The following is a 56,431-nucleotide window of genomic DNA, read 5'->3' on the forward strand; positions in this document are numbered from 1 at the left end:
GGTGGAAGACATCCCCGCACCGTCGGCACCCGTGCTCAAACCATCGCTGCCGCCGTCGCCGGCACCTTGATCGGTATTGCTCCCTCTCCCGCTTGCGGGAGAGCCACCGTGTCAAGCGCTTCTTACTCCCTCTCTCGCTTGCGGGAGACCCACCGTGTCAAGCGCTTCTTGCTCCCTCTCCCGCTTGCGGGAGAGGGCAGGGGTGAGGGCCAGCGGCCGTGGACGTGCCGACGCCGTTTGGCATCCTCGCCAGCCCTCGACTGCCAGGGCCGTGCACGGTTCGGGGCGACCGGGTCCCCTTTTCTCCATCTCCCTCCTTTGTCGGCCGCCCCGGCCGACAAATTCCCTCCCTAAGTTCCGAAAAGGGGACCCGGTCGCCCCTCTCCCGAATCACCGAGATGCTCCAGCATCAGGCGGAGCACGACGTCGATCTCCGCTTGCTCGTTGAGGTAGTACCTCGCGTGGCTGTGGTCGAGTCTCGGGCCCACGCGCACGGTGACCCAATCGGCCTCGGCACGCTGGAAGGCCGGCTCGTCGTTGGTGTCGTCGCCAACGTAGAAGCCCGCGTCAGCGCCGTAGCGCGCCGTCAGCCGAGCCATCGCGTCTCCCTTGTCGGGGGCACCCTCGACCAGCACGTTGACAACACGCTTGCCAGGCTCGGTGGCAATGCCCGGCGGCAGATCCGCGATCAGCTCGGCAATCGCCTCGCGCGCGGCAGCAGGATTCGGCGCCATCCGGTAATGGATCGCGATCGACGCACCCTTGTCCTCGATCGTCGCGCCAGCCTGGTTGAGCCCCGGCTCCATGCGCAGCATGCGTTCCCGGAAGGTGCCGAGCGTCGTCACCACGTGCGGATCGGGGCCGTCGAACTCGTCCTCCGCGCCGTGGTTGCCGACGATGTGCGTGGGCTTGAAGCCCAATCGGTGCCGCACGTCCAGCACCTGCCGGCCGCTGACCACCGCGACCGGTACGCGCGCGACCAGTCGTTCCAGCAGCTTCGCGGTGGGCTCCGGCAGTCGGGCCTCGTCCGGATGCATGACGATGGGCGCGAGCGTGCCGTCGAAGTCGAAGCCCAGCAAGGGACGTCGCGTCATGAGGCAGGCGACCGCGGCGCGGCCCTCCGCGTCGAGCAGATATCGCACCGGCATCATGGCGTCAGGGCCTCCTCTCCAGCCTCTCTCGATCGCCGCTGCACGCGACGCGTGATGCGCTCACGCAGCCGCCATTGACCGGCGTCGGTCAGCATGCGGCCGGCCCAGCGGTAGACGTTGAACTCGCGCACCGTCATGCGCAGGCTGGCCATGCGTTCGCGTTGCTCCTGCGGCGGCATGAGCGCCGCGCGGTGCAGGGCATCGGTGGTCTCCTCGACGTGGTACGGATTGATCACCAGCGCCTCGGGCAGCTCGCGCGCCGCGCCAGCGAAGCGGCTCAGGATCAGCACGCCCTGGTCGTCGTCCCGCGCGGCGATGAACTCCTTGCAGACGAGGTTCATGCCGTCGTGCAGGCTGGTCACGACGCACATGTGCGCCGCGCGGTAGAGCGTCATCAACGCCGCATGGTCGTGGTGCTCGGCCAGCAGCAGCACCGGCTTGTAGCCAGGCCCGCCAAAGCGCAGGTTGATGCGCTCGGTGACGCGGTGGATGCGGTCCTGGAACTCGCGGTACTCCTCCAGCGCGCTGCGCGTGGGCGCGGCGACCTGCACGAGGACGAATCGACCCTGCCACTCGGGATGCTTCTCCAGCAGGCGCTCGACGGCGTGCAGCCGCTCGAGGATGCCCTTGGTGTAGTCGAAGCGGTCCACGCCGACGGCCAGCACCGTGTCGGGCGCCAGGTGCAGCCGCTCGAAGATCGCCGCGCGCGCCTCGGCCGGCGAGTCCCAGGCGGCACGCTCCTCGTCGGTCGGCCAGGCGATCGAGATCGGGTAGCTCTGCACCAGCGTCGGCTCGCCTTGGTAGCTGATGGTCGAGTGCTCGTGCTCGATGCGCGCCTCCAGGTAGCGGTCCACGGTCTCGGTGAAGTTCTTGCAGTGGAAACGCGTGTGGAAGCCCAGGATGGTGCTGCCCAGGATGCCCTGCAGCAGTTCGCGTCGCCACGGGCAGATGCCGAAGGACTCGGGGTTGGGCCAGGGGATGTGCCAGAAGGTGATGATGGTGGCCTTGGGCAGCTTCTCGCGGACCATGGCCGGCAGCAGCGCGAAGTGGTAGTCCTGCACCAGCACCACCGGATCGTCGCCGCGCGCCTCGGCGACGACGGCATCGGCGAAGCGCTGGTTCACCGCGCGGTACTGCGCCCAGTCCGACTCGCGGAAGACCGGTCGCACGTGCGCCACGTGACACAGCGGCCAGAGGCCTTCGTTGGCGAAGCCCTGGTAGTAGCCGCGCTCTTCCTCCTCACTCAGCCAGACGCGGCGCAGCAGGTAGTCCTGCGTGTCCGGCGGCACGGCGACGCGGTCGTGCGCATCGACGACGTCGCGGTCGGCGCTGCCGCTGCCGTGCGCGATCCAGGTGCCGGAGCAGGCGCGCATCACCGGTTCGACCGCGGTGACCAGGCCGCTGGCGGGACGGCTCACGGTGATGCCGTCGGGACCGCGCTGGTGGATGTAGGGCTCGCGGTTGGAGACCACGATCACCTGGTCGCCGCGCAGCTGCGTGCGCAGCAGGCCGCGCAGCCGCTCGGGATCCCAGGGCGTCAGCGGGCCGTGCTCGCGGTAGAGGTTGTCCTCGAGCTCGCGGATGTGCTGGCGGATCTCGACCTCCAGCGGTTGCAGCTCGGGCGGCGGCGTCTCCGGTCCGCCGCGGAAGCCGGAGGTGTTGAGCAGCGGCCGCACCAGGCCCTCGCCGCGCAGGATGGCGCGCATGCCGGAGACCCAGCCGCGCCAGCTGAGCTGCGCCACGATCATCGTGATGCCGGCGATCGCCAGGCCCAGCACCGTGATGAAGATGATCATGTAGCGCCGCGTGTCCAGGCTGCGGCGGTCGGGCAGGCTGAGGTCGTGCAGCAGCACCAGCCGCTCGGCGTCGGGCTGCTGCGGATTGACCGGGAAGACGCCGATGTGGACGGCGCCGCTGGCCAGTTCCAGGCGCGGGTCCTTCTGGGCGGCGCTGACCTCGGCTTCCTTGCAGCTGAGCGAGCCCGGGAAGCCCTTGGTGCTCATGACCTGCGTGCCGTCGGGCGCGCACAGCGCGATGCCGACGAGACGCTCGTCCAGCACGCCGCGTTCGAGCAGGTTGCGCAGGCGTTCGCGCTGGGCGCTCGGGTCGATGTCGCTGATCGCGACGGACAGGGTCTTGGCGACCATCGCGCCACGCAGGCTCAGGTCGCGCGAGAACCAGCGCAGCGTCATGCGGTCCAGCAGCGGCAGCGCCAGCAGCGCCGCGAGGGTCAGGGTGATCAGCAGCGGGACGAGGAAGCGGATCTGGAGATGCAGCGACTTCATGCCCGACCCCCGGCGCGACGCGGCGCAGGGTCTGCAAGGAAGAGGTCCCCGTAACCGTCGTCGTCGTCGTCGTCCGCATCGTCGCCGTCATCGGCGTCGATCTCATGGTCGACAGCGGCCGGATGGCGCTTGAGCGCATGCATGCCGCCAAGCGCCAGCCCGGCCGCGAAGGCACCGTAGACCAGCAGCAGGCTGGCCACCGACGGCGGTCGCGTGCCGGAGGCCGTGGCGCGCTTGTCCGCGCCGGGCGTGAGCACGCTCGGCGTGACGACGCGGTCGACGCCGACGGCCACCGCCGTGAGCAGCAGCGCATCGGTGACCGCGTTGCCGCGGGTGGGCCGGCGGCGCGTCGCGCGCAGCCGGTCGTAGAGCGCGCCCCACACCAGGCCGGTGGCGGCGTGCAACGCGATGTCGGCGGCGGAGGTCTTCAGCGGCGGGCGGCCGACACGGTATTCGGAGCGACCGACCAGATGGGCATGATCGGACCGGCTGCCGCGCAACAGCGCCAGTCCTGAGAACAGGCTGGCCAACACGCCATCGGCGCATGCCCGGCGCAGCGCCGGGAGCAGCAATGCATTCAAAGGCGACTCCTGTGACAGAGGGAAACAACCCCCCAGGGACGGCAATCGCCGTGCCGCCCACGCCAGGGGTGGGCCGGCATGCGCCCCCGCTTCCCCCGGCGCCTCAGTTCACGGCCGTCGGCGGCGGCATGTAGGGCGGTTCGCGCACGGGCACGGGGTTCTCGCCGGGGATGGGCGGATCGATCACGCCGGGCGGGTCGTCGCCGGGTTCCGGCGTCGGGCCGTGCGGCGGCGGCGGAACGAAGGGGGCCTCGTTCGGATGCGGCGGGTTCGGCGGAACCGTGTGAGCCTCGAAGGGCAGGGGCAGCTGGTGCATGGCGTTCCTTTTGTCTGCGCAGGCCCTTGCAAGCGGCGCGCCCGATGGCATCGCGGTTTCCGCGCCCCGATGGCGCGCTTCCTCGCCGCGCGGGCGCAGGACCGGGAGTTCTGTCGGCAAGCACTGCAGAAGGCCGTGCGGATCGGCCGGCCAGGTGAGGACCCGTGGAGGCGCCCCGATGTGCCCGCATGTGCCCGGTCCGGCTGCTCCTTGGAGCCGGGGCGGCACCGCATTTGCCAGAACTCGACGGAACTCAAGTGAACCCGGTCATCGGTCCAACCCACTGCACCTTACTGCCCAGGAGGCTCGCTCCATGAACGACAAGGCATTCGAGACGCCCTGGCAACTGCTCTGGACGGCGATGACGGCCTCGCCCAAGCCCGATCAGCCGCGACGCCCGGACGAGGGGCGTCCCGCCCAGCCGCCCGCGCCCGGGCCCGACCAGGCGCCGCATGAGCATCCCGACGACCCCGGCGTGCATCCGGATGGTCCGAAGCGCTACCACGACGACCACGCGGCGCCCGCGCGCCAGCAGCTCGAGCAAGGGGAACCCGCATGAGATCGCACGTCCTGCCGCAGGCCGATTTCCGCGCGGACCTGATGGCGCGCGACGAGGTCGTGGCGCTGCTGGTCGACGACCACCAGCGCGCGCAGCACGCCTTCCACCAGTTCGACCGGCTGTGGGCGCTGGGGGACCACGAATCCTGCGAAGCGCTGGTGCGCCGCACCTGCGCGCTGCTGACGGTGCATGCGACGCTGGAGGAAGAACTGTTCTACCCCGCGGTCCGCAGATGCCCGGAGATCGGCGCCGTCGAGCGTCGCCTGATCAACGAGGCCGAGATCGAGCACCTGGTCGTGCGCATCCTGATGTCGCAGCTGCGGCGCATGCGCGCGGAGGACACGCAATTCGCGCCCCTGGTGGGCGTGCTGGGCCGCTACGTCAGCCATCACGCGCAGGACGTGGAGCAGGGCATCCTGCCGCGCCTGACACATGCATCGTCGGTGGACTGGCGCGCGCTGTCCACCGCGCTGCGCCGTCGCCGCGACGAGCTCGACCGCCAGTGGCGCGACGAACTCAGCCAGGAGAGCGCGGAGTACGAGCGCCAGCAGGACGCGTGAGCGTCGGCGGGCGCAAGCTCAGGCGACTGCCGGGTCCGGCGGGGGCGCTGCCGCCGCCGCTGCCGCCGCTGCCGAGCGTGCGGCCGCGCGCTCGGCACGGCGCGCGAGCGACATCACCAGCGGATGTGCCATGAAGTGCGCCAGCAGCCGCGCCTTTTGCTGGGCGGTCAATGTCGATGACTCGATCATCGAGGGCCAGGCGGCGAATGCCGCCTTCACGCAGCGCGCGATGGCCGTGTCGGCGGGCTTGACGGGAATCCTCAGCCGATCGCAGAAGATCCGGAGCAGCGCGGGCGACATCGACTGCCGCGGGAGCGGCGCCTGCGCGACCTCCGGCGTGGCGGCGCGGCGGGGAAGCAGCGTCGGCGGCAGGATGTGCAGGGCATGCCCGCGGATGCGCTGGAAGGCCGCATACGCCACCAGGTCGTAGGCGGGCGACAGCGTCGGGGTGATGCCGTCGAGGTAGCGCACGCCGAGGTTCTTCAGGTGCATGTCGGCGTTGCCGATCATCTCGTTGACGACGATGCGCCGCAGCAGTTCGTGCACCGCCGGCTCGCCCATCGACGGCTCGGTCATGAGTACCGCGGCGATATCGAGGTAGCTGATCCGCAAGCCGTCCGGCCCGCGGCCGTACTTGTCCTCGGGCGCGCGGCCGAGGACTTGCGCGAAGTCCTCGACATGGATCCGTCCCGTGGGTGAGCGGTCGAAGCGGGTCACCGCCAGGAATCGGGTCTGCGCCGTCGCGTCGCCGAGGTCGTAGCCATGCTGCAGACCCAGGCGCTCCAGTGGCTCCAGGGTGGCCTCGCAGGTGTCCACGCCGGCGGCGCGCGCCAGCCGCAAGCTCAGCGCCTCGACCTCGGGCAGCAACGGCTGGCCCACCACCGGCAGCTTCGCGATGATGTGGGTGTCGTGGTCCTTGGTCCTGCCGACATAACGCTCGCCGTCGCGGATGACGCCGAGCTTGGGCTGCACGCCCGACAGCGATACGCCTTCCTCGAGCGGGTCCGCCGTGACCGACATCTCCAGCGCATCCTGACCCTGCGTGACGTAGCGCGCGAGTTCCTCGCGGGTCAGCTCGATCGGGAGTGCGCGGACGTTGCCGGGCAGGTCCTTGCCGCAGGCGGCGAGCATCTCGAAGTGGTCGTCGGGCGCGCAGTCGCGAAGTTCCGCGACGTGATGGCGGAACACGCCTTCGGGCAGCAGGTTCTGGAAGAAGCTCGGCAGCATCCAGCCGGCCGACGAGGAACGGCGGCCGTTGAAACTGACCGAGCGGATGTCGCGCCACAGGGCGGCCTGCGCCTCGGGCGTCGTCGCCCGCATGGACAGCGACAGCGTCGGCGCGTCGGCGCCGGCCCGCGTCATGAGGTCTTCGTCGGCAACGAACCGGTTGATGACTGAGTCGTCGTTCAGGACGTACTGGAACAGCACCCCCAGACGCAGCGCGCCCAGATGGATGGCCAGGACCTTGACGTTCATGGGCGGCCCTTGGCGGCCTGGCGGGCGTCGCGCTGCGCGTGCAGCGCTTCCAGGGCTTCCGTGACCACGGAACGCACCGGCGGGCCGACCGCATCTCCCGCGGCGACCGCCCTCGCGGCGCCCTTGGGGACCAGCACCAGCTCCAGGCCCAGCTGATGGGCCACGGCCACCAAGGTGGACACGCGGAAGTCCTCCTGACCGCTGAGCACATGCGTCAAGGTGCGGGGGGAGATGCCCGCCGTGTCGGCCAGGCGCGCCTGCGTCAGTCCGTTGCGGCGGGCCGTGTCACGGAGGATGCGGGCGATGTCAGGGAGGGTAAGCATGGCAATAAAGTTCCAATTCCTTCTGAAAAGGTACTTTATTACCAGACTGCGGTCAAGCGAATTGGAAATAAAATGCCATATCTACAAGGTATGGAACTATATTGCCATACCACTTCCTCGTTCAGAGGCGGCGCGATCTGCCGGCATGACGGTGCCCTGCACGGCGCCGCCTGATCGGCAGGCAGCACAGGAGTTGCGCGAGCTGCGCGAGCAGCGACGGCGCCGGACGAGCGCGCGGACGGAAGACGCGCCGGCCGTTCAGCCGATCCAGGAGGGCCTGCGCCAGTTCGCGGTTGGTCTGGAGCTTGGCCGAGGGCGGCAGGGTGGCCGTCGTCTCGAGGTAGGCCCGTGTCCGGTCACGCAGCCGGTCCGCGCGGTCCTTGCCGCCATGGCGCATCCAATCGGCGCGCAGGCGCTCGACCTCCTTGAAGTGAACCGGCTTGCCCTTGATCCGGGCGACCCACGGCCATCGGGGGCCGGCGGCAGGTGGCATGGCCGGCGTCCGTCCGCGATCCAGGACGCCCTCGACAAAGCGGCGCTGGGCATGGTCGAAGGGCGAGGGCGCGGCGTCGTCATTCGCCGCGCGCGAGGCGGGAGAAGTACGGAACAGGCGGCCGAGGGTGTTGAACATGACGCAGGGACTCCTCGCGCCTGCCGCCGACCCGATCGGGTTGTCGCGGGGCGCGAGGGCTGTGTCGAGTCCCCGGCGGACCGGGTTCCCGTGAACCGGGTTCCCGTGAACCGGACGCCCGTGGACCGGACGCCCGTCAGCGCGAGGCGGGCGCGCTGGCCGCGCCGGCCGCCGGCGGGAACGCCGACTGCGGACCCGAGCCACCGGCCGCGGTGACGCGCCAGATCACGTTGCCGACGTCGTCCGCCACCAGCAGGGCGCCCTGCCGGTCGAGCGCGACGCCGACGGGGCGACCCATGGCCTGCCCCTGGGCATCGAGGAACCCGGTCACCACGTCGACCGGCAGGCCGCTGGGCTTGGCGCCGACGAAGGGCACGAACACCACCTTGTAGCCCGCCGGCACCTTGCGATTCCACGAGCCGTGCTGGCCGATGAACATGCCGTGCGCGAAGTCCTGCGTCAGCTTGTTGCCGTCCGCCGAGGCCAGCCCCAGCGAGGCCGTGTGCGCGCCCACCGCGAAGTCGGGCACGAGCGCCTTCTCCACGAGTTCGGGCCGCTGCGGCTTGACGCGTTCGTCGACGTGGTTGCCGTACCAGCTGTACGGCCAGCCGTAGAAGCCGCCGTCCTGCACGGAGGTGATGTAGTCGGGCACCAGGTCGTCGCCGAGCTCGTCGCGCTCGTTCACGGCGACCCACAGCGCCTTGCTCGTGGGCTCCCACGCGAGGCCGACGGGGTTGCGCAGCCCGGAGGCGAACACGCGCGTCGACCCGCTCTGCAGGTCGATCTCCAGGATCGCGGCGCGGCGCTGTTCGTTCTCGATGCCGTTCTCGGCGACGTTGCTGTTGGAGCCGATGCCCGCGTAGAGCTTGGTGCCCTCGGCGTTGGCGATCAGGCTCTTGGTCCAGTGGTGGTTGATCGTGCCGCCGGGCAGGTCCGCGACCTTCGTCGGCTGGCCGGCGAGCCGGGTCTGGCCGGTCGCATAGGGGAAGCGCACCACCGCGTCGGTGTTGGCGACGTAGAAGGTGTTGCCCACCAGCGCCATGCCGAACGGCGAGTTCAATCCTTCCGCGAACGCGAAGCGCTGGTCCGCGACCCCGTCGCCGTCGGTGTCGCGCAGCAGGGTGATGCGGTTGGCGCTCTTGGGCGTGGCGCCGGCCTTCTTCTGGAACTGCTTGGTGATCCAGGCCTTCGGGCCCTTGCCGTCGTCCGGGCGCACGGGGGCGTTGGTCTCGGCGATCAGCACGTCGCCGTTGGGCAGCACGTAGACCCAGCGCGGGTGGTCGAGCTTGTCGGCGAAGCGCGTGACCGTCAGCCCGGCCGCGGCCTGCGGTTTCGCACCCGCGGGCCAGCCGACGGCCTTGGCGACGTTGATCGTCGGCACCAGGGACTTCTGCGGCTCGGGCAGCACGGGTTTGGGGCCGTAGCCGGGCGGGGTCGCGGGTTGCGCTTCGAGCGCCAGCACCCCGCGCGCGCCACCCGCCAGGCCGGCCAGCGCGGCGACGACAGCGACGGCGCGGGTGATCCGACCGGCGCGGGGCGACACGAGGCGTGACACGCGGGGCGCCAGGGACGAGGGCAGGGAGGACGCGGGCATCTTCTTGTTCATCGGCTTCTCCGTCGAGGAGCCGCCCCGGACGGGACGGCGGCAGCGGACGGACCAGCAAGCGGGATGCCCGGCGTCCCAGCGCTGCGGCGGCCCGTCCCCTCAACGCCGCAACGTCTCAGCGCCGGAACTCCAGCGCTTCAATGTCCTCCAGGCAATTGGCGGCATCGCGCATCAGCATCTCGAGCGGCAGCCGCGGATCGGCTGCTTCCACCGCGCGTTTCAGCGCACGAAGCGGCGCCAGCAGCTGGGGCACCAGCTTCAGGGAGAGCAGCATGTCGTCGGGAAGGTGGCCCTCCAGTTCCCGCTTGCCGTGCACGAGCGCCTTCTCGACGTCGAGCCGCTGGAGTCGAAGGATCGCGTCGCGCAGGTGCCCCTCCAGCGGTTGGCCGGCGAGGGGGCTCACATGCCGTCCGTCGGGGGTGCGGAAGAGCTTCGACACACCGCTGTCCGCCGCCCTGCAGATGTCGCGCAACGACCCTTCCGGCGTGGTGAACTCGCGAGCCACGATCCCGCCGTCCGGACCGCGTTCGAAATCGCTCCAGTCCGGTGTCGGGCGCCCGAGGATCCATTGACCCAGCAGCGCCCGCTGCAGTTCCTGCCTGTCCGGTGGATCCTCCTCGTAGGAAGCGGCCAGCGCCGCGCCGACGACCGCGTCGACGATCACCACGGGCGACTCACGCGGGGACTTCCTCGAGCCGTCGATCGTGGCCCGGGGCAGACAGAAGTCGATGCCCGTCGATTGTTGCGCCGCCTGATGCAGCGTCGACGCCATCGCGGCCCTGATCGCGCGCGCGGTCGTGTCCCTGGCGCTTTCCACCCCGGTGATCGGCAGGAGTCGATACACCGGCGCGTCCTCGCCAGCGTTGACCAGCGCCTCGCTGCAGCCCACCGGCGGATGCAGATCGGGGTCCGCGGCCCGGAGCTTGCGCACATGCGCGGCGCGCGCGAGCGGCGAGTGTTCCTGTTCCATGCGAACCAAGGGTTTCGGGGCCACGGTCGCGCGAGGCGCGGACACGGACACGGACGCGGGGGCGGACGCGGGCGACGGTGTGGTCCGCGGGTCCGCAGCCTGCTTGCCCGCCGGTCGATGCGGGATCAGGGCTCGGACCTCCTTGGCCACCTTGTGGGCGGCGCCCTTCAATCGGGTCTTTGGCGCCTTCAGTGTCTTCTTGAAGGCGCGCAAGGGCCGGCCCAGCAGGCGCTTGGTGAAGCTCGTCTGGCCCGAGGTCAGCGGTGTGGACGCATCCGAGGGCGCCATGGGCGTCTCCTGGACGTGGAAGATCGATTTGAAGACGGTCGGCATGCGATGGAACTCCTGGCCGCCCGGCCGCCATCCCGGTGGGATCGATGCTGCGGGCATGACCATATGTCTTCATCCGACAACCGGTGGTTCCGCGAACCGTCTTGCCACGAACAACACCTGGCACCCCGCTTGCTCTGGCAGCTGCCTGTTCGAAATGCGGTACACAGGCATTCCTGGGAGGATGATGAAGACGATTCGATACACCGCCTGCGCGAGCGCGGCCCTGGGACTGCTGGGCGGACCGGCCTTCGCCCAGCAGGGGCCAGCGCCGGCACCGAACGCGCAGGCACCGAACGCGCAGGCATCGAACGCGCAGGCGCTGCCGACCGTGGTCGTGTCCGGCAGCGTGGCCGAGCGCCGGCTCGACGAGGCGCCGTATGCGGTGTCCGTCATCGACGCCGACACGCTGCGCGGCGCCGGGCCGATGATCAACCTGTCCGAGGCGCTCAACCGCGTCCCCGGCCTCACCGCCAACAACCGGCAGAACTACGCGCAGGACCTGCAGCTGTCCTCGCGCGGCTTCGGCGCGCGGGCGCCGTTCGGGGTGCGCGGACTGCGGCTCTACACGGACGGCATCCCGGCCACGATGCCGGACGGGCAGGGCCAGGTCACGCACTTCGACCTCGCCTCCGCCGCGCGCATCGAGGTGCTGCGCGGGCCGTTCTCGGCGCTCTACGGCAACAGCTCGGGCGGCGTCATCGCGCTGGTGAGCGCCCCGGTGCGCGAGCGCTTCGCCGAACTGGATCTCGACGCCGGCAGCGCCGGCTTGCGCCAGGCGCGCGTCACCGCCGGCACGCCCTTCGGCGTCGGCTGGGAAGCGCAAGGGGGCGTGTCGCACATGGAGACCGACGGCTTGCGCCCGCACAGCGCCGCGCGACGCACCCTGGCCAACGGGCGCCTGGCCTGGACTGGCGCGCGCGACCAGGTGCTGCTGCTCATCAGCGACATCGACCAGCGCGCGCAGGATCCGCTCGGACTGACCGCCGCGCAGTTCGCGGCGGATCCGGACCAGACCGCTTCGCAGGCGGAGCAGTTCAACACCCGCAAGAACGCGAGCCAGACGCAGCTCGGCGCGCGTTGGCGGCATCGTTTCGACGAGGCGGGCGCCTTGTCCGAGAGTGTCCTGACCGCCTACGGCGGGCGGCGTTCGGTGACGCAGTGGCAGTCCATCGCCGTGGGCGCGCAGACACCCGCCGGCAGCGGCGGCGGGGTCGTGGACTTCAGTCGCCGCTACGACGGTGTCGACGCCCGCCTGCTGTGGCGGCTCGGACCGGCGACGCTGGTCACCGGCGTGAACGTGGAGCGCCAGACGGACGACCGCCAGGGCTACGAGAACTTCGTCGGCACCGGCGCGTCGCAGCAGCTGGGCGTGACCGGCGCGCTGCGCCGCAACGAGGAGAACGAGGCCGTCACGCGCGAGGCCTACGCGCAGCTGGAACTGCCGCTGACGACGACGCTCACCGCCAGCGCCGGCGTGCGCGCGGGACGCGTGTCGCTGTCCGCCCGCGACCGTTTCCTGGCCAACGGCGACGACTCCGGATCGCTGCGCTACGACTACGCGAATCCGGCGGTGGGCCTCGGGTGGAAGCTCGCGCCGTCGCTGCTGCTGCACGCCGCGCTGGGACGCGGCTTCGAATCGCCGACGCTCAACGAACTGGCCTACCGCGCCGACGGGTCGGGCGGCTTCAACACCGCGCTGCGGCCGCAGAAGAGCCTGCAGCAGGAGATCGGGGCGAAGTGGCGCGGGGGTGATGTCGAGCTCGACGCCACCGCGTTCCACGTCGCCACGCGCGACGAGATCGGTGTGCTGTCCAACAGCGGCGGGCGCTCGAGTTTCCAGAACGTCGGACGCACGCGGCGCAGCGGCGTGGAGCTGTCCGGCGCCTGGGACCTCGCGCCGCGCTGGCGCGCGCAGATGGCGCTCGGCACGCTGAAGGCGCGCTACCGCGACGGCTTCCTGACCTGCACCGGCACGCCGTGTCCGACGGCCAACGTGCCGGTTGCCGCGGGCAATCGCATCGCGGGCACCAACGGCGGCAGCGCCTACGCCGAACTGGCGTGGCGGCCGTTCGAGGCCGCACGCGACGGGGAGCTCGCGCTCGAATGGCGCGGTGTCAAGCGCACCGCCGTCAACGACATCAACAGCGAGGCCGCGGCCGGGTACGGCCTGCTCCATCTGCGCGCCCGCCACGGATGGACCATCGGCGCGATGCGCGCGGAGCTGACCGCGCGCATCGACAACGCCGCCGACCGCCGCTACGTCGGCAGCGTCATCGTCAACGACGGCAACGGCCGGTTCTACGAGCCGGCGCCGGGGCGCTCGTTCTGGGTGGGACTGTCGTTGCGGCTGTAGCGCGACTCGGCGGCGACGATCATTTCCGTCAGCATGTTCAGCCGGTCGCGCACGACCTGGATGCGGACCGTATCGTGTTCGTCGAGATCGTCCACGGACTGGGCGGTCTCCGCCATCCAGCGGCGAAGTTCCTCGATCCGGCGATCCTGCCCGGGCACGGCCCATGCGGGCATCGTCACCGACGGACCGGGTGTCAGCGTGGCCCAGGGTGCCAACGGGGTGAGCGGGACGGCCGCGTGCGGCCAGAGCCGCCGGTCGAAGGCGCGGAGCTCGGCGAGCGGGTCCGCTCGACCTGCCGGGCGGCGATCGTCTGCCCGAGGGCGAGCCGTGGCGCGGGCCGCCGGCGTGGTCAGTTCGCTCAGCCGTTGTCGATAACGGTCGACGAGGTTGCGCAGCGACAGCGTCGGATCCTCCTCGACCAGCTGCTGCACGAGGCGCAGGCTGCGCACGCCCAGGCGGACGGCGTCGCGGCTCAGGAGTTCATCGGGGAAAGCGCGCGGATTGGCGGCGCACAGGTGAAGCTCGTGGCAGTCCCGCACCTGCCGGCGCACGCTGAACAGCCGCGCCTCCAGCTCGTCCGCGTTGATCGACCGCAGGCGAGCGACCAGGCCGGCATCCAGCGGCGCATCGGCGGCGGCGAGCGATGTCTCTCGCAGCGGATGCCTGAGCAGGCCATTGATGCGGACGGGGCGGTGGTGGACGGCGGCCATGCCCATCGGTTCGGGAAACGCCAGACCGAAGTCGATGGCATGACAGCGACCGTCGTCCTCGACGCAGAGGTTCTCCCACTGCAGGTCGAGGTCGCCCAGCATGAGCTTGGCCAGCACGGCGCGCTGGAGTTCCGGCGCGGGGATCCGCGAGGCCGTCTCGCCGTCCGCGTCGATCCAGCGGCGGTACTGGACCGCGTCGATGGCCCCGCGCTCGGCCGCGGCGGTGGCGGCAGTGCCCAGGGTGCGCCCGGGCAGACCAGTCTGGATCAGCGCCGGGGCGTCATCGAAGCGGGCGATGCAGGCGCGGTTCTCCGCGAAGCGAAAGCCCGTCTGCCGGGTGATCTCCGCGTGCGCCGCCGCGGCCATCACTTCGCGGAACGCCGCCGCCCCCGCGGGCAGGCCGCTCTGGTCGGATTCAGCCGCCAGCGGCTTGACGACGTGAGCGACACCGCCGGCGGCGTTGTGGATCAGCAGGACCTGGCTCGATCCGGTGTCCGCCGCCGTGGCGCCGAATCGCCTGCGCATCGCGCCGGCATGTGCCGCCGTCTGCCGCGATGCCACCTCGGTCCGGGACAACGACGCGGCCCGGGCCAGCGACGCGTTCGGGATGGCGGAGGCGGGCCACGCGGCGTCGTGGCGCAGCGGGAACTCCCGGTCGATCCGTCGCTGCTGCGCGCGTCGACGGGCCGGGCCGACGCGGAGCCGGCTCAGCAGTGCCTCGACGAATCGGCCTTGCGGCTTGTCCAGCGCACGGTGTCGCGGCGGGTCGGTCTCGCCGGGGCCCATGGCGGATGCGGTTGTGGTTGTGGTTGTGGTTGTGGTTGCGGTTGCGGGCGGGTCGAGGTCGCGCGGGCGCGCAAGGAACGGGAGGCGCATGTCGTCGATGTTCCGTGGTGTGTGCCGTCAGTCGTCCCGGTCAGTCGTCCCGGTCATTCGTCCCGCTCAGTCGGCGCGAGGCGGTCGGCCTCGACCTGAACCAATCCAGCACCTCGGGATAACGCGCCAGCAATTGACGCAGCGAGAGGGAGGGTTCCTCCGCGATCAGCGTCTGCACGGCGTCGATGGCGTCAATGGGACGGAACAGCGCGTCGCTGATCGCCGCCGCGCGCGGTGCGCCTTCATGATCGGCTTCCGGGGCCACCGATCCGGTGGCCGGCCAGGGCCGCAGGGCGGTCATGCAGAGACACCACGTGAGGTCGTCCGTGTCGATGTCACGCACCTTGGCGACCAGCGCGGCGTCCAGCGGCGCATCCCATGCCGTCGACGACCGATCGACCGGCGGGGGGCTGAACAGCGCCGCGCGGGCGCCGCCGGCCTGAATCTCGTCCAGAAGCCAGACGATGCCGTCGTTCTCGGGGAAGGTCTCGGCGCCGTCCAGATGCCAGCACCGGCCGTCGACGTCGACCAGCAGGCCGTCCCAGCCCGCCTGCCAGTTGTCGGTGAACAAGCGCGTCAGCGCGATCTGCTGCAGCGCGGCCGGTGCCAGTCCGTCCATCGCTTCACGAGCCGCCTGCTGGAGCTGTGCCGCGCCGCCGGCGCCTGGGCGGTGGAGGGCCTCGTACGCGATCCGCAGGGCGGGCGGGAGGGGGCCCGGGGCGGCGGTGAGCACGCCGGGGCCGCGGCCGGCCAGCTCATGCGCGACAGGACGCGGAAGACCCAGCGAGAGACCGACGCTCGACCGCAGCAGGTCGTCCAGCGTGGCCGCCATCCGTTCCCGCAGCACCGACGCATCGTCTTCGGTCGGACGGAAGGCGATGCCGGGCTGCCCGTCGGCATCGCAGAGCAGCAGCACATGGGACCGTCCGGGAGCCGGAACCACCGCGGACGTGCGACTCCAGTCATCGGCGAGCGCCCGCAGGCGCTCGTCGAAATCGGGGGCGTCGGCGTCCGGGAAGGCCGGGCGGGGCGACGTGGGACCGAGCGTCTTCGCCAGACATCCCTCGAGGAGTTTCACCTCGTTGAGCCGGCGCAGGTCGCTGTGGAAGCGATCCGAGGCCATCCGGCCATCGGCGGTGGCCGCCATCACCGTCGCGGCGCGCTCGTTGAGATAGTCCCGGCAGCGTTGGCGTACCTCGGCGATCGACATCGGCGTGCCTTTCCGATGCGCGCCCTTCCGATGCGCGCCGTCTCCTGGCGTGGCGGATTGGACGGCCTGCTTCGCCGCCTGGAGGACCGCGACGTAGGCGGCATCCTTGGGTCGCCTGAGGATCCGGCTGACCGGGCTGCGGGCCATCAGCGCGTCGAGCCGCGGCGGCGGGAACACCTCGCGGAGGTTCTCTTCGGCCGTCAGGTCGGGGCCCGGCGGGAGGGCGTCGTCAGGCGGAGCCGATCGCTGCAGCAGGCGCTCGCAGAAGTGGCTCCCGTCCCATTCGAGGCCGTTTCCGTCGTCGGGGAGCGCGGTCCCCGGTGCGGTCCCGCCGCACGGCGTGCCGATGCGGGACGGTGAATCGATGGAGGAATGACGAGGCATGGGGGTCAGGTCTTGAAGGGCGAGAAATGCGCGGTGGGCGAGGGCGTGGACAAGGACGCGGACGTCGGAGAGCGCGGTGGCGTGCCCCCCAGCTGGCGCGAGATCTCGACGAGCGCCGCGTCCAGTCCCGATCGCAGGCCCAGTTCGATGAAGCCGTTGGTGTCCATCAGTTCGACCAGGTCGTCGGTGGCGAAGCGGGTGCGGCCGTCGGCGACATGGGCGCCGACGCGGCGCAGCACGTCGTCGCGGACCTCGCGATCGGAGGTGGTCTCGACGGCCTCGAGCAGTTCGATCAACGGCCCGTCGAAGCCGTCGATCAGCGTCTCCAGGTCCGCGACCGCGTCGTCGAGCGCCACGGTGAGGCGCGTGCGATCGGGATGCGACTCGCAGCGTTCGATCACCGCGCGCCGCAGGTCGTCCACCGCGAACCGCAACCGGCGTCGCGTCTGGAGCCAGGTCTGGCGGGGCGGAGGAGAGGGCGCCTCGGGGCGCCCGGGGCGCGACTTCAGCGGGGGAGCATCAGGGAGCGCAGCGCGCGCGGGGTGCAGAGGCGTCATTCCCGTTTGTCGCGCGGCAATGCACAGCGGTTCACGCGTCTGCGCGATCTCCCGGGCGGCTGCCCACATCGTCACGGGCGACTCTCGACAGGAGCCAGCGGATCGACGACTGCTGGGACAGCGCGTCGCTCAGGTCCTCGACCTCCGTCGCATCCTCGGCGGCCAGCAACTCGTCGTTGCTGCGATCGCAGGAGGCCGCCCAATGCTGCACGACCTCCAGGCGATCCTTCAGGTGCGCCACGGCGGCCGGGTCGGGCCACAGGCGATCCGTCGCGGCGATGTCGGCCTTGCTGGTCTTGCCGAGCGCCTCTCCCAGCAGCCGTCGCTCACGATCGGTGGCCTGCCAGGTGGCGGCGAGACGCCGGGTCAGCTGGGGCACGTCGAGTTGACCGAGGGCGTGAAGCCGACCCGGGCGCATCGGCAGGTCGGCCGGGATGCGTCCCTCCGTGGGCGAAGTGCGACCCTGGCCGGTTCCGATGGCCGTCGAGTCGAGCCCCGCGTGGCGATCGGCAAGCAGGTGTTCGTGATCGAGCACCCAGGCGCGCCCGCGTTCGTCGACCAGCACCCCGTCCAGACGCAAGCCCTGCCCCCCGGCGCACAGCGCGGACAGGGCCAGATGGTCGAAGGCAAGGTCGTTCAAGGGGCGGGCCAGCGCGTCGGCCAGCCGCTGGCGGCCGACGTCCCTGCCTTCGCCCGGGGAGTCCAGGCAGAGTTCGAAGCCTGGCGGCGGCATCATGAGCAGACCGAGCGCTTCGTCGACATCGTCGACATCGCCGGTGGGAGGAGCAGGACGTGCCGGCATCGACACGATCATCGCCGTCGACGAGGGCGTCGCGTCCTTCCGATAGCCCAAGGCCGGGAACATGGCGGCATGAAGTCTGGACATGCAGACCGACTGCACCGCCGCCGATGCGGCCATCGGCTTGAAGGCATAGGCGACCTTGCCGTGGGCGTCGAGGATGAAGTCGACGCCCGGCACGTCCGGCGTTCGATGCATGCCGAGGAACTCGGCCATCAGCCGCGCGCGTTCGCGCGTCACGAGGACGAAGGCGTCGGACCGCGCCGTGATCGCGGTCGCTTCGCCCCGCTGCTGCGGTTCCCGTTGGATGCGTTCCTGCATCGTCTCCCGGGCGCGGAGCCGGACCTCGAGACCGAACTTCCTCAGCCGCGGGTCGCGCGCCTCCGACGAGTCCAGGAAGACCTCCGCCGCATCCGCCGTGCGTCGCGCAGCCAGTGCGACCGCGCCGTCATCGGCGTCGCGGTTCACACGCAGCAGGTCGATGCCGCGCATGCACATGGCCCTGAACGCGGGATCCTTCGACAGGAGGTGCCGTTCGATCAGACGGCGCGGCTCGAAATGCGCGGAGAACGCCGTCTTCGTCGTCTTGGCCCGCTCGTCGATGCGCTCGACGAGGCGATCGACGAACTTGAGCTGGTGCTCGTCCAGTTCGCATCCGTCATTCAGACCGACGGTGACTTCATACCCCTCCACCTCCATCGAGGTGTGGTCATAGGGGTCGATCTGTCCGGTGCCTGGCGAGGGCTTCTGAAAAGATGGCATGGCGGAAACGCAGCCGGCTCCGCGGTCGCGGCCGGCAACGCCTGGAAGTTGCACATGCCGCATTTGTCATGCGCCACCCTCGAACAGGTTTGCCAAGCGAATTGACATTCGTCATCGGCTGCTCCTGCATGCAGGAAATTTCTGCCGAACCGGTGCTCCCGTTCCAGCAACGGCAGCGGCTCAATGCGCCGCGAGCTGCTCCACCAGCCGCATCAGCAGTTGCGGCTTGAGCGGCTTGGCCAGATGCGCGTCGAAGCCGGCCTGCAGCGCCTGCTTCCGATCCAGATCGCGCGAGAAGGCCGTCAACGCGATCGCCGGCAGGCGTTCACCGGGCGTTTCCAGGGCGCGGATGTCGCGGATCAGCTCGTAGCCGTCGCGGCCCGGCAGGCCGATGTCGCTGATCAGCAGTTCGAACGCGTTGCCGGCGAGCGCCAGCAGCGCCTCGTCCGCGCCGTGGACCACGGTCACCCGCGCCTCCCGGTCCTCGAGGATCAGCTTCAGCATCGCGCCCGCGTCCACGTCGTCCTCGACCACCAGCACGCGCAGCCCGGTCAGGGGGACCGCCGTCTCGTCCGCCGTGCCCGCCTCGCCGAGCGCGCCGAAGGCGCTCAGCCCGCCGGAGGCGGTGTCGGCTTCCAGCGTCGTCGGCGCCGTTTCCTCGCCGGGCAGCCAGAACCGGATCGCCGCGCCGCGCCCGCGCCCCTCGCTGCGCACGTCGACCCAGCCGCCGTGCGCCTCGATCAGGCTCTTGACGATGGCCAGGCCCAGCCCGAGCCCGCCGTGCTGGCGGCTGCTCGCGGCGTCGCTCTGCGTGAAGCGGTCGAAGACATGCGGGAGGAACTCGGGCGCGATGCCCTGGCCCTCGTCGCGCACCTCGACCAGCACGCCCGCGTCCCGCGCCCGCAGCGACAGCGTGATCGCGCTGCCGCGCGGCGAGAACTTGGCCGCGTTGCCCATCAGGTTCCAGATCACCTGCTGCAGCCGGCCGCTGTCGGCCAGCAGGACGGTGGACTCGTCGTGCAGGTCGAGTTCGATCCGATGCCCGCTGGCATCGAGGTTGTGCTGGATCACCGCCACCGCCGCGCGCAGCACCTCGCCGGCCTCGACGCGCTCGCGCGCCAACGGCAGCTTGCCGATGTTCAGGCGCGACATGTCGAGGATGTCCGTGATCATCCGCGCCTGGATGGACACGTTGCGGTCGATCGCCGCCAGGCCTTTCGCCAGCAGGTCCGGCGGGCTGTGCCGCTGCAGCACGTGCGTCCAGCCCATGATCGCGTTCAGCGGCGTGCGCAGCTCGTGCGACAGCACCGCGATCAGGTCGTCCTTCATCCGCGACAGCGCCTCGGCCTCGCCGCGCGCGCTGCGCTCGCGGTCGAGCAGTTCCTGGCGCTGGAGCGCGAGCAGCTGCTGCTGCGAGATGTCCGCGGCCATCGCCATGCACACCCCGGGTTCGATCGGGGGCGAGGCGGTCCATTCGACCGGCACGCCCGCGCCGTCGCCCGATTGCAGGGAGAACTCGGCCTGCAGGCCGTCGTTGCCCAGCGCGGCGACGAAGTCGCGCGCGGCGGGCAGGTCGGCGGCGTCGACGAAGTCCGTCAACGGCCGTCCGATGACGGACTCACCCTCGTCCGGACCCAGGCCGAGCAGCGCGAGCATCGCCGGATTGGCGTCCAGCACCGTGCCGTCGCCGGCCTTGAGCAGGCAGATGCCGCCGGGCGCCTGGGCGTAGACGGCGCGGAACTTGGTCTCGCTGCGCCGCATCGCGTCCTCGGCCGCGCGCGTGCGCACCAGCGCCTGGATCGTCGAGACCAGCACCGCCGGCTCCACCGGGTGCGTGAGGTAGGCGTCGGCGCCGGCATCCAGGCCGCGCACCTTGTCCTCGTCGGTGAGGTAGGCCGCGGTCAGGTGGATCACCGGCAGCCGGAAGGTGCTGGCCTGCGCGCGCAGCCGGCGGCACAGCTCGAAGCCGTCGATGTCGGGCAGGTGGATGTCGAGCACCACGGCCGACAGGCCCTGGTCCGCGACGCGCAGGGCGTCCGCGCCGGTGCCCGCTTCCAGCGTCGGGAAGCCGGCCGCGTTGAGCAGGCGCACCGTCGTGTAGCGGCCGATGGGGTCGTCGTTGACGACCAGCAGCCGGTGACGGGAGCGGTCGATGACGCGCGGCTCGCTCATGCGTCGGGCACCTCCGTGGCGACTCCCGGTGCGGCGGCTCTGGCCGCGTCATGGCCGGCGTCCGGCGCGCCGGGAAGCCGCAGCGGCAGCGTCACCGAGAACACCGATCCCACGCCCGGCTCGCTGCGCAGCCCGACGCGGCCGCCGAGCAGCTCCGCCAGCCGCTTGCTCAGCGACAGGCCCAGGCCCGTCCCGCGCAGCCGCTTCTGGATCGGCGAGCCGATCTGGGTGAAGTCCTGGAAGATCGCCTCATGGAACTCCGGCGCGATGCCGATGCCGGTGTCCGCCACGGCGAAGGTGATCTCGTCCTCGCCGCCGTCCGCGCCCGGGGCGGTCACGGCGCTCACGCGCACCTCGCCCTGCGCGGTGAACTTCAATGCGTTGGAGATGTAGTTGCGCAGGATCTGCGAGAGCTTGGCGTCGTCGGTGAAGAGCTGCGAGATGCCGTGCGGCTCCTCGAAGACCAGCTGCACCTCCGGATTGACCAGCACCGGCTTGAACATGCCGCGCAGCGCCGCGAAGAGGTCGACCAGCTCGAACCAGGCCGGCGAGATGTCGATGCGGCCCGCCTCGACCTTGGCCAGGTCGAGCAGGTCGTTGACCATGTCGGCAAATTCTTCCGAGGTGGTGCGGATGAAGTTGATCTGCTTTTCCTGCTCGTCGGTCAGCGGGCCGTCGACGCGGTCCAGCAGCAGCCGCGTCAGGCTGCGGATCGAGGAGATCGGCGTGCGGAACTCGTGGCTCATGTAGGCCAGGAAGCGGCTCTTGAGCTCGGTGGCCTGGCGCAGCTGCTGCGCCTGCGTGTCGAGTTCCGCGTACAGCGCCAGCACGCCGCGGTTGGTCTCGTCGAGCTCCGCCTGCAGCGCCTCGACCTGCGCCTGCGAGGTGGCCAGCGCGTCGATCAGGGCGGCGGGGTCGTCGGTGGGCATCGTGTCCTTCATGGGCGTCTCATGCGCGTTCGACCGGCGCCGCGGGGCTCCGATCGTCGCCGCGTTGGTGGCGCGGGTCCCGGCGGCGGACCACCACCACGGTCGCATCGTCCTTGCCGCGCAGGTGGTCCCGCAGGATCCAGCCGGCGATCACCGCCGGGTCGGCCTGCAGCAGGCCCGGCGTCTCCTCCAGCGACCAGCGGCTGACGATCCCGTCCGAGTGCAGCACCAGCACCGCATGCGGCGGCCAATCGTAGACGACATCCTGCAGCCGGCGGATCTGCAGACCCAGCGTGCCATGCTGGGACAGCAGCGTCCGGTCGGACACGCCCGAGATCAGGCGGCCCGAGATGTTGCCCGCGCCGGCGAACAGCAGCGGGCCGTCCGGCGTGAGCGACAGCGCCGCCGACGCCGCACCCCGCGTGCTGCGCAGGCTGTCGTGGGAGCGCTCCAGGAACGCCGCCGGCGAGACGAGGTGACCGGGCTCGGCGCGCGCGAGCAGCGTCATCAGTTTGTCCGCCGCCGCCGCCGCGTCGACGCCGTGACCGAGCCCGTCGGCCACGGCGAGCGACCAGCGGTCGTGATCCTGGTCGCGATCGCGGCGCAGCGCCCAGGCGTCGCCGCTGACGGTCTCGCCCGGGGCGGCCAGCGACAGTCCGCCGACGTCGAAGGCGGTGTCGGCGGCAGCGGGGAAGCCGGGTGAAAAGGCGGAGGGGAAGCTGGCCGGCGCGCCGATGCGGCTCCGGTCGGTGCGCGGCCCGAAACGCGCCGCCAGGACCGTGCCCCGCTGCGGCGCGGAGAAGCCGCCGAAGCGGTCGGCGCTGCGTCGAATCGCGCCGAGCCCGGTCCCGGCCGTGCCGCCGGTGCTGTAGCCGTCCTGCAGGCAGCGAGACAGGTCCATGCCGCTGCCCCGGTCCAGCGACAGCACCTGCACGGCGGCGCCGGCGGTGTCGTCAAGGGGGCCGGACTCGTCCACGCCGATCAGCAGCGCGGCCTGGCGGCCCGGTCCGACATGGCGGAACAGGTTGGTGCCAAGCTCGGTCACCGCCAGCGCAAGCCGGCCGGCGGCCTCCTCGTCGAAGGCCAACTCCGACGCCAGCGCCTGGGCGGCACGCCGGGCCTCGCCCACCTGACTCGCGTCGTCGATGGGGAAGCGTCGATACGCGCGCATGGCTACTTCCAGCGCGTGATCGTCACGCGCGTCCCGCGTCCTGGTGCGGACTCCAGCTCGAAATCGTTCACCAGCCGCTTGCTGCCGGACAGGCCCATGCCCATGCCGTTGCCCGAGGTCCATCCATCCTTCATCGCCAGCTCCAGATCCGGAATGCCCGGTCCCTGGTCGACAAAGGCAAGTCGCAGTCCCGTGCGCACGCCCGACTGGACGAAGGCCCATTCCATCGCGCCGCCGCCGCCGTAGATCAGCGTGTTGCGCGACAGCTCGCTGGCGGCCGTGATCATCTTGGTCTGGTCGACCAGCGAGAACTTCAGTTCCTGCGTGAGCTTGCGCACCAACTGGCGCGACAGGACGATGTCGGGTTCGCTGCGGATGGGCAGCGAGCCCGAGGCGGTGTCGGACGCCGTCACCGGCCGGGCCCCCGGTCGAAGCCGTGACCGGCATCACCGACGTCGCTCGGGTCGCCATCGCCGGCCGCCAGGTTGCTCTCGAGGTCGGCGTCGGCCTCGTCGGCCTGGCGCAGCAGCGCCATGCCGCGTTCGACGTTGAGCGCCGTGCGCACGCCGTGCAGCGACAGGCCCAGCTCCACCAGCGTGATCGCGACCGCCGGCTGCATGCCGACGACGACCGAATTGGCCCCCAGCACCTTGGCGATGCTGGAGATGCCGGCCAGCATGCGGCCGATGAAGGAGTCCACGATCTCCAGCGCGGAGATGTCGATGAGGACGCCGGTCGCGCCGGTGTCCTGGATCCTGTTGGCGAGGTCGTCCTGGAGCGCGAGCGCGGTCTGGTCCTGCAGGTCGACCTGGATGGTGACCAGCAGGGTCCTGCCCATGCGCAGGATCGGGATGCGTGTCGTCATGCCGCGCCCACGAAGCCAGTGCCGCCGGCGGGCCTGCCCTTGGTGACCACGAACCCGGCGCGCTTCATCGCCAGCGACAGCGCGTCCGCCAGCGTCGCCTTGGTGGTGATGCCTTCGAGGTCGATGCCCAGGTGCACGATGGTCTGGGCGATCTGCGGCCGGATGCCGCTGATGATCGCGTCGGCGCCCATCAGCCGGATCGCGGTGACGGTCTTGAGCAGATGCTGCGCGACCAGCGTGTCCACGGTCGGCACGCCGGTGATGTCGATGATGGCCAGCGCGGAGCCGGTCTCGACGATGCGCTGCAGCAGCGCCTCCATCACCAGCTGCGTGCGGCCGCTGTCCAGCGTGCCGATCATGGGCACGGCCAGCACGCCGTCCCACAGCTTGACCACCGGGGTCGACAGCTCCAGCAGCTCCTGCTGCTGGCGGCCGATGATCTCCTCGCGACTGCGCTGGTAGGTCGTGACGGTGTACTGCGCCATGTGGTCCAGCAGCGTCGAGATCGCCCAGGTCGCGTCGCCCAGCGCAGCCGCGTCGCCGGCAAACTTGCGCTGCACGCCGCTGAAGAGCGGCTTCTTCAGCGCGAGCACGAAGCGGCTGGTGTCCGCGGCCGTGGAGCCCTGCGCGGCGCGCGAGGCCGACAGCTGGGCCAGCACGGCGCGCACGTTGGACCAGGCCGCATCGTCGAAGTTCTCCGTGCCGCCGCTGGCGCGCACGCCGCCGAGGATGGCGTTCAGCAGTTCGCCGGTCTCGCGACCTTCGCTGGACAGCGTGCGGCCGCCGCTGCCGGAGGCCAACTCCGCCTGCCATTCGGCCAGGACCTGGTCGCGGTGGACGGACAGGAGTTCTTCGACGGCGGCGCTGTTCTGTTTCATCGGGTCCTCTCGGGGCGCGGGTGGGCGCATGTGATGCGGGAAGGCGGAACGGGAATCGGGAAGGGGGAGGCAATCGGGGCCGGCGCGGGGGACCGCGCGGCGGGCGCGATCGTACTCTTGGCGGCATCCGCCCAAGCCCCTCCTCGGGCGAGGATTGGGGGCGGGTATCTCCCAAGTCGGCGTGGGCATGCCGGTTGCCCAATGGCGCTGTCAGACATTCAAGACCAAGATTGGGAGAACGACGTGGCGGATCAGATGAGCGTGCTGGTGGTGGACGACAAGCCGCAAAACCTGCTCGCGATGAAAGCCTTGCTGGCCGATTCCGGCCTGGGGGTGTTGACGGCGGATTCCGGGCCCGCCGCGCTGGAACTGCTGCTCACGCACGATGTGATGCTGGCCCTGCTCGACATCCAGATGCCGGGCATGGACGGCTTCACGCTCGCCGAGCTGATGCGGGGCACGGAGCGTACCCGGCATGTGCCGATCATCTTCCTGACCGCCGGCTCGCAGGAGGCGCAGCGCAGCTTCAAGGGCTACGAGGCCGGCGCGGTGGATTTCATCTACAAGCCGGTCGACGCGCACGTGCTGCGCAGCAAGGTCGCCGTCTTCGCCGACCTGCACCGCCAGCGCCAGCTGCTGGCCGAGCGCATCGTCGAGCAGGAGCGGCTGGCGCGCGTCAACGCGCTGATGCTGAGCGCGCTGAGCCACGACATCCGCAGCCCGCTGTCGGTCATGATGCTCAACGCCGAGCTGCTGATCCGTCAGACCGAATCCCCGTCGCTGCAGAAGGCCGGCCAGCGGGTCAAGGCCGCCGCGACGCTGCTGGGCCGCCAGGTGGACCACCTGGGCAGCCTGGCGCGCCGGCCCTGCGAGCTGCTGCAGGTCCAGCCCGAGCGCAGCGATCTGGCGACGCTGGCCGCGCAGCGGCTGGACATCGAGAGCAACCAGGCCGTGATGTGGGCGCCGCCCGCCTTCGACCGCATCGGGGACACGAGCGGCGACTTCGACGTCGAGCTGATGGCGCAGACCCTGGACCAGCTGCTGATGCAGGCGGCGACGCACGCCGGCGACAGCACGATCCGCATCCAGGTCGACGGCAGCGCGCAGCGCTCGCTGATGCTGCGCATCAGCTTCGACACGGTGCTCGCGCCGGAGGCCTCCATCCACCTCTTCGGCGGCAACGAGCCGGTGTCGGGCATGTCCTCGGCGCAGGTCGGCCCCGGCCTGCAGGAACCCGAGCGCGTCGCGCGCGCGCATGGCGGATCGCTGATCGGCGTGTCGCGGGCGCGGCAGGGCACGATGTTCGAGCTGCTGCTGCCGCGGCTCCAATCGGAACGCTGAGCGGGACCATCGATGCCGCAGTGCAGCAGGCATGCAGGCCGAAACGCGCGTGGCGCGGCGTCCTACACGCGACCCCAGCGCGGCCCGACAGACCCGGCGCTCGCGCCGGCCCACAGTGGTGACATCACAGCAACCACGATGGGGACTGCCATGAACCGCTCCTCCACACCCGGGAACTCCAGGAAGACGCTGGCGCTCAAGGCCGCCGTCGCGGCCGCCGCCTGCGCGCTGGCGGGCCACGCGATGGCCGACATCACGTTCTACGAGAACGAGAACTTCCGCGGCCGCAACGCGGGCGCCGACGCGCAGATCAACTTCCTCAAGGACATCGGCTTCGACGACCGCGCATCGTCCATCGAGGTCCGCGGCGAGCGCTGGGAGGTCTGCGAGGACCCGGGCTACACCGGCCGCTGCCGCGTGCTGCAGCCGGGCAGTTATCCGTCGCTGCGCTCGATGGGCTTGGACAACCGGATCAGCTCGGCGCGCCGCGTCGGCGAGGACGTCAGCCGCGACCGCTACGGCCCCGATCCGCAACCGACCTACCTCCGCCGCGGCGATGAAGGCCTGTACCAGGCGCAGGTCGTCTCGGTGCGCGCCGTGATGGGCGACGAGCAGCAGCGCTGCTGGATCGAGCAGAAGGAAGTGCGCGACCGGCCCAACGTCGGCGGCGCGGTGATCGGCGGCGTGCTCGGCGGCATCCTGGGCCACCAGTTCGGCGGCGGCTCGGGACAGGCCGTGACGACGGCGGCCGGCGCCGTCGGCGGCGCGGTCGTCGGCAGCAACGTCAACCGCGACAAGGACGTGCGCAACGTGCAGCGCTGCGGGGCCTCGCCCAACAGCGGCAACCCCCAGTACTGGGACGTGACCTATCGCTTCAAGGGACAGGACCATTACATGCAGACCCGGCGACCGCCGGGAGCGACCGTGACCGTCAACGCGCGCGGCGAGCCGCGCGAGTAGGCGGGACACGGTCATCGATCGATCGACCCAGTGAGGACTCCTGGGGCCGGCCGGGGTGGCGCGCGCTAGCATGCGGCGCCACCCCGGCCGCCCCGTTTTCGCTTCCATGACTATCACGACGTCCACCGCCGCCTCCAAAGCCTACTCGGGCAACGACCTCCACCTGGCCCACGGCGTGCGCCGCCACGATTGGCTGCCGCTGCCGACGATGCTCGGCTTCGCGGTGGCGGTGGTCACCATCCTGATCACCGCCTGGTTCTCGTGGCGCTCGCAGCAGGCGCAGTCCGACTCGGCCGACGCGATGGCGCGCACGCTGGTCGTGCAGGAGCAGATCCAGACGCTGGGCTCGGCGATGAAGGATGCCGAGACCGGTCAGCGCGGCTACCTGCTCACCGGCATCGACACTTACCTCGTGCCCTTCAACACGGCGCAGGTGACGATTCCCGCCGCCGCGGAGCGGCTGCGGGCGAGCTTCCAGAACTACCGCCCGCAGCTCGCGCGGCTGGAGGCGGCGGAGCAGCTCTTCAAGGCCAAGCTGGCCGAGATGGAAGAGACCATCGCGGCCCGCCGCAATGGCGACAACGTGGCCGCCGTGGCGACCGTGAAGGGCGACCGGGGCCGCATCCTGATGGAGCGCATCCGCACGCTGCTCGGCGAGATGGAACGCGAGGAACGCGACCGCGCCGCCGAACGCCGCGCGCTGTGGGACGGCGCGGTGCAGCAGACGGTCGGCGTGATGTGGGGCGGCTCGGCCTTGCTGCTGTTGCTCACGGCCGTCGCGGCGGTGCTGAGTTCGCAAGGCTACCGGGCCGCCAAGACCGAGGCATGGCTGAAGGCCGGCCAGGCCGGACTGGGCGTCGAACTGCAGGGCGATCCGCACGTCGAGCGGCTCGCCGACATCGCCACCAGCTTCCTCGCACGCTGGACCGATGCGCGCGTCGGCGCGTTCTACGTGGCGCACGAGGACGGCAGCTTCCTGCGCGTCGGCGGTTATGCGCTGCCGGTGGCGACGGGCACGGACGCGGCGCCGCCGGTCGTGCGCGGCGGCGACACGCTGCTGGGCCAGGCGGCGCGCGACCGCCGACCGGTGCATGTGACCCAGTTGCCGGCGGACTATCTGCCGGTCACGTCGTCGCTGGGCCGCGCGGATGCGACCGAGCTGCTGATCGCGCCGGCCGGCCTGGACAAGCGCGTGCAGTGCGTGATCGAGCTGGGCTTCCTCCATCACGTCGGCGAGGCCGAACGCGAACTGCTGGCTCGCGTCGCCGAGCCGATCGCGATGGCGCTGCGCGCCGCCAAGGACCGCAGCCGGCTGGAGGCCCTGCTCGAAGAGAGCCGCCGCCAGGCCGAGGAACTGCAGATGCAGCAGGAAGAGCTGCGCGCCAGCAACGAGGAACTCGAGGAACAGGGCAACGCGCTGCGCGACTCGCAACTGCGGCTGGAGAAGCAGCAGACCGACCTCGAGGAGAGCAACACCCAGCTCGAGGAACAGGCGCGGCAGCTGGAGCTGCAGCGGTCCGAGCTGACGCAGGCGCAGGCCCTGCTGACGGAGCGCGCCGAGGCGCTGGAGCGCTCCAACCAGTACAAGAGCGAGTTCCTGGCCAACATGAGCCACGAGCTGCGCACGCCGCTGAACTCGACGCTGATCCTGGCCAAGCTGCTGTCCGACAACAAGGAAGGCAACCTGAGCGACGAGCAGGTCCGCTTCGCGCAGACCATCAGCTCCGCCGGCAACGACCTGCTGATGCTGATCAACGACATCCTGGACCTGTCCAAGATCGAGGCCGGCAAGGTCGACATGCAGATCGAGCGCGTCTCGGTGCCGCGCCTGCTGCAGCAGCTGACGCAGGTCTTCGCGCCGGTCGCGGCGCAGCGCAACCTGGCCTTCGGCCTGCAGCTCGCGCCGGGCGCGCCGGAATGGATCGAGACTGACGAGGCGCGGATCGGCCAGGTGCTCAAGAACCTGCTGTCCAACGCGCTGAAGTTCACCGAGCGCGGCTCGGTGCGCATGGAGGTCGGCGCCACCACCGACGGCCGGCTGGCCTTCACGGTGAAGGACACCGGCATCGGCATCCCCCAGCACCAGCAGGCGCTGATCTTCGACGCCTTCCGTCAGGCCGACGGCAGCACCCACCGCAAGTACGGCGGCACGGGGCTGGGCCTGTCGATCTCGCGCGATCTGGCGCGGTTGCTGGGCGGCGACATCCACCTGCAGAGCACGCCGGGGCAGGGCTCGGTCTTCAGCCTGGTGCTGCCGCTGGCGCACGAGGCGCCGGTCGACGACGAGCGTCCGCGTCCGTTGTCGCCGGCGCAGGCGCCGCAGCATGGGCCGTTGAGGGCGCCGCCGGCGGTGCCCGCCTTCGATGCGGTGCTGCCCGCGATGCAACCGGCCCGGAGCGCGGCGGAGGAGGCGACGGCCACGACCGAGTCCCTGCTGCGCGAGCCCGCGCCGGCCGCGCCCGAACCGCGGCTGCCGCAACTCGACGACGACCGCCTGTCCTGGGTGCCGGGCGACCGCGCGATCCTCATCATCGAGGACGACCAGCGCTTCGCCCTGATCCTGCGCGACCTGATCCGCGAGATGGGCTTCGTCTGCCTGATGGCGCACACGGCCGAGAACGGCCTGTCGATCGCGCAGCGCTACGCGCCCAGCGCGATCCTGCTCGACATGAACCTGCCCGACCACTCCGGCCTGGGCGTGCTGGACCAGCTCAAGCGCGAGCCCCTGACGCGTCACATCCCCGTGCACGTGATCTCGGTGGCCGACTACACGCACGAGGCGATGGAGCGCGGCGCGATCGGCTACGCCTTCAAGCCGGTCAAGCGCGAGGAACTCGAGGTCGCGCTGCACAAGCTCGAGGCCAAGTTCTCGCAGCGCCTGCGCACGGTGCTGGTGGTCGAGGACGACGCGCGCCAGCTCGACAGCATCCGCCACCTGCTGGCCGCCGACGAGGTCCGCATCGAGGGCGTCGCCACCGCCGCGGAGGCGCTCGAGGCGCTGCGCCGCTCGACCTTCGACTGCATGGTGATGGACCTGAACCTGCCCGACATGAGCGGCTACGACCTGCTCGACCAGATGGCGGCGCAGGACGACGTGTCCTTCCCGCCGGTGATCGTCTACACCGGCCACACGCTGACGCCGCAGCAGGAGCAGCAGCTGCGGCGCTACTCGCGCTCGATCATCATCAAGGGCGCGCGCTCGCCCGAGCGGCTGCTCGACGAGGTCACGCTGTTCCTCCACCAGGTCGAAGCGCAGCTGCCGCCCGAGCGCCAGCGCATGCTCAAGGAGGTCCGGGCGCGCGACAACATGCTCGAGGGACGGCGCGTGCTGGTCGTCGAGGACGACGTGCGCAACATCTTCGCGCTGTCGGCGGTGCTGGAGCCCAAGGGCGTGAAGGTGGACATCGCGCGCAACGGGCGCGAGGCGCTGGAGCGGCTCTCCGCGCCGCTGCAGGGACCGGGCGCGATGCCGCCGGTGGACCTGGTGCTGATGGACATCATGATGCCGGAGATGGACGGCTACACCGCGATGCGCGAGATCCGCGCGCGCGCCGACCTGCGCCGGCTGCCCATCATCGCGCTCACCGCCAAGGCGATGAAGGACGACCAGGAGAAGTGCATGGCCGCGGGCGCCAACGACTACATCGCCAAGCCGCTGGACATCGAGAAGCTGCTCTCGCTGGTGCGGGTGTGGATGCCGCGCTGAGGAGCGGCGGACGATGACGCACGGCCCGCATGAGTCGGACCTCGAGGTCCGGCTGATCCTGGAAGCGATCTACGAGCGCTACCACTACGACTTCCGCGACTACGCGGGCAGTTCGCTGCGGCGCCGGCTGAAGGCCGCGCAGCAGCGTTTCGGCTGCGCGAATCTCTCGCAGCTGCAGGGCCGCGTGCTGCATGAGCCCGAAGTCTTCCGCTCGGTGCTGGGCGACCTCACCGTGCAGGTCAGCGAGATGTTCCGCGACCCCGAATACTTCCGCGCGCTGCGCGAGCAGGTCGTGCCGGTGCTGCGGACCTTCCCGTCGCTGCGGATCTGGGTGGCGGGCTGCAGCGGCGGCGAGGAGGCGTACTCGATGGCCATCCTCATGAAGGAGGAAGGCCTGCTGGACCGCACGCTGATCTACGCGACCGACATCAGCCAGGAGGCGCTCGCGCAGGCGCAGGCGGGGGTCTACCGCGTGGACCAGGTGCCCCTGTATTCCGAGAACCACCGGGCGTCGGGCGGGCGGGGCTCGCTGTCGGAGTACTACACCGCCGCCTACGACCATGTGCTGATGGACAAGTCGCTGAAGGAGCGCATCGTCTTCAGCGACCACAGCCTGTCCACGGACAGCGTGTTCGCCGAGGTGCAGCTGGTGTCCTGCCGCAACGTGCTGATCTACTTCAACCGTGCGCTGCAGGACCGCGCGCTGGGCCTGTTCACCGAGGCCCTGTGCCGCAACGGCTTCCTCGGCCTGGGCGCGCGCGAGACGCTGCGCTTTTCCACGCACGCCGGCGAGTTCGTCGAGATCGCGGCCAAGGAACGCATCTACCAGAAGCGGTCGGGCTGAACGTCGGGCTCGGGGCTTGCCGAACTCCTGCATCGACCCGTTCGGGTCTCACAGGAGAAGCACCATGGCCACCAGCAGCATCCTCGGCGGAACGCAGGCGCCCGCGCAGGCGAAGGGGCGGGGCACGGACTCGCTCGGTCCGAGCGACAGTTCCGACAGCGGCAGCGACGTCTCGGGCGAGCGTCAGATGAGCACCGGCGCGGACGATCCGGACGAGCTGGGCGCGACGCCGTCCAACCCCTCCAGCGACACCGATCGCTTCGGCACCGGGGAGCGCGCGTCGGCGACGCCGGGCAGGGATCACGAAGCCGCCGACATCCTGCCCGACCGCGTCAGCCGCTCGCCGACGCCGGACGACATCGACGCGAGCATCGATGTGGAGGACCTGGCCAGCGGCGACGATCCGTCGGCCGGTCCCGATCCGGAGCATGCGGATGAAGAGGAAGACGTCGACGAATGATGTCGACGAGTGACATCGACAGGTGCCCGTCAATAAGAGGCGGCGCAGGCTCGAGGCACCGTCGACGGGTGAGCTCAGCGACGCCGGGAGGCGTCGCTGCACGGCCTCAGAACGAGCCTGCGACGACCATGGACGCGAACACGCCCAGCGCCAGCGCACCGACCCACAGACGCAGCGGCGCGGGTTCGCTCCTGGGGCGACGTTGCTGATGGCGATGCGCGAGGAAGCAGGCCACGGATGCGCCGCCGGCCAGCAGGAACACGAGCGCGTAGCCCAGGCCCTCGACGGAGCGGCCGTGATGCAGCGCCAGCGCCAGGACGATCTGCCCGAGCATCAGCCCCGCCACGCCCGAGACGGCGGTCGAGGAGAGGGCAGCGGAAGTGGCGGTGCGACTGGACGGGCGGTCGGGGTGGGACATGGTGCGGGGCTCGTGGAAGTCGTCGGGAGGCGATGCCGGATTGTCCCGTCGGCCCCGTGCCGCAAGCCCCCCGAAAAGCGCCGCGCGAGCGCAGTAATTCGCGTCCGCGCGCTTCATGCCGCGTCGAGGCGCTCCGCGGGCCTCTCCAACCACGCGGATGCGCGCGCATCGAAGCCCTTTTTCCCCAGATGCCATCGAGGATGTCGTGTTTTTGCTGCACCGCAGCACCCCCTGGATGCGGGGTGTTTTCAGGCACGACCGGGGCTGTTCGTAGCACCTTCCGGGTACATGCGGAAGAGGGCCAGTTTTTATGTGGGTGGACGAACAGACTCCCTCTGTGGCGGGTGGTGAACTGCGGTGTCCGCAATTCGCGGATTTCCCTTTCGGAGCAACCACCATGACCCTGCCTTTGCTCGCCCGGAAGCCCATCGCGTTCCAGCGTACCCTGCTGGCTCTCGCCTTGGCCGCCGTCAGCGCCAGCGCATCCGCGCTACCGCAATTCACCTGGGACCCGGGTACCGCCGGACTGAACGGATCGGCCTTCACGGCCGACAACCTGCTGGTGTCGAACTATTCGACCATCACCTTCGGGGCCGGCAACTCGTTCACCGAAGCGGGCTACCTGTCGATCAGCGCGGCCCAGCTGGGCGGCCTGACGCTGCCGTCCAACGGTCTGAATTCGGACTATGGCTTCTACATCCAGTTCAGCGGTACCGGCACGCTGACGACGCCGGGCAACCCGGGCACCACCCCGACCCTGGGCGCGCTGAATTCGCTGACGTACACGCTGTACGGCTACAACGGCACCTCGTCGTTCGGCTTCGCCGGCAACACGCCGACCGAAACCGCGACCGGCGAAGTGGCCCTGGCCACCGGTTCCCTGGTGCTGGGCACGGTGGCCACCACGCCGCTGGGCGACGGTACCTTCAATCCGTCGGCCAACGCCAAGCTGACGATCGACTGGCTGGTGCCGGGCTTCCAGAGCTCGTCCCCGGCCTACACGATCGCGCTGACCTCGTTCTCCAACACGACGTCGCAGGTCGAGCCCTTCGCGGGCGGCTTCCGCATCCGTCAGGGCGGCGGATCGATCAACTTCGCGGCCGTGCCGGAACCGTCGACCTACGCGATGCTGCTGGCCGGCCTCGGCGCGGTCGGCTTCATCGCGCGTCGCCGCCGTTCGGAGAAGTGATCGGAAGGCCGGTCCTTCGGGACCGGTCGCGGTTCCGGAACGCGAGGGCATGCGGGTGCCCGGACGAGCCGGAACGTCAGGTCGGACAGGGATGTCGGCGCAAGCCGGCTTCTCGCCGTGCCTCACGGAGCGCCCAGCAGGCGCTCCACGGGCGCCCGTTCACGACGGGACGCCCGCTGCGATGCTCGAATCAGCGATGCAGCGCCCTCAGGCCTGCACGGCGACGGATGCGAAGGTGGCAGAGGTGGCCGCGTTCTCGTCGTCCAGGTCCTGAGGCAGCAGACGCTGGAAGTCCTGCTTGAGCAGGGCGTAGCACTCGCAGGCCCGGGCTTCCAGCCCCGGCCGGTCCAGCACCGCGATATGTCCGCGGGAGTAACGGATCAGGCCGGCGGCCTGGAGGCGCTGGGCGCTCTCGGTGACGCCTTCCCGGCGCACGCCCAGCAGGCTGGAGATCGACTCCTGCGTCACCGACAGCTCGCAATGCCCATGCTGACGATCCAGGCACAGCAGCAGCCAGCGGCACAGCTGCCGTTCCAGCGAGTGGTGCCGGTTGCAGACCGCCGTGTGCGCGATCTGCGCGATCAGCGACTGCACATAACGCAGCATCAGCGGCATGGACGCGCCGGCGCGCAGCAGCTCCTCCCGGACCAGCGGCACCCGCATGCGGAAGGCCAGGCCGGCCCGCTGCACCACCGCGCGGCAGGCGGGGGATTCGCCGCCCATCGCCGCCGCCAGACCCGCGGCGCCTTCGGAGCCGATCATCGCGACCTGCGTCGAGTCGCCCGAATGGGTCGTGTGGATCAGCGAGACGATCGCGGTGATCGGGAAATACACGTGGGTGGCGGGCGTGCCGGCCTCGAAGAGCACGCGGCCCTTCAGCAGCTCGACAGTCTCGAGCTGTGCGGACCAGCGCGCCTGATCCTCGGCGGGCAGCTGCACGAGCAGCAGGTTCGCGCGAGGGTGCGTGGCGGCAGGGTTTGCGGCAAGGGACAAGGACATCGATAGGCTCCGGGAACTGCACATCCGTTCCAGCGGACCACTATGGCAATCACCGTGCCCGTCGAGGTATCGGAGCGTGTCTTTGGTGCCATTGCGTAGGCGTTCCCGCAGGGGGGCGGGAAGGTCCCGATGTCTCGGGACTGTCCCCGCCTGGGTGCGCCAACGCACCGGGTTGTCGATGCTGGCCGCACAGCGTTCTAGGGGGGCCGCCGTCGCGGGCCTATCGGACGGTGTCCCGCTCCCTATAACGGAGAAGCGCGTGGGCATCGGACCCGCGCGCATCCACGACTCCAACCGAGGAAGACACATGAATCGATCCACCACCCGGTTCCCAGGGACTCGGCGCACGCTCCGCCCGCTGGCGGGCATGGTCCTCGCGCTGTCGATCGGCGCGGCGCAGGCCGAGAGCATCCTGTTCGTCGGCAACAGCTTCACCTACGCGCAGGGCTCGTCGGTGATGCAGTTCAACCCCGGCTCCGTGACCGACCTCAACGGCACCGGCATCGGCGGCATCCCGGCGCTGTTCAAGGCCTTCACCGCGCAGGCCGGGCTCAGTTACGACGTCAGCCTGGAGACGGTCGGCGGCAGCGGCCTGGACCTGCACTACAACACCAAGATGGACCTGATCAACAAGCCGTGGGATCGGGTCGTGCTGCAGAGCTACAGCACGCTGGATGCGTCCCAGCCCGGCAATCCGGCCAAGCTGATCCAGTACTCGGGCCTGCTGGCCGACGCGCTGCACGCGCAGAACGCGAATGTGAAGATCAACCTGATGGCGACCTGGTCGCGCGCGGACCAGACCTATCCGCCCAGCGGCGCCTGGTACGGCCAGTCGATCTACAAGATGGCCGAGGACGTCTACACCGGCTACCTGCAGGCGGACCAGGCGTCCGACAAGATCGACGGCGTGATCCCGGTCGGTCTGGCCTGGAACCGCGCGATGTCCCAGGGCTTCGCGGACACCAACCCTTACGACGGTATCGACGCCGGCAAGGTCAAGCTGTGGGCCAGCGACAACTACCACGCCAGCATGTACGGCAGCTACCTGGAGGCGCTGACGATCTTCGGCAAGATCACCGGCCTGGATCCGCGCAGCCTGGGCGTGGGCGAGACCTCGGCGGCGCAGCTGGGCATCTCAGAGGCACAGGTGCGGGTGATGCAGCAGCTGGCCTTCGAGCAGCTCGCCGCGCCGGTGCCGGAACCTTCGACCTGGGCGATGCTGATGGCCGGCGTCGGCCTGCTGGCGCTCTGGCGCCGCAGGAGCGCGGTCGCCGCTCACCCGTCGCGTCTCTCCAGCACGTAACCCATGCCGCGCACGGTGTGCAGCAGCTCGACGTCGAAGGGCTTGTCGAGCTTGCCGCGCAGCCGTCGCACGGCGACTTCGACGACATTGGTCTCGCTGTCGAAGTTCATGTCCCAGACCTGCTCCGCGAGCTCGGTCCGGGACATGACCTGACCCTGGCGCCGCAGCAGCAGCGTCAGCAGGCTGAATTCCTTGGGCGTGAGGTCCAGCCGCTGACCCGCGCGGTGGACCTTGCGGCGCAGCAGGTCGACCTCCAGGTCGGCGAGCTTCAGCACGGTGGCCTCGGCCGGCGCGGCGCCGGCCGCGCGGCGCAGCAGCGCCTGGATCCGGGCCACCAGCTCGGAGAACGCGAAGGGCTTGCACAGGTAGTCGTCGGCGCCGGCCTGCAGGCCGCGGACGCGGTCCTCGACCTCGGCGCGCGCTGTCATCATCAGCACCGGCAACGCGCGCGTGTGGTCCTGCTGGCGCAGCGCCGCCAGCACGGCCAGGCCGTCGATGCCCGGCAGCACGCCGTCCAGCAGCACCAGGTCGTACTGGCCCTCGCTGGCCTGATGCAGGCCGTCGACGCCGTCGCGCACCAGGTCGACGACGAATCCCTCCTGCGTCAGGCCGCCGCGCAGGTAGTCGCCCAGCTTCTCTTCATCTTCGATCACCAGCAGTTTCATCGTGCGTGCTCCCTGCGGCGTGCGGGCAAGCGGCGCACCGGGCCGGCGGACGGCGGCGGACCGCGCCCTCTAGAATCCGACCACCATGCCCCTCCGGACCCCGTCTCTCTCCGCATCGCGCGCCGGGTCCGTCAGCCGCAGGCTGCGCGCCATGGTGTGGCTGATCGTGCTGCCCACGCTGCTGCTGTCGGTGATCGCCGGCATGGCGGTCTTTCATACCGAACGTCGCGCGGCCGTGGCCGCCGCCACCGAGACCGCCGAGGCGCTGAGCCTGGTCGCCGACCGCGAGATGGCCGTGCGCACCGCGCTGCTGCAGGCGCTGAGCGTCTCGCCCAGCCTGGCGGAGGGCCGGCTCGAACAATTCCATGGCGAAGCCGCCCGGCTGGTCGCCGGTTCGCCCAACACCATCGTGCTGACGACGGCCGAGGGCCGTCAGCTGATCAACACCCGCATTGCCTGGGGTCAGCCCTTGCCCGCGGCGAACGGCTTCAAGGACGGCATCGACACCACGCGCCGGCTGCTCGTCTCCAATCTCTACGTCGGCCCGGTGGACCGCAAGCCCAGCTTCGCCGTGCGCGTGCCGGTGACGGTGCTGGGCCAGCCGATGTACCTGGGCTACGGCAGCCCCGTCAGCGAGATGCAGCAGATCTTCCGCCAGCAGCCGCTGCCCGAAGGCTGGCTGGGGGTCGTGCTGGACCGCAACGGCGTCGTCATCGCGCGCACCCGCGACCCGGAGAAACGCGTCGGCCAGCGGGCCAGTCCGAACATGCTCGCCGCGTTGAGCCGCGGGGACCAGGGCGTCGTCGACGCGCGCACGCTCGACGGCGAGCCGGTCTTCACCGTCTTCAGCCGCGCGCCCGACTCGGGCTGGGTGGTGCTGATCGGCCTGAGCCAGGCGGAACTCGCCAAGGGTGCCTGGACCGCGTTCGCGATGATGCTGTCGCTGTCGCTGGCCTTCATCGTGCTGGCGCTGGTGCTGGCGCGGCGCGTGAGCCGCGAGATCGCCGATCCGCTGCGGCGCCTGCGCAAGGACGCCATCCGCATGGGCGGCGGTGCGACGATCGCCGAGGTCGCCGGCGGCATCGACGAGATCGACGTCGTCCAGCACGCGCTGGCCACGGCCAGCCGCGAACGCGCAGGCAACGAGCAGCGCCTGCGCGAGGAGATCGACGCCGCGGTCGAGCAGACGCGCCGTGCGCAGCAGGCGGCGCTGCGCAGCCAGAAGCTGGAGGCGCTGGGCCGGCTGACCGGTGGCATCGCGCACGACTTCAACAACCTGCTGCAGACCATGACGACGGGGCTGCAGCTGGCGCGCCGGCTCAGCACCGACCCGCGCGCCGACACGGCGCTGGACGCCTGCCAGCGCGCGACCGGCCGGGCGGCGCAACTGACCCGGCAGCTGCTGGCCTTCGGACGGCCGCAGGTGGGGCATGAGACGGTCATCGACCTGCGCCGCCAGTTGCCCGAGCTGATGGCGCTGGCCGGCGGCGCGGTGGGCAGCGCTGTCGAGGTCGAGCTGCACATCGACGAGGACCTGTGGCCCGTGCGCACGGACCCGGTCCAGCTGGAGCTGGCGGTGCTGAACCTCGCGCTGAACGCGCGCGACGCGATGCACGGGCGGGGCCGCCTCACCGTCTCGGCGCGCAAGCGCGTGCTGGCGGAGGGCGATCCGGTGGGACTCGCGCCCGAGCTGCGGCCCGGGGACTACGTCGCGATCGCGGTGCGCGACACCGGCGACGGCATGACGCAGGAGCAGATGGAGCGCGCGTTCGAACCCTTCTTCACCACCAAGGCGGTGGGGCAGGGCACGGGCCTGGGGCTGGCGCAGGTCTATGCGCTGGCGCATTCGGCGGGCGGCACGGCCGGCATCGTCAGCAAGATCGGCCTGGGCACGGAGGTCACGCTGTGGCTGCCGCGTTCGCACGGCAGGACGGAGGCGGAGGAGGGTCAGGTCGTGCGCGCGGCCTCGCCCGGCACGGAGCGGCGCTTCGCCGGGACCGTGCTGCTGGTGGAGGACGAGCCGTCGGTGCGCGAGCTGACCGCGCAGGCGCTGGAGGAACGCGGCTTCACCGTGAAGACGGCGCCGACCGCCGATCACGCGCTGGACCAGTTGCGCGGGGGGCTCGCCGCGGACGTGGTGCTGACCGACATCGTGATGCCGGGCGCGCGCAGCGGCGTGGACCTGGTGCGGACCTTGAAGGTCCTCAAGCCGACGCTGCCGGTGGTGCTGGCCAGCGGCCACCCGGTGCGCATCGAGGAGGCGCCGAACGTCCCGCTGGTGCCCAAGCCCTATGACGTGGACGTGCTGGCGTCCGTGCTTGCCGAGGCCATGAATCCGACGCGCGAAGCCGTCTGACGCGCTGCCTGTGCGCGAACCGTGCGAACCGTGCGCCTGCAGGGCTGATTGAATCGACGCTCGAACCCCGGAACTGCGATCAGTCAGGCGCGACTGAAGCGCCCTTGCAACTTGATTCCGGAGCGTTTCATGTGGGAAGTAGCGGTAGGCGATGACATCTGGGTGGGGGAAGGCTGGCACCGGGAGTTCGACACCGGACGACTGGTGGTGACCGACGAGGACGCCTACCGGCGCTACCTGGAGGAGTACCGGCCCACCCGCGAAGAGGCGGGTCTCATCATCCCTCGCCACTTTTTCGCTGACCACGAGGTCGCCGAAGGCATGACCGCTTCGCGCGAGGTCGCGGAGGCATTGGACACCTTGGCGTCGATCGCGAAGCTGCCGCCCGAGGACGTCGACCTGGACCGGCTGCTGTCCGGTTTCAGCACGGCAGCGGCGGTGCTGGGTCCCGACGGCAACACGACCGACATGCTGCGGAAGGCATCCGACGACGACCATCGGGAGTTCGTGAGGCGGCGGCAGGGCCATGCCGCCGCGTGGGGATTGCGGCTCCTCGAAGAACTCGATGCCGATTCGTCCCAGTCCGAGCTCCCCGGGTCGACGCAGGACCGGGAACAGCGCGCGCGGACGCTTCAGCAAAGGCTGTCCGATTCGCCGGTGTTGCTCAAGGAGGCCCTGCCGATGGCGTTCTTCGGCAGCATGCTGGCGTTTGGCATCGACCATGAATCGCCGGGCGGACAGCGACTGCTCACGCTGTGCAAGGCGTTGAAGGACGATGATCTTCCGTCGATCGCCGCCGCCCTGGACCACTATGAAGGACGTCGGAACGACGGTTTCCTGCCGCGCGCACTGGCGGATGCCGTCGTCTCGTGGCGACGCCTCAATGCCGGTCGCATGCAAGGCCTGACCCATCAGATGTACGACGCGCTTGAACTGAAAGTGCTTGCGTCGCGATAGGCAACGACGTTCACGCCACCTTGGGCAAGTCCTTCAGTCGCTTGTCGAGCGTGTTCGCCTGCATGAACCGGTGGATCTCGGGGACGACTGAAGCGCCATCTTCCACGGAGTCAACCGAATGTTCGGAATCACGCCCAGCGGCGCGGCGCCAGGTGCCGCAGACATCGTCCCTTCCTCCTCCTCCTCCTCCTCCTCCAGTACGTCGACCCAGCGCGCCGACATCGAGGGCGCCGATGCGTCTCCCAGGCGTTCGACATGGCAAGCCCATTCGGACGACCTGAAGGCGCAGTTCAACGACGACGGGGCCAAGCCCGAGTCGACACGCCTGCTGAAATCCTGCGCGCTCGGCGGGCTGTTGAAGGCCGCGTTGATGGACAGGCAGCGCGGCGGTCAGGCCGCGGCCGATCTGGCGGGGCTGGAGCCCGGCTGCCGCGCGGACTGGATCGCCGCGCTGGTCCTGGACGGGTACGGGGTCAGTCACGAGAGCCGCGATGACGTGAAGGACCGACCCACCGTCGCGGCCTGCAAGGCCGCTGCGTCGCTGGCCCCGGAGGTGAAGCAGCGTCTGAGCCGGCTGCTCGGCGCCTCGGAGGTCCATCGCATGGAGGCGCAGCCCTACAGGCTGACGCACGCGACGCGCGTCATGCTGGAGGGCCTGGGGATCTGCCCGGAGCCAGGCCAGCCGTTGCCGGAATATCGGCCAATGAAGTCCCCGAGGCAGCACCGGCTGGAGCAGTTGGAAGCACAGCTGCGCGCGCAGGTCCCCGATTACGCAGAGCTGGCGCAGCACTTCATTCAGGGGCGGATGCCGCCGCGCCCCATGCCGGCCTGGATTGCCGAACAGTCACCGGTGGAATCACCCGCCGGACCGGGGTGGCCGGCGCGGTTGCAGCAGGCGGCGCGGGACATCGTCGGACCGCTCGGATGGGGCATGCAGATGCGCCTGGGAGACCGCCTCTGCCAGAACCTCGGGAATCTGTTCGGTGCAGGAGGCGGATTTCCGCGCACGCCGTTCATGTAGACCCCTGGGGGCGTGTCCGCTGGATGGCATCGGCGAACCGACCGGTGAACTGCGGCACTGATGCCCCCTTCTGCAACGCAAGAAGGACGACATCCATGTACTGGCAATCAGGCGAGATCCAATTCGACGTCGAGGTCGTTTACTACGACGATTCCGACGAGGAACTGGATCGTGATCGGCCGTCTCCGGCGGCTTCGGCCCCGCTTTGCCCCAAGACACGCGACGCCATCGATCTGGTGGACGAGCGTTCGGCGCTGCCTGCGGACGGCATCGCCGGCAAGGCGCTCTGCAAGGCCTTCCTGCTCCCTGCCGTCGCGCTCGATCTTCGAGATCCGCCGACGCACAACGACGTCTACAGCTCGACTTTGGTGCCAGCGGCGATGGCGTCTCCCGGCGGTGCCATGCCGACTTTCGAACTGGTCCGCCGTCGCATCGACGACTGGGGCTGTCGGCTTCTTCAAGTGCTCAATGCCGACGATCCCGGAAGCGAGTGCAACGGTTCCCTGGCGGCACGCACGGCCTCTGCCGAGGCGCTGTATTCAGAATTCCTCGAAAGCCTCATGCTGTTGGAACGGGCGCTGCCGATGCTGTTTCGGGCGAGCATGATCGACAGCGATGTTGATCACCACAGCGCTGGCGGCAGGCGCGTATTGCACTTGTGTGGGGCCCTGCCCAAGGAGAAGCGTACGGTCCTGATCGGATTGCTCAATGGCTATGAAGGCGTGGATACGATGGGCCGACCGATTCACCGTGATATCGAGCACCGCCAAGACACTTCCTGGCTCACGCTCAACGCGAAACGAATGCCCAATCTGACGCGGGAAATGTTCGAGGCCCTGGGGCTTGAGCAACTGCGCCAAGCCACAGGGATCTCCTACGTCAAGCCACCTTCGGCAAGTCCTTGAGCAGCTTGTCGAGCGTGACCGGATAGTCGCGCACGCGCACGCCGGTGGCGTTGTAGATCGCATTCGCCACCGCGGCGGCGACGCCGCAGATGCCCAGCTCCCCGACGCCCTTGGCCTTCATCGGCGACGACAGCGGATCGGTCTCGTCGAGGAACACGACCTCCTGGTGCGGGATGTCGGCGTGCGCCGGCACCTCGTAACCCGCGAGGTCGTGGTTGACGAAGAAGCCGCGCCGCTCGTCGACATGCAGCGCCTCCATCAAGGCCGCGCCGACGCCCATGGTCATCGCGCCGATGACCTGGCTGCGGGCCGACTTGGGGTTGAGGATGCGTCCCGCCGCACACACGGCCAGCATGCGCCGCACGCGGACCTCGCCGGTGAAGGCGTCGACCGCGACCTCGACGAAGTGGCCGCCGAAAGTCGACTGCTGGTACTTCTTGTCGAGGTCGCCGAACTCGATCTTGTCCTCGGCGGCGAGGCCCTCGTTGCCGGCGACTTCGCCCAGCGACACGCTGCGTCCGCCGGCACGCACCTGGCCGTCGGCGAAGATGGCGTCCTTCGCAGCGACGCCGGCCTTCTTCGCGACCAGCTCGCGCAACGCGACGCAGGCCGCGTACACGCCCGACGCCGAACTGTTGGCGCCCCATTGCCCGCCCGAGCCCGCCGACACCGGCAGCGCCGAATCGCCCAGCCGCACCACCACCTGGTCGAGCCCGACCCCCATCATCTCCGCCGCCGTCTGCGCCAGCACGGTGTAGGTGCCGGTGCCGATGTCGGTCATGTCGGTCTCGACGGTGACGATGCCGCGGCGGTCCAGCCGCACGCGTGCGGCCGACTTCATCACGATGTTGTTGCGGAACGCCGCCGCGACGCCGAGGCCGATCAGCCAGCGTCCGCCGGGACCTTCCCGTCGCTGTCCCGGCGCGGCGCGTCGGCTCCAGCCGAAGCGCTCCGCGCCCGTGCGCAGGCACTCGGTCAGGCGGCGCTGTGAGAACGGCCGTTCCGGCTTCTCCGGATCGACCTGCGTGTCGTTGACGATGCGGAACTGGATCGGGTCCATGCCGAGCTTCTCCGCGAGCTCGTCCATCGCGATCTCCAGCGCCATCAGCCCCGGAGCCTCGCCGGGCGCGCGCATCGCGTTGCCCTCGGGCAGGTTCAGCTCCGCGAGCTTCATCGCGGTCATCCGGTTCGCGCCCGCGTACAGCAGCCGCGTCTGCGCGACGGCGGTCTCCGGTCCGCCGCCGGGCAGGTCGCCGGACCAGCTCTCGTGCCCGATCGCCGTGATCTTCCCGTCCCGCCCCGCGCCGATCCGCAGGCGCTGGATGGTCGCGGGCCGGTGCGTCGTGTTGTTCATCATCAAGGGCCGCTGCAGCGCCACCTTCACCGGCCGGCCGCTGGCCTTCGCGCCCAGCGCGGCCATCAGCACGTCCGCGCGCAGGAACAACTTGCCGCCGAAACCGCCGCCGATGAAAGGCGAGATCAATCGCACCTTGTCACGCGGCAGCCCCAGCGTCTTGGCCAGATCGCCGCGGCCCCAGTCGATCATCTGGTTGGCCGTCCAGACCGTGAGCTTGTCGCCCTCCCAGACGGCCAGCGTCGCATGCGGCTCCATCATCGCGTGCGACTGGTCGGGCGTCGTGTAGGTCTGGTCGATCTTCACCGCCGCCTGCGCGAAGGCAGTGTCGAAGTCGCCGACCTTCGTCGAGGGCGGCGTGTCGTTGGCCTCCTTCGGCGGCTTGGCCTGGTCCTTGGCCTTGGCGAGACTGAAGGCGCCGGTCTCGCGTGCGTACTCGACGCGGATCAGCGCCGCGCCCGCGCGCGCCTGCTCGAAGCTCTCGGCGACGACCACGGCGATCGCCTGGTGGTAGTGCTCGATCTCCGGCCCGCCGAGCAGCCTGGCGGTGTTCATGCTGCCCTTGCCGAGCTTGCCGGCGTTGTAGGCAGTGACGATAGCCAGCACGCCCGGCGCGGCCTCCGCCGCCTGGACATCCATCGTCGAGATGCGGCCCTTGGCGATGCCGGCGCCGACGACGACGCCATAGGCGACGTTCTTCGCGACGTCGTGACGCTCATACGCGTAGGGCGCAGTCCCGGTCGTCTTGCGCGGTCCGTCGATGCGGTCGGTCGGCTTGCCGACGATGCGCAGCTGGTCGATCGGGTTCGTGGTGGCGGGGGTGTCGAATTTCATGCGGTCCTCCCGGTGACCTTCGCTTGCGCGAGCACCGCGGCGAGCGTGCGCTCCACCAGCGGCAACTTGAAGGCGTTCTCGGCGGTGGGCGTCGCGCCGGCCAGCAGCGCCCCCGCGGCGGCGGTCGCGCCTTGGCGCAGGGCGCGTTCCGCGGCTTCGGCCCGCCAGGGCTTGGGCGCGATGCCGCCGACGGCGAAACGTCCGCTGCCGTCGCGCTGGACGATCGCGCCCACCGAGACCAGCGCGAAGGCGTACGACGCCCGGTCGCGGACCTTGTGATACAGGTGCGTGCCGCCGACCGGCTTGGGCAGCGTCACCGCGGTGATCAGCTCGCCGGCCTCGAGCGTGGTCTCGATGTGCGGCGTGTTGCCGGGCAGCCGATGGAAGTCCGCGATCGGGATGCGGCGCGCCTGGCCGTCGGGCCGCAGGGTCTCGACGGTCGCATCCAGCACCCGCATCGCGACGGCCATGTCGCTGGGATGCGAGGCGATGCAGGCCTCGCTGACGCCGATCACGGCCAGCGGCCGGCTCATGCCGCCGATGGCCGAGCAGCCGCTGCCCGGCTTGCGCTTGTTGCAAGGCTGATCGGTGTCGTAGAAGTAGGGGCAACGCGTGCGTTGCAACAGGTTGCCCGCGGTCGTCGCGCGATTGCGCAACTGGCCCGACGCGCCGGCGAGCAGCGCCCGCGACAGCACGCCGTAGTCGCGCCGCACGCGGGCGTCCGCGGCGAGGTCGCTGTTGCGCACCAGCGCGCCGATGCGCAGACCGCCGTCGGCGCTCGCCTCGATGCGGTCCAGGCCCAGACCGTTCACATCGATCAGGTGCGTGGGGGTCTCGACCTGCAGCTTCATCAGGTCGAGCAGGTTGGTTCCGCCGGCGATGAAACGCGCGCCGGGCTGCTTCGCGGCGGCGGCCACGGCGGCGATCGGCGAGGCCGCGCGCTCGAAGGTGAACGGCTTCATGCGGACCTCCGCTCGCCGGTGCCCGGCACAGGGACGCCGGCCACCTCGGCCATCGCGTCGATGATGTTGGAGTAGGCCCCGCAACGACAGAGGTTGCCGCTCATGCGCTCGCGCAGCTCGTCGATGGACAGCAGCGGACGGACGTTGAGGTCGGGCGTGACGTGACTGGGAGCGCCCGCCTTGATCTCGTCGAGGACGGCGACCGCCGAGCAGATCTGCCCCGGCGTGCAGTAGCCGCACTGGTAGCCGTCGTGCTTCACGAAGGCGGTCTGCATCGGATGCATCTTCTCGGGCGTGCCGAGTCCCTCGATCGTCACGACCTGGGCGCCCTCGTGCATCACGGCCAGCGTCAGGCAGGCGTTGACGCGCCGGCCGTCGAGGTGGATGGTGCAGGCGCCGCACTGGCCGTGGTCGCAGCCCTTCTTGGTGCCGGTGAGCTGCAGGTGCTCGCGCAGCAGGTCCAGCAGCGAGGTGCGATTGTCGACGACCCGCGTCTGCGGCTGGCCGTTGACACTGAGCGTCACGCGCGAGGTGGCCACGAGGTTCTCCTGGGGCTTGGGTCCGGCGGATGAGGTGGGCGAGGGCGCTTGCGCGGCGGCCTCCAACGGCGCGCCGGCGGCCACCGCGGCGGACGCGCCCGCGCCGGCGATCAGCAGGCCGCGGCGCGAGATCGCGCAGCGCTCAGCGTCGCACGGGGGACTGCCGGGTGGGGGCAGGGAAGACGCGGTGTCCGCGTCCGATCGATCCGTGTCGAGATCCATGCTGGGGACTCCTGGCTGGCCGGGATCGGCAAGCAGGCGAGTCGGCAATCCCTGTTCCCGTACGATGCTTCTCTTCGGTCGTCTTGAGGGAGAAATGGGATGGGGATCAACGCTGCGAAGATTGTGGAAGACTTGGTGCTCGAGCGCCTCGACGAGCGCGCACGAGCGCAGGAGCGACTGGCTGCGCAGACCGGGTTGTTTGGCGAGCGGAGCGGGCTTGACCTCCCGACGGCCGACAAGCTCGATCTGGCCGATGCTGACACCACACCGTACGACCTTGAACCGGAGGCACCGCGCGCGCTGTCCCTGGAAAAACTTCTGGAACTCAGTCAGACGCAGATGCCGGCGGAAATCGCGGCATCGACGGGCGACTTCGAGGCACTGGTGGTGCTGCATGGACTCACCCCGTTTCATCGGCAGGGGAGCCGAGTGCGAGAGATCTGGGGCATGGGCTACTCCGCGATTCCGCGTGATTGCGACGAAGCGCGCACGGTATCGTTTCAACCGACCGACAGTGCGATCAAGGCGATCGAGGTGAATCAGAAGCTTGCCCTGGATCTGGACCTGCAGGGACGGATGGAACTCGGTATTCCAGGCGAGGGAGCTCAACTCGTGACCGCGGGCATCGCGGGCGGAGCGAGTACCCGACAGGGATTTGCAGTGTCGTTGTCGCTTGAATGGTCCGCCGTTGAGATACAGGCCGGGCCGTTCGGTAGCGGCGGCGTCCGTTGGAATCTCTATCGACAGGGCAGCCGGATTGATCGTCATCACCGACTCGTGCAGACCTTGCTCGTGCCGCGCGGAACGCGTCGTCTGACCTTCGACGTGAATACCTGGGTACGGCGGCGAGGGCTGCTGGGCGGTCTCCTCAAGGTGGGGCATTGGCAATCTCCTCCACGCCAGTTCATGGTGAATGTCGAGGTGGTCCACCGATGATCGGCGGCGATGCAGGCTTCGATTTGCTGTTGGCGCGCCTTCTGGCTGCCGATGCGGTTGACCGGGAGCAGTTGCTGCAGCTGGATGCGCGGCATCGCGATCCGGATTTCCTGCAACTTCTGGTGAAGCTGGCCGAGTCCGATTCGCGACTTCTTGAGTTGGCCCAACTGTCGCTGGGTCAAGCGTTGCGGGACAGGACTGCTGCTTTTCAGCCGCTTGCCGACATCGCGTTGGGGCAGTTCGTGCCCCTGGCGCTTCGGACGGGAGGCCCTGCGAGTATCGTGAAGGTGTTGGCCGCGCTCGAGCAGGCCGCGCTGACGAACGGCAGTGCCTGGATCGTCGCCGTCGTGCGCTGGCAACGCATGCTGGACGCCATGACCGACCGTGATCCTGCCCGGCTATTGGAGGCTGCCGGAGCTTTCCTTGAGAAGTTGGATGTGTTCTTTGCCGTGCGTCCGGGAGACGCGCACGCGGACACCATGGCACGGCTGTCATCTGACCTGCTGCGCGCAGCGGGCATCGCCTACTACGAGTCGCGTGATCCTGACGCGACGAGGCGGATACTCGAAGGCGCGCTCCGGATCCGAGAGACCGGCGGCGCGCTGAGACTGCTGGCTTCGGCGAGCGCTGTCGTGAATGATCGTGATCGTGCGCAAGACTGCCTGACCCGTCTGGTGCAACGCGGTGACGCACAGGCAGTGGACTACTTCAACCTCGGTGGGTTGAAGTTGGTGGCAGGTGAAGGTGAGGCTGCCCTGGAAGCGCTGAGTCGTGCCGTTGAGTTGGCGCCGGGCGACGCGCTGTATGCTCTGCATCTTGCCGGTGCGCTCGCACAGGCAGGCAGACTCGACGAAGCGAACCGTCTCATGGATCAGGCGCTGCAGGCCTATCCCAGTCAGGCAGCAAGCGATCGAGGCCGGACTTTCGGCAATCTAAATGGTCGGCGCTCTACGCCTGCAGAGCTCTTCGTGGCCACCCGTCAACTGTTGATCGTTGCCGCCATCGAGCAGGGGCGAATCGGCATGGCGCGTCGCCACGTGGACGAGTGGCTGGTCCAATCGCCCGGAGACGGTCCCGCCCGCGCATTTGATGCCCGGGTCTGTCGACATGAGGGAGATTTCGCCGCGGCAGTCACGCGATTGAGCGCTGTGGCCGAGGACTTCGACGCGGACGATCTTCGGCTGGAGATCGCAGGATGGCACATGGATCGGGACGAGTTCGATCCGGCGCTCGAACGGATCGCCACGGTCGTGCGGGCGCAAGGCGAAGTCACCGCAGTCCTCAAGGTGCTGCGTCGCTGGACGCTTTTGCGACCGCATGACGCGGCTGGGCGTCGATGGTTGGGCTGCGCGCTCGCGCAGCCCACGAGCGATGAGATCGAGGAGGGATTGGAGATCCTTGACGAGCTCCTCGAAAGGAATCCCGACGACGCCTTTGCGCGCTACCGAAGATCCATCGGTCGGATAGCCATGGGTCCAACCCGACCGCATGACCGACCCACGATTGAAGAGGACCTGTGGGAGGGCTATCGTGACCTCGGTCAGGCCGTGCTGTCCGCGCCTGCCAATGAGGAGTTCCGTCGAGCATGGGCCTGGCTCGTGGATCGCCTCGGCGGCGACTCCGGATTCCGCGAAGCGATGATGGCATCTGCGGATGAACCTTGGGGGTTGCGCAGTATCTCTCCCAGTTCGGCAAGCGCGATGAGCCGCTTTCTGGACGGCATCGGATTCGGGAAGAGGAAGCAGCATCAAGCCGCCGTCGATGCTATCCGGGAGGCGCAGTCGCAGTTCGCTCAGGCGGGTCTTCCCGCCATGGCCGCCCTGTGCGAACTCGATCTGGCAGACAACCTGATGCGCCAGCATGAGATCGGGGATGCGCGTCGGGCCCTGGACCGCTTCGATCGTGAATACGCTTTCATCTGCGCTCGCCCCCTGACACGGAAACTGGAGGCGATGCAGGAGGAACTAGGTCGCGATCACGATGATTCTGTCGTTCGACAGCTCAATCTTGAGATGGAGTTCCTGCACATCCAGCAGATCGGCATCGTCAATCATTTCAACACTAGCAGGTTGTTGACGGCCGAATGTCTTTCCCGCACGGGGCTTCATGAAGAAGCGATCGCCGCAATTGATGAATGGGAGAAGGCGTATACCAGGGACGCCGTCCCGACGCCGGCTCAGGTGGCCAATGCAGAGCGATTGGCGATCATTCTCCGTGATGCGGGAGAGCACCAGCGCGCCAGGGACGTGGTCGAGATCGCTCGACCGCACGCGTCCGGAGTCTTCGCGCACATGCTGGATGTTTTCCAGGGGACGACGCTGATGAGGCAAGGCAAGCGTGTCGAAGCCATTGAGCTCTTCGAGCGGCTCCTCGAGACCAACCAGGAACTGAGCGAACCGCAGCGGGACATCGTGAGATTCAATCTCGCCTCCCTGCATGCGGAAGGAGCGACACCGCAGCGGACATTGGCGCTGCTAGTCCCTTATCTGGAGAGCGCAAGCCTGACCTCAAGGTTTCGCTTCCTGGCCCATCTCAATATCGCGACAGCCTGCATGACGCTGGATCGGCCGGATGAGTCATGCGATCACGTGAGGACTGCCTTGTCGGAGTTTGTCCGGATGAGAGCGGCGTTCGAGCGCATCGGCGACCGCCAGACGTTCGTTCGCAACTATGAGGGGCCGATTGATGCAGCCTTGAATCTTCTGATCAAGGCACGCCAGATCGACGAGCTGTTCGCGGCAATTGAGTGGTTGCGCACGCGATCGTGGGAGGAACAGCACCAGCTGCGTGATTCGATTCCATCGAGTGGCACGGAAGCCGTCAGGCGCAAGATGGCCCGCATCATGCGCATGGGCGAGCTCTTGAAGCGGCAACAACGCGGCATCGCGCAGTTTGGCGCCGACTTCGTCGATGCGGAGGGCCTTGCCGAGTTGCGGCAGCTCGACGCCCATCTGCCCCTGTTCGAAGACGACAACGCCAATCGCAAGAGCGCCGCCGTTCATTCCGACGGAAAACGATCGAGAAGCAAGGCGCTTGAGCGCTCCCGCACCGCTTGTGCAGCGGCGTTGAGTCTCGCCCGGCAGCAACTGGCGAGATCCAGCGAGCCGCTGCAGCGAGAGATGTCGATCGTCGAACCCACCTATGCCGACTTGCAACGTGCTGTGCGTCGCATGGGGGAACGGTGCCTGTTTGTGCATGTGCTCAGCCTGGACGGCGGCATTTCCCTGTTGTGCGTTCCTGGTGATGGCCGGCCTGTCGATCTGGTGGCGACCGAGGTCCCGAGCACCCTCCTGGAGGAACTCGCCAAGGCGGCAAGCTTCGACCCCTTCACTTCAGAAGGTGCGGACGCCTCCCTGTCCGAAACGCTGCTTCTTCCAATACTCGGGCGCCTCGCCGTTGGCGACCCATTGATCCTGTGCACCACGGGATCGTTGTCCAGACTGCCTTGGCACGCGATGACCGTCGAAGGGCGGCCGTTGTGCGCCCGGAATCCCGTTTCCTTCGCACCGAGTGTCACGGTGCTCGTCCGTTGCATGTCGACGCCGCGTGCAACGGGAGCGGCGGTCGTGGTGGGCGACCCCATGGGCGATCTCCCGAGGGGACGCGACGAAGCGCGGAGTGTGTCCGGCATGTGGGGAGTGAGACCATTGATCGGCGGGGAAGCCACGGTTGCCGCGGTCCGCAACTCCCTGGCATCTTCCGCGCCAAGCTGCTTCCATGTCGCCTGTCACGGCGATGCGGACGTCGTAGACGGTTCAGGATCGGCGCTCCTGCTTGCGCCGCTGGATCAAATGGATGATGGAAGACTCACGCTGGAAGGGCTGTATGAATTGAATCTGGCAGGCTCGCTGGCAATCCTTAGCGCCTGCGATTCGGCGGCATCGGAAGGCCCCACGCGGACGGAAGTGTTCGGAATGCCTCGAGCGCTGCTTGTCGCCGGGGCTCGCAGCGTTGTGGCGAGTCTCTGGAAGGCGAATGACACTGCGACGCAAATGCTGATGCAGCGCTTTCATCAACTGCTTCCTGTGGCAAGAGCCTCGAGTGCACTGGCCCAGGCCCAACTCTGGCTTCGATCACTGACGATCGCCGATCTGGTGCGATGGGCGCAAGAGGCGCTGGAACGGGAGACGCAGGACGACACCCGTGCCAGATTGCTTCGGCACATTGCCATCGAAGAACTGCGAGCCAACGACTACGCGTCGGCAAAAGTCACTTTGCAGAGGCTTCTTTCTGAAACAGAAGAGTCGAACGCGGCTGTCGAGCATGCGCAGGCGCATGTCTTGCTGTCCGATCTGATGGTGGCCGAGGAGTCGTGGGAGCCTCGTGACTACAGCGCGCGACCCTTCAATCACCTGAAGGCCTGGGCTCCTTTTGTGGTGATCGGGGATTGGCGGTAATGCCTGACCCGCGACGCATCGCGACAGGTCGGCGATCAGCGATGCGCCTGCAGCCACTCCTCGACGGACTTGGCGCTGGTGCCCACGGCATCGACCGCATGGCGCAGCAACTCTGGCGACACACCGAAGCGTTCGCCCCAGTAGCGCAGCTCGTAGTCGTCCTGCACGTTGACGCGATGGCGTTCGCTGTTGTGGGGACTGGAAGTTTCCTCGGACATGACGATCTCCCTGAACCGGGCCCCGAGGCCCGGCATCCGATGAGTGCAGGCTGCATCGACCGATGCGCAGGCCGGTGCCCCTCAGAGCGAATGCCGAGCGTGAGGAGGCGATTGAGCGGCGAGGGGCACCGGCCTGCGCGTCGGTCCGCCCGGTCGCCGCACGAGACGACTCACCCCGGCCTGCGCGACGGCGGCACCCGGCTGCTGTCTTCCCCGTCGAGCGTGGCTCCGGGATCTTCCTCCCCGGCGACCGATTCGTCGAATGAATGATCCGGCACGGTCGGCGGACCGGGGTCGTGCGGACGCGGTGTGCCTGGCGTCGCGCCCGGGCCCGCCTTGTCGCTGGCCCCCTTGCCCCGGGCCCCTTCGGTCCCCGGTTCCGGGGCGGGGCCCGACGGCGTGTCGATCGCGTCCACCGGCGTGGGGGCGTCGGGGCCGACGGAGGTGGATGGCGAATTCGGTGCGTTCATGGCAATTCCCGGTAGGCTGCTGGCCGACACGAAGCGGCGTTTGCCCGCGCGCTTGGCCGTCGTCATCGCCGTTTCGGCGAGCCGCATCAGCGACTCCGCCTGGCGGCCATGGTGAGGGGCAAACGCGATGCCGATGCTGGCGGTGACCGACGCATGGTCGCCGTCGGGCAGCCGGATCGGCTCGGCCACCGACTCCAGCATGCGCCGCAGCGCCGGCCCGGCCTCGTGCTCGGCGCGCAGCGCGGTGAGCAGGATGGCGAACTCGTCGCCGCCCATGCGCGCGACCAGGTCGTGCGTGCGCACGCCCGCCAGCAGCCGCTGCGCCACCACGCGCAGCACCACGTCGCCGGCCTCGTGGCCGAACTGGTCGTTGAGGTCCTTGAAGCCGTCCAGGTCCATCCAGCACACCGCCACCAGGCCCACGCGCTCGCCCAGCAGCGTCATCGCGCCCGCCAGCCGCTCGGTGAAACGCACGCGGTTCGGCAGCCCGGTCAGCGCGTCATGCACGGCCAGGTGCTGCGCGGTGGCTTCGCTTTCCTTGAACGCGGAGATGTCGATCATCATCCAGAGCGACTCGCGCTCGGACACCGACGCGCCGCTGAGGTCGATCCACACCGGCGTGCCGTCCTTGCGCCGCATCCGCAGCTGCTGGCGGAAGCGCCGGCCCGCGGCGATCGCGGGGTAGGCGGCGTCGCCGACCTCGCGGAAGCTCTCGTCGTCGAGATAGAGCGGCCGCGTGGTCTGACCGTTCAGCTCCCCGGGCGCGTACCCGAACAGCGAGGCCAGCGCGCGGTTCTTCCAGACCACCGTGCGGTCGCGCAGGCGCATCATGCCGACCATGTCGTTGTCCAGCATCAGCGCCTGTTCCAGCGCCAGCTGCTGCAGCCCGATCGCGGCGCGACGGTCGCGGCGCTGCTGGAGGAAGATCAGCACCGAACATCCCAGCACCGTCAGGATGACCACGCCGGCCAGCGCGCTCTGCTGCAGGACCTCGCCGCGCCAGGCGGCCAGGAATTCCGCCGTGCTCGAGCCGGTGAAGATCGTCAGCGGATAACCGCGCACCTGGCGGTAGCAGGTGATGCGCTCGATGTTGTCGAGCCGGGTCCGCGTCATGTACCAGCCCTGCTGCGGGTTGGCGGCGATCTTGCGCATGAGGTCCTCGGACACGATCACGTCGCCGACGCCGCGGATCGAGTGCGGCTCCGTGGCCGAGTAGCGCGCGATCAGGCGCTGGCTGCGCGTGCGCAGCGAGATCGCGCCTTCCGCGCCGATCGTCAGGCCCTTGAAGCTCTCGATGAAATGTTCCGTCGACAGCGTCGTGTAGACCACGCCGGCGAAGCTGCCGTCCTCCCGCTCCAGCCGGCGCGAGACGGCGATGCCCCACTTGTGCAGGACGCGGCCGAACAGCGGTTCGGAGATGACGATCGCGTCGCCGCCGTCCTTGGCGTCCCTGGCGCGCTGGAAGTAGTCGCGGTCGCCGACGTTGAGCGCGCCTTCCTCGCCGGCCAGTCCGTAGACGACCTGGCCGCGGGCGTCGGTGATCCGGATCGCGTCGACCTGCGGCAGCAGGCTGCGCTGGTCGGCCAGCGCGCGCTCCACCGAGCGCCGGACCTGCTCCGGATCGCCGGTGGTCCGCCGGAACTGCAACGCGAGCGTGGACAGCGCGTTGTCGACCTGCTTGAGCTCGGCGCCGATCTCGATGCTGAGGCTGGCGGCCAGGTTCTCGGTGGTTTCCCGGGCGCGGGTGAGGTCGGAGTCGCGTCCGGCCTGCAAGGCCAGCCAGGTGGCCGTCACGACCGCCGCGGCGATGACGAGGTTGCCCGCCGCGAGCCACAGGGCCAGTCGCGTCAGGGAGCGGGGGGCGTAGAGAGGCGGTCGGTCCATCGGAGGCACGCGGGCGAGGCGGTCATCCTAACCGCGACGGACGCCCCGCGACTCATCCGCGAAGCTGGCGCTCCAGCCCGTCCAGCACCTGGTAGCAGGGCAGCACCTGCGCCACGCTGGCATTCGGCTCGCGGCCCTCGCGGATCGCGGCGACGAATTCGCGGTCCTGCAGCTCGATGCCGTTCATCGACACGGCCACGTGGCTGACGTCGACGGTCTCGTCGCGCCCGGTGACGAGGTCGTCGTAGCGGGCGAGGTAGGTGCCGGTGTCGCCGATGTAGCGGAAGAAGGTGCCCAGCGGCCCCTCGTTGTTGAAGGACAGCGACAACGTGCAGATCGCCCCGTTGGCGGCCTGCAGCTGGAGGCTCATGTCCATCGCGATGCCAAGCGTGGGATGGAGGGGCCCCTGCAGCGCGTTCGCCCGCACGACGGGGCTGCCGCATTGCCAGGCAAAGAGGTCCACCGTGTGCGCGGCGTGGTGCCACAGCAGATGGTCGGTCCAGCTCCGCGCCTGGCCCAGCGCGTTCGTGTTGGTGCGGCGGAAGAAATAGGTCTGCACATCCATCTGCTGGATGTTGAACTCGCGGGCCTCGATGCGGCGGCGGATCCACTGGTGGCTCGGATTGAAACGGCGCGTGTGGCCGCACATGGCGACCAGGCCGGTCTCGCGCTGGCGGCGCACGACGGCCTCGCCGTCGGCCAGCACGTCGCACAGCGGGATCTCGACCTGCACGTGCTTGCCCGCGTCCAGGCAGGCCAGCGCCTGCCGCGCATGCAGCTGCGTGGGCGTGCAGAGGATCACCGCGTCGACGTCGTCGCGCGCGAGCGCCTCGTCGAGCTCGGTCGTCGCGTGGGCGATGCCGTACTTCGCGGCGGTCTCGCGGGTCTTGTCGAGATCGCGGCTGATCAGCGACACGACCTCGACGCCGTCGATCGCCTTCAGCGCGTCGAGGTGCTTCTGGCCGAAGGCGCCGGCGCCGGCCAGGGCAATGCGGATCGGTGCGGACATGGGGGCTCCATTCAAGGGTTCTCAAGGATCAGGTGACCCACGGCGGTGTTGGACGCGGGCACGTGATAGAAGCGGTGCGCGACGCGCGGCGCGCCGCCGCCATCGAGGTCGGCCATCGCGCCGCGGGCGATCAGCCACATCACGAGTTCGATGCCTTCGGACCCGGCCTCGCGGACGTAGTCCAGGTGGGGCATCTCTGACAGGCCGCGTGGGTCGGCGATCAGGCGGTCCATCCAGGCGTTGTCCCACTCGCGGTTGATCAGGCCGGCGCGCGGCCCCTGCAGCTGATGGCTCATGCCGCCGGTGCCCCAGACCTGCACGTTCAGCGGCGCGTCGAAGCTCTCCACGGCGCGGCGGATCGCCTGGCCGAGCTGCAGGCAGCGACGGCCCGACGGCACCGGGTACTGCACGACGTTCACCGCCAGCGGGATCACCGGCACCGGCCAGCCGGGCGCGCCGGCCGGCTGTTCGCCGAACATCAGCGACAGCGGCACCGTCAGGCCGTGGTCGACCGTCATGCGGTTGATCAGCGTCAGGTCGAAGTCCTGCTGGATCACGCTCTGCGCGAGGTGCGCCGCGAGCTCGCCGTGGCCGTGGACCGTCGGCACCGCGCGCGGTCCCCAGCCTTCGTCGGCGGGTTCGTAGCGGTCCGCGGTGCCGAGCGCGAAGGTCGGGATGATGTCCAGGCTGAAGGCGTTCGCGTGGTCGTTGTAGACCAGCACGATCGCGTCGGGCCGGTTCGCGTCCATCCAGCGGCGCGAGGGCTCGTAGCCGGCGAACAGCGGCTGCCAGTACGGGTCCCGCGTGCGGCCCTGGTCCATCGCGACGCCGATCGCCGGCACGTGCGAGGTGTAGACGGACGCGGTGATCCGCGCATGCGTGCTCATTGGTCGTCGTCCTTCTTGCCGCTGCGCGGCGTGCCGTCGGGCCGGCGCCCGCCGGCCAGCATCATGTCGCGGTAGTCGCTTTCGCTCATGCCGGTCATGCCGGCGGCCATCTGCTGGTAACTGCGGCCGTCGGTCGCGCCGATCTTGGCCAGGAAGTAGATGTTGCCGCCCAACCGGATGCACTGGTTCAGGTCGCGCGCCAGCACCGCGTCCTTCTGCGCCGGCGTCATCGGCCAGTCGGCCAGGTAGGCGCGCTCGTCGGCCTTGAAGCGCTCGCGGTTCTCGGCCTTCATCAGCGACATGCAGAACTGGTTGAGCCAGTAGCCCTTGCGGGCCTGGTCGGCGTCGAAGATGGTGGTGCCGGGGATGTCCTGGTAGGGCTTGTCGATCGGCATGACGGTCTCCATCAGCGGATGGCCTCGGCCCAGTAGAGCCGCATCGGGTTGTCGACCAGCAGACGCTGGCGCAGCTCGGCGGTGGGAGCGATGCGCGGGATCACGTCGACCAGCAGGCCGTCGTCGGGCATGTGGTCCTTGAGGTTGGGGTGGGGCCAGTCCGTGCCCCAGAGCACGCGGTCCGGGAACTCCTCCACCACGCGCCGCGCGAACGGGATCACGTCGCGGTAGGGCTCGGGCTCGCCGTTCAGGGCTGGCGGGCCGGCGACGGACAGACGCTCCGGGCAGGTGACCTTGCTCCAGACGAAGGGATGCTCGCGCAGGAAGCGCAGGAACAGCGCGAACTCGGGCCCGTCCACCGGCTTCGTCACGTCGGGCCGGCCCATGTGGTCGACGACGACCGTGGTCGGCAGCGCGCTGAAGAAGTCCCACAACTCGGGCAGGTCCGGGGCCTCGAAGTAGATGACGACATGCCAGCCCAGCGCCTTCACGCGCTGCGCGATCTCCATCAGCTCGTCGCGCGGCGTGAAGTCGACCAGCCGCTTGACGAAGTTGAAGCGCACGCCGCGCACCCCGGCGTCGTGGAGCTCTTGCAGCTGCTCGTCGGTGATGCCGCGACGCACCGTCGCGACGCCGCGCGCGCGGCCGCCGGACGCGCGGCAGGCATCGACCATGGCGCGGTTGTCGTCGCCGTGGCAGGTCGCCTGCACGATCACGTTGCGGCTGAAGCCGAGCCGGTCGCG

Annotated in this window: 47 protein-coding genes and 1 pseudogene (2 of these 48 cut by a window edge); 17 read left to right on the top strand and 31 right to left on the bottom strand. The window is 69.7% G+C overall.

The window, feature by feature from the left end:
- Positions 1–70, top strand: the 3' portion of a protein-coding gene (locus tag AC07PR_RS00995) for a mechanosensitive ion channel family protein (RefSeq protein ID WP_483106576.1). The gene continues 1,052 nt to the left of window position 1, outside the view; 70 of the gene's 1,122 nt are visible here — the last part of the coding sequence; its start codon lies beyond the left edge, outside the window; it ends in the stop codon at positions 68–70.
- 280 nt (positions 71–350) lie between these two features.
- On the opposite strand, the gene otsB is transcribed toward AC07PR_RS00995, so the two are convergent.
- The 4 genes from otsB to AC07PR_RS01015 all read right to left on the bottom strand — a co-directional run bounded on the left by otsB (position 351) and on the right by AC07PR_RS01015 (position 4,333).
- The gene (otsB, locus tag AC07PR_RS01000; protein WP_495134062.1) at positions 351–1,151 is read right to left on the bottom strand and encodes a trehalose-phosphatase; all 801 of its coding nucleotides are present in this window, start codon (positions 1,149–1,151) and stop codon (positions 351–353) included.
- Entirely contained in the window at positions 1,148–3,436 is a 2,289-nt protein-coding gene (locus AC07PR_RS01005) for an alpha,alpha-trehalose-phosphate synthase (UDP-forming) (protein ID WP_377154854.1), read from the bottom strand. Before AC07PR_RS01005 ends, otsB begins: the two co-directional genes overlap by 4 nt.
- Entirely contained in the window at positions 3,433–4,017 is a 585-nt protein-coding gene (locus AC07PR_RS01010; RefSeq protein WP_495134063.1) for a hypothetical protein, read from the bottom strand. The genes AC07PR_RS01005 and AC07PR_RS01010 overlap by 4 nt, the downstream gene beginning before the upstream one ends.
- Before the next feature lie 103 nt (positions 4,018–4,120).
- Positions 4,121–4,333, bottom strand: a complete 213-nt coding sequence (locus AC07PR_RS01015; RefSeq protein WP_377154856.1) for a hypothetical protein — start codon at positions 4,331–4,333, stop codon at positions 4,121–4,123.
- A 313-nt stretch (positions 4,334–4,646) separates the two neighbouring features.
- On the opposite strand from AC07PR_RS01015, the gene AC07PR_RS01020 reads away from it, so the two are divergent.
- Complete coding sequence (locus AC07PR_RS01020) at positions 4,647–4,892, top strand: hypothetical protein (RefSeq protein ID WP_377154857.1); 246 nt, start codon at positions 4,647–4,649, stop codon at positions 4,890–4,892.
- Positions 4,889–5,452, top strand: a complete 564-nt coding sequence (locus AC07PR_RS01025; RefSeq protein WP_377154858.1) for a hemerythrin domain-containing protein — start codon at positions 4,889–4,891, stop codon at positions 5,450–5,452. The genes AC07PR_RS01020 and AC07PR_RS01025 overlap by 4 nt, the downstream gene beginning before the upstream one ends.
- 18 nt (positions 5,453–5,470) lie before the next feature.
- Here AC07PR_RS01025 and AC07PR_RS01030 read toward each other — a convergent pair whose 3' ends face one another.
- The 5 genes from AC07PR_RS01030 to AC07PR_RS01050 all read right to left on the bottom strand — a co-directional run bounded on the left by AC07PR_RS01030 (position 5,471) and on the right by AC07PR_RS01050 (position 10,791).
- Complete coding sequence (locus tag AC07PR_RS01030) at positions 5,471–6,928, bottom strand: type II toxin-antitoxin system HipA family toxin (RefSeq protein WP_495134064.1); 1,458 nt, start codon at positions 6,926–6,928, stop codon at positions 5,471–5,473.
- Positions 6,925–7,251 (bottom strand): helix-turn-helix domain-containing protein, encoded by a 327-nt coding sequence (locus AC07PR_RS01035; protein WP_431103817.1) that lies wholly within the window; start codon positions 7,249–7,251, stop codon positions 6,925–6,927. The genes AC07PR_RS01030 and AC07PR_RS01035 overlap by 4 nt, the downstream gene beginning before the upstream one ends.
- A 121-nt stretch (positions 7,252–7,372) precedes the next feature.
- A complete protein-coding gene (locus tag AC07PR_RS01040) occupies positions 7,373–7,882 on the bottom strand; it encodes a hypothetical protein (protein WP_495134065.1) in 510 nt (169 codons plus the stop codon).
- A gap of 136 nt (positions 7,883–8,018) precedes the next feature.
- Positions 8,019–9,488 (bottom strand): PQQ-dependent sugar dehydrogenase, encoded by a 1,470-nt coding sequence (locus AC07PR_RS01045; protein ID WP_495134066.1) that lies wholly within the window; start codon positions 9,486–9,488, stop codon positions 8,019–8,021.
- 115 nt (positions 9,489–9,603) lie between these two features.
- Positions 9,604–10,791 carry a hypothetical protein gene (locus tag AC07PR_RS01050; RefSeq protein WP_495134067.1) on the bottom strand — a complete coding sequence of 396 codons (1,188 nt, stop codon included), beginning with the start codon at positions 10,789–10,791 and terminating at the stop codon, positions 9,604–9,606.
- Between the two features lie 184 nt (positions 10,792–10,975).
- Here AC07PR_RS01050 and AC07PR_RS01055 point away from each other — a divergent pair, with 184 nt between their 5' ends.
- Positions 10,976–13,144 carry a TonB-dependent receptor family protein gene (locus tag AC07PR_RS01055; RefSeq protein ID WP_495134068.1) on the top strand — a complete coding sequence of 723 codons (2,169 nt, stop codon included), beginning with the start codon at positions 10,976–10,978 and terminating at the stop codon, positions 13,142–13,144.
- Here the strand turns inward: AC07PR_RS01055 and AC07PR_RS01060 are convergent.
- The 10 genes and pseudogenes from AC07PR_RS01060 to AC07PR_RS01105 form a co-directional block, all read right to left on the bottom strand.
- Complete coding sequence (locus AC07PR_RS01060) at positions 13,090–14,640, bottom strand: hypothetical protein (protein ID WP_495134069.1); 1,551 nt, start codon at positions 14,638–14,640, stop codon at positions 13,090–13,092. The two genes, AC07PR_RS01055 and AC07PR_RS01060, sit on opposite strands and share 55 nt — an antisense overlap.
- A gap of 130 nt (positions 14,641–14,770) precedes the next feature.
- Positions 14,771–16,324 carry a hypothetical protein gene (locus tag AC07PR_RS01065; RefSeq protein ID WP_495134070.1) on the bottom strand — a complete coding sequence of 518 codons (1,554 nt, stop codon included), beginning with the start codon at positions 16,322–16,324 and terminating at the stop codon, positions 14,771–14,773.
- A gap of 5 nt (positions 16,325–16,329) precedes the next feature.
- Positions 16,330–16,758 (bottom strand): hypothetical protein, encoded by a 429-nt coding sequence (locus AC07PR_RS01070; protein WP_495134071.1) that lies wholly within the window; start codon positions 16,756–16,758, stop codon positions 16,330–16,332.
- Between the two features lie 154 nt (positions 16,759–16,912).
- Positions 16,913–18,442: a hypothetical protein gene (locus AC07PR_RS01075; protein WP_495134072.1), complete on the bottom strand. Its 1,530-nt coding sequence runs from the start codon at positions 18,440–18,442 to the stop codon at positions 16,913–16,915.
- A gap of 180 nt (positions 18,443–18,622) precedes the next feature.
- On the bottom strand, positions 18,623–20,614 hold the full coding sequence (locus tag AC07PR_RS01080) for a hybrid sensor histidine kinase/response regulator (RefSeq protein WP_377154871.1): 1,992 nt from the start codon (positions 20,612–20,614) through the stop codon (positions 18,623–18,625).
- A complete protein-coding gene (locus AC07PR_RS01085; protein WP_495134073.1) occupies positions 20,611–21,555 on the bottom strand; it encodes a sensor histidine kinase in 945 nt (314 codons plus the stop codon). Before AC07PR_RS01085 ends, AC07PR_RS01080 begins: the two co-directional genes overlap by 4 nt.
- Positions 21,556–21,562: 7 nt before the next feature.
- The gene (locus AC07PR_RS01090) at positions 21,563–22,714 is read right to left on the bottom strand and encodes a SpoIIE family protein phosphatase (RefSeq protein WP_495134074.1); all 1,152 of its coding nucleotides are present in this window, start codon (positions 22,712–22,714) and stop codon (positions 21,563–21,565) included.
- Between the two features lie 2 nt (positions 22,715–22,716).
- Entirely contained in the window at positions 22,717–23,127 is a 411-nt protein-coding gene (locus AC07PR_RS01095) for an anti-sigma regulatory factor (RefSeq protein ID WP_377154874.1), read from the bottom strand.
- 95 nt (positions 23,128–23,222) lie between these two features.
- Positions 23,223–23,579 (bottom strand): annotated as a pseudogene (locus AC07PR_RS01100) (STAS domain-containing protein); the annotation flags it as partial.
- The gene (locus AC07PR_RS01105; protein WP_377154875.1) at positions 23,576–24,457 is read right to left on the bottom strand and encodes an STAS domain-containing protein; all 882 of its coding nucleotides are present in this window, start codon (positions 24,455–24,457) and stop codon (positions 23,576–23,578) included. The gene AC07PR_RS01105 and the pseudogene AC07PR_RS01100, both read right to left, overlap by 4 nt.
- A 243-nt stretch (positions 24,458–24,700) precedes the next feature.
- Between AC07PR_RS01105 and AC07PR_RS01110 the strand changes: the two genes are divergently transcribed.
- The 5 genes from AC07PR_RS01110 to AC07PR_RS01130 all read left to right on the top strand — a co-directional run bounded on the left by AC07PR_RS01110 (position 24,701) and on the right by AC07PR_RS01130 (position 31,768).
- Positions 24,701–25,798, top strand: coding sequence for a hybrid sensor histidine kinase/response regulator (locus tag AC07PR_RS01110; protein WP_377154876.1), 1,098 nt, complete (start codon positions 24,701–24,703; stop codon positions 25,796–25,798).
- A gap of 150 nt (positions 25,799–25,948) precedes the next feature.
- Positions 25,949–26,758 (top strand): beta/gamma crystallin-related protein, encoded by an 810-nt coding sequence (locus AC07PR_RS01115; RefSeq protein WP_495134075.1) that lies wholly within the window; start codon positions 25,949–25,951, stop codon positions 26,756–26,758.
- Between the two features lie 106 nt (positions 26,759–26,864).
- Complete coding sequence (locus AC07PR_RS01120; protein ID WP_377154878.1) at positions 26,865–30,464, top strand: response regulator; 3,600 nt, start codon at positions 26,865–26,867, stop codon at positions 30,462–30,464.
- 13 nt (positions 30,465–30,477) lie between these two features.
- A complete protein-coding gene (locus tag AC07PR_RS01125) occupies positions 30,478–31,308 on the top strand; it encodes a CheR family methyltransferase (RefSeq protein WP_483106560.1) in 831 nt (276 codons plus the stop codon).
- Positions 31,309–31,372: 64 nt separating this feature from the next.
- Positions 31,373–31,768, top strand: a complete 396-nt coding sequence (locus tag AC07PR_RS01130; protein ID WP_377154880.1) for a hypothetical protein — start codon at positions 31,373–31,375, stop codon at positions 31,766–31,768.
- Between the two features lie 106 nt (positions 31,769–31,874).
- Here the strand turns inward: AC07PR_RS01130 and AC07PR_RS01135 are convergent, their stop codons facing one another.
- Complete coding sequence (locus AC07PR_RS01135) at positions 31,875–32,186, bottom strand: hypothetical protein (RefSeq protein WP_495134076.1); 312 nt, start codon at positions 32,184–32,186, stop codon at positions 31,875–31,877.
- Between the two features lie 397 nt (positions 32,187–32,583).
- Here AC07PR_RS01135 and pepA point away from each other — a divergent pair, with 397 nt between their 5' ends.
- Positions 32,584–33,375: a flocculation-associated PEP-CTERM protein PepA gene (gene pepA / locus AC07PR_RS01140; RefSeq protein WP_377154882.1), complete on the top strand. Its 792-nt coding sequence runs from the start codon at positions 32,584–32,586 to the stop codon at positions 33,373–33,375.
- A gap of 207 nt (positions 33,376–33,582) precedes the next feature.
- On the opposite strand, the gene AC07PR_RS01145 is transcribed toward pepA, so the two are convergent.
- Entirely contained in the window at positions 33,583–34,374 is a 792-nt protein-coding gene (locus tag AC07PR_RS01145; protein WP_377154883.1) for a Crp/Fnr family transcriptional regulator, read from the bottom strand.
- Positions 34,375–34,681: 307 nt separating this feature from the next.
- Between AC07PR_RS01145 and AC07PR_RS01150 the strand changes: the two genes are divergently transcribed.
- A complete protein-coding gene (locus tag AC07PR_RS01150) occupies positions 34,682–35,677 on the top strand; it encodes a PEP-CTERM sorting domain-containing protein (RefSeq protein ID WP_495134077.1) in 996 nt (331 codons plus the stop codon).
- Here the strand turns inward: AC07PR_RS01150 and AC07PR_RS01155 are convergent.
- Positions 35,650–36,342: a heavy metal response regulator transcription factor gene (locus AC07PR_RS01155; RefSeq protein WP_377154885.1), complete on the bottom strand. Its 693-nt coding sequence runs from the start codon at positions 36,340–36,342 to the stop codon at positions 35,650–35,652. The two genes, AC07PR_RS01150 and AC07PR_RS01155, sit on opposite strands and share 28 nt — an antisense overlap.
- Positions 36,343–36,493: 151 nt before the next feature.
- Between AC07PR_RS01155 and AC07PR_RS01160 the strand changes: the two genes are divergently transcribed.
- From AC07PR_RS01160 to AC07PR_RS01175, 4 genes are all read left to right on the top strand, one after another.
- Positions 36,494–38,698 carry an ATP-binding protein gene (locus AC07PR_RS01160; RefSeq protein WP_495134078.1) on the top strand — a complete coding sequence of 735 codons (2,205 nt, stop codon included), beginning with the start codon at positions 36,494–36,496 and terminating at the stop codon, positions 38,696–38,698.
- 129 nt (positions 38,699–38,827) lie between these two features.
- A complete protein-coding gene (locus tag AC07PR_RS01165; protein ID WP_495134079.1) occupies positions 38,828–39,655 on the top strand; it encodes a hypothetical protein in 828 nt (275 codons plus the stop codon).
- 118 nt (positions 39,656–39,773) lie between these two features.
- Positions 39,774–40,676 (top strand): hypothetical protein, encoded by a 903-nt coding sequence (locus AC07PR_RS01170; RefSeq protein ID WP_495134080.1) that lies wholly within the window; start codon positions 39,774–39,776, stop codon positions 40,674–40,676.
- Positions 40,677–40,771: 95 nt separating this feature from the next.
- Positions 40,772–41,581, top strand: coding sequence for a hypothetical protein (locus AC07PR_RS01175; protein WP_495134081.1), 810 nt, complete (start codon positions 40,772–40,774; stop codon positions 41,579–41,581).
- On the opposite strand, the gene paoC is transcribed toward AC07PR_RS01175, so the two are convergent.
- The 3 genes from paoC to paoA are packed head-to-tail and all read right to left on the bottom strand — an operon-like array spanning position 41,556 to position 45,492.
- Entirely contained in the window at positions 41,556–43,769 is a 2,214-nt protein-coding gene (gene paoC / locus AC07PR_RS01180; protein ID WP_495134082.1) for an aldehyde oxidoreductase molybdenum-binding subunit PaoC, read from the bottom strand. The two genes, AC07PR_RS01175 and paoC, sit on opposite strands and share 26 nt — an antisense overlap.
- Entirely contained in the window at positions 43,766–44,731 is a 966-nt protein-coding gene (locus AC07PR_RS01185; protein ID WP_495134083.1) for an FAD binding domain-containing protein, read from the bottom strand. Before AC07PR_RS01185 ends, paoC begins: the two co-directional genes overlap by 4 nt.
- Complete coding sequence (gene paoA, locus AC07PR_RS01190) at positions 44,728–45,492, bottom strand: aldehyde dehydrogenase iron-sulfur subunit PaoA (RefSeq protein ID WP_495134084.1); 765 nt, start codon at positions 45,490–45,492, stop codon at positions 44,728–44,730. The genes AC07PR_RS01185 and paoA overlap by 4 nt, the downstream gene beginning before the upstream one ends.
- Positions 45,493–45,591: 99 nt before the next feature.
- Here paoA and AC07PR_RS01195 point away from each other — a divergent pair, with 99 nt between their 5' ends.
- Complete coding sequence (locus AC07PR_RS01195; RefSeq protein WP_495134085.1) at positions 45,592–46,428, top strand: hypothetical protein; 837 nt, start codon at positions 45,592–45,594, stop codon at positions 46,426–46,428.
- Complete coding sequence (locus AC07PR_RS01200) at positions 46,425–50,825, top strand: CHAT domain-containing protein (protein ID WP_495134086.1); 4,401 nt, start codon at positions 46,425–46,427, stop codon at positions 50,823–50,825. Before AC07PR_RS01195 ends, AC07PR_RS01200 begins: the two co-directional genes overlap by 4 nt.
- Positions 50,826–50,860: 35 nt before the next feature.
- Here AC07PR_RS01200 and AC07PR_RS01205 read toward each other — a convergent pair whose 3' ends face one another.
- The 6 genes from AC07PR_RS01205 to AC07PR_RS01230 all read right to left on the bottom strand — a co-directional run.
- On the bottom strand, positions 50,861–51,043 hold the full coding sequence (locus tag AC07PR_RS01205; protein ID WP_377154894.1) for a DUF3606 domain-containing protein: 183 nt from the start codon (positions 51,041–51,043) through the stop codon (positions 50,861–50,863).
- A gap of 170 nt (positions 51,044–51,213) precedes the next feature.
- On the bottom strand, positions 51,214–53,397 hold the full coding sequence (locus tag AC07PR_RS01210; protein WP_495134087.1) for a sensor domain-containing diguanylate cyclase: 2,184 nt from the start codon (positions 53,395–53,397) through the stop codon (positions 51,214–51,216).
- A gap of 52 nt (positions 53,398–53,449) precedes the next feature.
- A complete protein-coding gene (locus AC07PR_RS01215) occupies positions 53,450–54,406 on the bottom strand; it encodes a Gfo/Idh/MocA family oxidoreductase (protein WP_483106551.1) in 957 nt (318 codons plus the stop codon).
- A gap of 11 nt (positions 54,407–54,417) precedes the next feature.
- Positions 54,418–55,293 (bottom strand): class III extradiol dioxygenase subunit beta, encoded by an 876-nt coding sequence (locus AC07PR_RS01220; protein WP_495134088.1) that lies wholly within the window; start codon positions 55,291–55,293, stop codon positions 54,418–54,420.
- A complete protein-coding gene (gene ligA / locus AC07PR_RS01225; protein WP_495134089.1) occupies positions 55,290–55,688 on the bottom strand; it encodes a protocatechuate 4,5-dioxygenase subunit alpha in 399 nt (132 codons plus the stop codon). Before ligA ends, AC07PR_RS01220 begins: the two co-directional genes overlap by 4 nt.
- Before the next feature lie 11 nt (positions 55,689–55,699).
- A protein-coding gene (locus AC07PR_RS01230; RefSeq protein WP_495134090.1) for an amidohydrolase family protein crosses the window boundary here: on the bottom strand, positions 55,700–56,431 show its 3' portion. The gene runs 204 nt beyond the window's last position; the window shows 732 of its 936 coding nt (coding positions 205–936); its start codon lies beyond the right edge, outside the window; the stop codon is at positions 55,700–55,702.

This window comes from Roseateles sp. GW821-FHT09H11, assembly GCF_059415845.1.

Excerpts from the sequence above, each read along its gene's own strand:
- otsB (WP_495134062.1), bottom strand. The coding sequence starts at position 1,151 with ATGATGCCGGTGCGATATCTGCTCGACGCGGAGGGCCGCGCCGCGGTC.
- AC07PR_RS01005 (WP_377154854.1), bottom strand. The coding sequence starts at position 3,436 with ATGAAGTCGCTGCATCTCCAGATCCGCTTCCTCGTCCCGCTGCTGATC.
- AC07PR_RS01015 (WP_377154856.1), bottom strand. The coding sequence starts at position 4,333 with ATGCACCAGCTGCCCCTGCCCTTCGAGGCTCACACGGTTCCGCCGAAC.
- AC07PR_RS01020 (WP_377154857.1), top strand. The coding sequence starts at position 4,647 with ATGAACGACAAGGCATTCGAGACGCCCTGGCAACTGCTCTGGACGGCG.
- AC07PR_RS01025 (WP_377154858.1), top strand. The coding sequence starts at position 4,889 with ATGAGATCGCACGTCCTGCCGCAGGCCGATTTCCGCGCGGACCTGATG.
- AC07PR_RS01030 (WP_495134064.1), bottom strand. The coding sequence starts at position 6,928 with ATGAACGTCAAGGTCCTGGCCATCCATCTGGGCGCGCTGCGTCTGGGG.
- AC07PR_RS01035 (WP_431103817.1), bottom strand. The coding sequence starts at position 7,251 with ATGCTTACCCTCCCTGACATCGCCCGCATCCTCCGTGACACGGCCCGC.
- AC07PR_RS01040 (WP_495134065.1), bottom strand. The coding sequence starts at position 7,882 with ATGTTCAACACCCTCGGCCGCCTGTTCCGTACTTCTCCCGCCTCGCGC.
- AC07PR_RS01045 (WP_495134066.1), bottom strand. The coding sequence starts at position 9,488 with ATGAACAAGAAGATGCCCGCGTCCTCCCTGCCCTCGTCCCTGGCGCCC.
- AC07PR_RS01050 (WP_495134067.1), bottom strand. The coding sequence starts at position 10,791 with ATGCCGACCGTCTTCAAATCGATCTTCCACGTCCAGGAGACGCCCATG.
- AC07PR_RS01055 (WP_495134068.1), top strand. The coding sequence starts at position 10,976 with ATGAAGACGATTCGATACACCGCCTGCGCGAGCGCGGCCCTGGGACTG.
- AC07PR_RS01060 (WP_495134069.1), bottom strand. The coding sequence starts at position 14,640 with ATGGGCCCCGGCGAGACCGACCCGCCGCGACACCGTGCGCTGGACAAG.
- AC07PR_RS01065 (WP_495134070.1), bottom strand. The coding sequence starts at position 16,324 with ATGCCTCGTCATTCCTCCATCGATTCACCGTCCCGCATCGGCACGCCG.
- AC07PR_RS01075 (WP_495134072.1), bottom strand. The coding sequence starts at position 18,442 with ATGCCATCTTTTCAGAAGCCCTCGCCAGGCACCGGACAGATCGACCCC.
- AC07PR_RS01080 (WP_377154871.1), bottom strand. The coding sequence starts at position 20,614 with ATGAGCGAGCCGCGCGTCATCGACCGCTCCCGTCACCGGCTGCTGGTC.
- AC07PR_RS01085 (WP_495134073.1), bottom strand. The coding sequence starts at position 21,555 with ATGAAGGACACGATGCCCACCGACGACCCCGCCGCCCTGATCGACGCG.
- AC07PR_RS01090 (WP_495134074.1), bottom strand. The coding sequence starts at position 22,714 with ATGCGCGCGTATCGACGCTTCCCCATCGACGACGCGAGTCAGGTGGGC.
- AC07PR_RS01105 (WP_377154875.1), bottom strand. The coding sequence starts at position 24,457 with ATGAAACAGAACAGCGCCGCCGTCGAAGAACTCCTGTCCGTCCACCGC.
- AC07PR_RS01115 (WP_495134075.1), top strand. The coding sequence starts at position 25,949 with ATGAACCGCTCCTCCACACCCGGGAACTCCAGGAAGACGCTGGCGCTC.
- AC07PR_RS01120 (WP_377154878.1), top strand. The coding sequence starts at position 26,865 with ATGACTATCACGACGTCCACCGCCGCCTCCAAAGCCTACTCGGGCAAC.
- AC07PR_RS01125 (WP_483106560.1), top strand. The coding sequence starts at position 30,478 with ATGACGCACGGCCCGCATGAGTCGGACCTCGAGGTCCGGCTGATCCTG.
- AC07PR_RS01130 (WP_377154880.1), top strand. The coding sequence starts at position 31,373 with ATGGCCACCAGCAGCATCCTCGGCGGAACGCAGGCGCCCGCGCAGGCG.
- AC07PR_RS01135 (WP_495134076.1), bottom strand. The coding sequence starts at position 32,186 with ATGTCCCACCCCGACCGCCCGTCCAGTCGCACCGCCACTTCCGCTGCC.
- pepA (WP_377154882.1), top strand. The coding sequence starts at position 32,584 with ATGACCCTGCCTTTGCTCGCCCGGAAGCCCATCGCGTTCCAGCGTACC.
- AC07PR_RS01145 (WP_377154883.1), bottom strand. The coding sequence starts at position 34,374 with ATGTCCTTGTCCCTTGCCGCAAACCCTGCCGCCACGCACCCTCGCGCG.
- AC07PR_RS01150 (WP_495134077.1), top strand. The coding sequence starts at position 34,682 with ATGAATCGATCCACCACCCGGTTCCCAGGGACTCGGCGCACGCTCCGC.
- AC07PR_RS01155 (WP_377154885.1), bottom strand. The coding sequence starts at position 36,342 with ATGAAACTGCTGGTGATCGAAGATGAAGAGAAGCTGGGCGACTACCTG.
- AC07PR_RS01160 (WP_495134078.1), top strand. The coding sequence starts at position 36,494 with ATGGTGTGGCTGATCGTGCTGCCCACGCTGCTGCTGTCGGTGATCGCC.
- AC07PR_RS01165 (WP_495134079.1), top strand. The coding sequence starts at position 38,828 with ATGTGGGAAGTAGCGGTAGGCGATGACATCTGGGTGGGGGAAGGCTGG.
- AC07PR_RS01170 (WP_495134080.1), top strand. The coding sequence starts at position 39,774 with ATGTTCGGAATCACGCCCAGCGGCGCGGCGCCAGGTGCCGCAGACATC.
- AC07PR_RS01175 (WP_495134081.1), top strand. The coding sequence starts at position 40,772 with ATGTACTGGCAATCAGGCGAGATCCAATTCGACGTCGAGGTCGTTTAC.
- paoC (WP_495134082.1), bottom strand. The coding sequence starts at position 43,769 with ATGAAATTCGACACCCCCGCCACCACGAACCCGATCGACCAGCTGCGC.
- AC07PR_RS01185 (WP_495134083.1), bottom strand. The coding sequence starts at position 44,731 with ATGAAGCCGTTCACCTTCGAGCGCGCGGCCTCGCCGATCGCCGCCGTG.
- paoA (WP_495134084.1), bottom strand. The coding sequence starts at position 45,492 with ATGGATCTCGACACGGATCGATCGGACGCGGACACCGCGTCTTCCCTG.
- AC07PR_RS01195 (WP_495134085.1), top strand. The coding sequence starts at position 45,592 with ATGGGGATCAACGCTGCGAAGATTGTGGAAGACTTGGTGCTCGAGCGC.
- AC07PR_RS01200 (WP_495134086.1), top strand. The coding sequence starts at position 46,425 with ATGATCGGCGGCGATGCAGGCTTCGATTTGCTGTTGGCGCGCCTTCTG.
- AC07PR_RS01205 (WP_377154894.1), bottom strand. The coding sequence starts at position 51,043 with ATGTCCGAGGAAACTTCCAGTCCCCACAACAGCGAACGCCATCGCGTC.
- AC07PR_RS01210 (WP_495134087.1), bottom strand. The coding sequence starts at position 53,397 with ATGGACCGACCGCCTCTCTACGCCCCCCGCTCCCTGACGCGACTGGCC.
- AC07PR_RS01215 (WP_483106551.1), bottom strand. The coding sequence starts at position 54,406 with ATGTCCGCACCGATCCGCATTGCCCTGGCCGGCGCCGGCGCCTTCGGC.
- AC07PR_RS01220 (WP_495134088.1), bottom strand. The coding sequence starts at position 55,293 with ATGAGCACGCATGCGCGGATCACCGCGTCCGTCTACACCTCGCACGTG.
- ligA (WP_495134089.1), bottom strand. The coding sequence starts at position 55,688 with ATGCCGATCGACAAGCCCTACCAGGACATCCCCGGCACCACCATCTTC.